This is a genomic window from Fluviispira sanaruensis (assembly GCF_004295685.1).
GTDB classification, from domain to species: domain Bacteria; phylum Bdellovibrionota_B; class Oligoflexia; order Silvanigrellales; family Silvanigrellaceae; genus Silvanigrella; species Silvanigrella sanaruensis.
On record NZ_AP019368.1, the window covers coordinates 719,631 to 777,301 of the forward strand.

General features: G+C 33.4%; 58 protein-coding genes (2 of these 58 cut by a window edge). 32 read left to right on the plus strand and 26 right to left on the minus strand.

Going from position 1 to position 57,671, the window contains the following annotated elements:
* From EZS29_RS03125 to ung, 4 genes are all read right to left on the minus strand, one after another.
* On the minus strand, positions 1-147 hold the 5' portion of the coding sequence (locus EZS29_RS03125) for a bis-aminopropyl spermidine synthase family protein (RefSeq protein WP_130606437.1). Its footprint begins 810 nt before the window's first position; only the first 147 of its 957 coding nucleotides appear in the window; the start codon lies at positions 145-147; its stop codon lies beyond the left edge, outside the window.
* 17 nt (positions 148-164) lie between these two features.
* Positions 165-848, minus strand: coding sequence for a hypothetical protein (locus EZS29_RS03130; protein ID WP_130606439.1), 684 nt, complete (start codon positions 846-848; stop codon positions 165-167).
* An 83-nt stretch (positions 849-931) separates the two neighbouring features.
* Positions 932-2,647, minus strand: a complete 1,716-nt coding sequence (locus tag EZS29_RS03135) for an NAD-dependent malic enzyme (protein ID WP_130606441.1) — start codon at positions 2,645-2,647, stop codon at positions 932-934.
* A gap of 19 nt (positions 2,648-2,666) precedes the next feature.
* On the minus strand, positions 2,667-3,362 hold the full coding sequence (gene ung, locus EZS29_RS03140; protein WP_246035208.1) for a uracil-DNA glycosylase: 696 nt from the start codon (positions 3,360-3,362) through the stop codon (positions 2,667-2,669).
* A 606-nt stretch (positions 3,363-3,968) separates the two neighbouring features.
* Between ung and EZS29_RS16190 the strand changes: the two genes are divergently transcribed.
* Positions 3,969-4,091, plus strand: coding sequence for a hypothetical protein (locus tag EZS29_RS16190; protein WP_281276298.1), 123 nt, complete (start codon positions 3,969-3,971; stop codon positions 4,089-4,091).
* A 90-nt stretch (positions 4,092-4,181) separates the two neighbouring features.
* Positions 4,182-4,730, plus strand: coding sequence for a hypothetical protein (locus tag EZS29_RS03145; protein WP_130606443.1), 549 nt, complete (start codon positions 4,182-4,184; stop codon positions 4,728-4,730).
* Positions 4,731-4,782: 52 nt separating this feature from the next.
* Here the strand turns inward: EZS29_RS03145 and EZS29_RS03150 are convergent, their stop codons facing one another.
* Positions 4,783-6,465, minus strand: a complete 1,683-nt coding sequence (locus EZS29_RS03150; RefSeq protein WP_172603749.1) for a DEAD/DEAH box helicase — start codon at positions 6,463-6,465, stop codon at positions 4,783-4,785.
* Between the two features lie 298 nt (positions 6,466-6,763).
* On the opposite strand from EZS29_RS03150, the gene EZS29_RS03155 reads away from it, so the two are divergent.
* Together EZS29_RS03155 and lepB are read left to right on the plus strand one after the other, a co-directional pair.
* Positions 6,764-7,021, plus strand: coding sequence for a hypothetical protein (locus EZS29_RS03155; RefSeq protein WP_130606447.1), 258 nt, complete (start codon positions 6,764-6,766; stop codon positions 7,019-7,021).
* A gap of 19 nt (positions 7,022-7,040) precedes the next feature.
* Positions 7,041-7,733, plus strand: coding sequence for a signal peptidase I (gene lepB, locus EZS29_RS03160; protein WP_130606449.1), 693 nt, complete (start codon positions 7,041-7,043; stop codon positions 7,731-7,733).
* Positions 7,734-7,745: 12 nt separating this feature from the next.
* Here the strand turns inward: lepB and EZS29_RS03165 are convergent, their stop codons facing one another.
* Positions 7,746-8,909 carry a glycerate kinase gene (locus tag EZS29_RS03165; RefSeq protein ID WP_130606451.1) on the minus strand — a complete coding sequence of 388 codons (1,164 nt, stop codon included), beginning with the start codon at positions 8,907-8,909 and terminating at the stop codon, positions 7,746-7,748.
* Between the two features lie 219 nt (positions 8,910-9,128).
* On the opposite strand from EZS29_RS03165, the gene acpP reads away from it, so the two are divergent.
* From acpP to EZS29_RS03195, 6 genes are all read left to right on the plus strand, one after another.
* A complete protein-coding gene (gene acpP / locus EZS29_RS03170) occupies positions 9,129-9,380 on the plus strand; it encodes an acyl carrier protein (RefSeq protein WP_130606453.1) in 252 nt (83 codons plus the stop codon).
* Positions 9,381-9,480: 100 nt separating this feature from the next.
* Entirely contained in the window at positions 9,481-9,936 is a 456-nt protein-coding gene (gene rpiB, locus EZS29_RS03175) for a ribose 5-phosphate isomerase B (protein ID WP_130606455.1), read from the plus strand.
* Positions 9,933-11,219, plus strand: coding sequence for a serine hydroxymethyltransferase (locus EZS29_RS03180; RefSeq protein WP_130606457.1), 1,287 nt, complete (start codon positions 9,933-9,935; stop codon positions 11,217-11,219). Before rpiB ends, EZS29_RS03180 begins: the two co-directional genes overlap by 4 nt.
* 16 nt (positions 11,220-11,235) lie before the next feature.
* Positions 11,236-11,745, plus strand: a complete 510-nt coding sequence (gene nrdR / locus EZS29_RS03185; RefSeq protein ID WP_130606459.1) for a transcriptional regulator NrdR — start codon at positions 11,236-11,238, stop codon at positions 11,743-11,745.
* A 34-nt stretch (positions 11,746-11,779) separates the two neighbouring features.
* The gene (locus tag EZS29_RS03190; RefSeq protein ID WP_130606461.1) at positions 11,780-12,112 is read left to right on the plus strand and encodes a riboflavin synthase family protein; all 333 of its coding nucleotides are present in this window, start codon (positions 11,780-11,782) and stop codon (positions 12,110-12,112) included.
* 34 nt (positions 12,113-12,146) lie between these two features.
* Complete coding sequence (locus tag EZS29_RS03195; RefSeq protein WP_130606463.1) at positions 12,147-13,760, plus strand: hypothetical protein; 1,614 nt, start codon at positions 12,147-12,149, stop codon at positions 13,758-13,760.
* Positions 13,761-14,357: 597 nt separating this feature from the next.
* On the opposite strand, the gene EZS29_RS03200 is transcribed toward EZS29_RS03195, so the two are convergent.
* Together EZS29_RS03200 and EZS29_RS03205 are read right to left on the minus strand one after the other, a co-directional pair.
* The gene (locus EZS29_RS03200; RefSeq protein ID WP_172603750.1) at positions 14,358-15,293 is read right to left on the minus strand and encodes a transposase; all 936 of its coding nucleotides are present in this window, start codon (positions 15,291-15,293) and stop codon (positions 14,358-14,360) included.
* 14 nt (positions 15,294-15,307) lie between these two features.
* A complete protein-coding gene (locus EZS29_RS03205; protein WP_130606467.1) occupies positions 15,308-15,619 on the minus strand; it encodes a hypothetical protein in 312 nt (103 codons plus the stop codon).
* Positions 15,620-15,844: 225 nt separating this feature from the next.
* Between EZS29_RS03205 and EZS29_RS03210 the strand changes: the two genes are divergently transcribed.
* The 3 genes from EZS29_RS03210 (at position 15,845) to EZS29_RS16255 (ending at position 18,033) form a co-directional block, all read left to right on the plus strand.
* Positions 15,845-16,774, plus strand: coding sequence for a putative adhesin (locus EZS29_RS03210; protein ID WP_342777860.1), 930 nt, complete (start codon positions 15,845-15,847; stop codon positions 16,772-16,774).
* Positions 16,775-16,998: 224 nt separating this feature from the next.
* The gene (locus EZS29_RS03215) at positions 16,999-17,793 is read left to right on the plus strand and encodes a phosphorylase family protein (protein WP_130606471.1); all 795 of its coding nucleotides are present in this window, start codon (positions 16,999-17,001) and stop codon (positions 17,791-17,793) included.
* 135 nt (positions 17,794-17,928) lie between these two features.
* The gene (locus EZS29_RS16255; protein ID WP_130612746.1) at positions 17,929-18,033 is read left to right on the plus strand and encodes an RICIN domain-containing protein; all 105 of its coding nucleotides are present in this window, start codon (positions 17,929-17,931) and stop codon (positions 18,031-18,033) included.
* A 105-nt stretch (positions 18,034-18,138) separates the two neighbouring features.
* Here EZS29_RS16255 and pth read toward each other — a convergent pair whose 3' ends face one another.
* Both pth and EZS29_RS03230 read right to left on the minus strand, forming a co-directional pair.
* A complete protein-coding gene (pth, locus tag EZS29_RS03225) occupies positions 18,139-18,684 on the minus strand; it encodes an aminoacyl-tRNA hydrolase (protein ID WP_130606473.1) in 546 nt (181 codons plus the stop codon).
* A 6-nt stretch (positions 18,685-18,690) separates the two neighbouring features.
* A complete protein-coding gene (locus EZS29_RS03230; protein ID WP_172603751.1) occupies positions 18,691-19,239 on the minus strand; it encodes a 50S ribosomal protein L25 in 549 nt (182 codons plus the stop codon).
* A gap of 324 nt (positions 19,240-19,563) precedes the next feature.
* Between EZS29_RS03230 and pal the strand changes: the two genes are divergently transcribed.
* Positions 19,564-20,049, plus strand: a complete 486-nt coding sequence (gene pal, locus EZS29_RS03235) for a peptidoglycan-associated lipoprotein Pal (protein ID WP_130606477.1) — start codon at positions 19,564-19,566, stop codon at positions 20,047-20,049.
* 60 nt (positions 20,050-20,109) lie between these two features.
* On the opposite strand, the gene EZS29_RS03240 is transcribed toward pal, so the two are convergent.
* Positions 20,110-20,886, minus strand: a complete 777-nt coding sequence (locus EZS29_RS03240; protein ID WP_130606479.1) for an HAD family hydrolase — start codon at positions 20,884-20,886, stop codon at positions 20,110-20,112.
* A 100-nt stretch (positions 20,887-20,986) separates the two neighbouring features.
* Positions 20,987-23,689, minus strand: a complete 2,703-nt coding sequence (locus EZS29_RS03245; protein ID WP_130606481.1) for a tetratricopeptide repeat protein — start codon at positions 23,687-23,689, stop codon at positions 20,987-20,989.
* Positions 23,690-23,842: 153 nt separating this feature from the next.
* Here EZS29_RS03245 and pilM point away from each other — a divergent pair, with 153 nt between their 5' ends.
* The 3 genes from pilM to EZS29_RS03260 are packed head-to-tail and all read left to right on the plus strand — an operon-like array spanning position 23,843 to position 27,171.
* Positions 23,843-25,579: a pilus assembly protein PilM gene (gene pilM, locus EZS29_RS03250; RefSeq protein WP_130606483.1), complete on the plus strand. Its 1,737-nt coding sequence runs from the start codon at positions 23,843-23,845 to the stop codon at positions 25,577-25,579.
* A gap of 2 nt (positions 25,580-25,581) precedes the next feature.
* The gene (locus EZS29_RS03255) at positions 25,582-26,235 is read left to right on the plus strand and encodes a hypothetical protein (protein WP_130606485.1); all 654 of its coding nucleotides are present in this window, start codon (positions 25,582-25,584) and stop codon (positions 26,233-26,235) included.
* Complete coding sequence (locus EZS29_RS03260) at positions 26,236-27,171, plus strand: hypothetical protein (protein WP_130606487.1); 936 nt, start codon at positions 26,236-26,238, stop codon at positions 27,169-27,171. It begins immediately after the preceding gene.
* A gap of 15 nt (positions 27,172-27,186) precedes the next feature.
* Here the strand turns inward: EZS29_RS03260 and EZS29_RS03265 are convergent, their stop codons facing one another.
* From EZS29_RS03265 to EZS29_RS03285, 5 genes are all read right to left on the minus strand, one after another.
* Positions 27,187-28,386 carry a hypothetical protein gene (locus EZS29_RS03265; RefSeq protein ID WP_130606489.1) on the minus strand — a complete coding sequence of 400 codons (1,200 nt, stop codon included), beginning with the start codon at positions 28,384-28,386 and terminating at the stop codon, positions 27,187-27,189.
* A gap of 136 nt (positions 28,387-28,522) precedes the next feature.
* On the minus strand, positions 28,523-29,530 hold the full coding sequence (locus EZS29_RS03270; RefSeq protein ID WP_130606491.1) for a 1-aminocyclopropane-1-carboxylate deaminase: 1,008 nt from the start codon (positions 29,528-29,530) through the stop codon (positions 28,523-28,525).
* An 11-nt stretch (positions 29,531-29,541) separates the two neighbouring features.
* Positions 29,542-32,004, minus strand: a complete 2,463-nt coding sequence (locus tag EZS29_RS03275) for a tetratricopeptide repeat protein (RefSeq protein WP_130606493.1) — start codon at positions 32,002-32,004, stop codon at positions 29,542-29,544.
* Positions 31,985-35,527: a transcription-repair coupling factor gene (gene mfd, locus EZS29_RS03280; protein ID WP_130606495.1), complete on the minus strand. Its 3,543-nt coding sequence runs from the start codon at positions 35,525-35,527 to the stop codon at positions 31,985-31,987. Before mfd ends, EZS29_RS03275 begins: the two co-directional genes overlap by 20 nt.
* Positions 35,528-35,567: 40 nt before the next feature.
* The gene (locus EZS29_RS03285) at positions 35,568-36,596 is read right to left on the minus strand and encodes an NAD(P)H-dependent glycerol-3-phosphate dehydrogenase (RefSeq protein WP_130606497.1); all 1,029 of its coding nucleotides are present in this window, start codon (positions 36,594-36,596) and stop codon (positions 35,568-35,570) included.
* Between the two features lie 232 nt (positions 36,597-36,828).
* Here EZS29_RS03285 and EZS29_RS03290 point away from each other — a divergent pair, with 232 nt between their 5' ends.
* Complete coding sequence (locus EZS29_RS03290; RefSeq protein WP_130606499.1) at positions 36,829-37,797, plus strand: AAA family ATPase; 969 nt, start codon at positions 36,829-36,831, stop codon at positions 37,795-37,797.
* Positions 37,797-38,315, plus strand: a complete 519-nt coding sequence (locus EZS29_RS03295) for an HAD family hydrolase (RefSeq protein ID WP_246035215.1) — start codon at positions 37,797-37,799, stop codon at positions 38,313-38,315. The genes EZS29_RS03290 and EZS29_RS03295 overlap by 1 nt, the downstream gene beginning before the upstream one ends.
* On the opposite strand, the gene EZS29_RS03300 is transcribed toward EZS29_RS03295, so the two are convergent.
* Positions 38,292-39,359: a hypothetical protein gene (locus EZS29_RS03300; RefSeq protein WP_130606504.1), complete on the minus strand. Its 1,068-nt coding sequence runs from the start codon at positions 39,357-39,359 to the stop codon at positions 38,292-38,294. The genes EZS29_RS03295 and EZS29_RS03300 overlap by 24 nt on opposite strands.
* Positions 39,360-39,497: 138 nt before the next feature.
* Between EZS29_RS03300 and EZS29_RS03305 the strand changes: the two genes are divergently transcribed.
* The 5 genes from EZS29_RS03305 to EZS29_RS03325 all read left to right on the plus strand — a co-directional run bounded on the left by EZS29_RS03305 (position 39,498) and on the right by EZS29_RS03325 (position 42,066).
* The gene (locus EZS29_RS03305; protein ID WP_130606506.1) at positions 39,498-40,109 is read left to right on the plus strand and encodes a helix-turn-helix domain-containing protein; all 612 of its coding nucleotides are present in this window, start codon (positions 39,498-39,500) and stop codon (positions 40,107-40,109) included.
* A 159-nt stretch (positions 40,110-40,268) separates the two neighbouring features.
* Positions 40,269-40,739: a helix-turn-helix domain-containing protein gene (locus tag EZS29_RS03310; protein ID WP_130606509.1), complete on the plus strand. Its 471-nt coding sequence runs from the start codon at positions 40,269-40,271 to the stop codon at positions 40,737-40,739.
* 8 nt (positions 40,740-40,747) lie between these two features.
* A complete protein-coding gene (locus tag EZS29_RS03315; RefSeq protein WP_281276328.1) occupies positions 40,748-41,320 on the plus strand; it encodes an IS630 family transposase in 573 nt (190 codons plus the stop codon).
* A gap of 171 nt (positions 41,321-41,491) precedes the next feature.
* A complete protein-coding gene (locus EZS29_RS03320; RefSeq protein ID WP_130606513.1) occupies positions 41,492-41,839 on the plus strand; it encodes a carboxymuconolactone decarboxylase family protein in 348 nt (115 codons plus the stop codon).
* 32 nt (positions 41,840-41,871) lie between these two features.
* Positions 41,872-42,066, plus strand: coding sequence for a YgaP family membrane protein (locus tag EZS29_RS03325; RefSeq protein ID WP_130606515.1), 195 nt, complete (start codon positions 41,872-41,874; stop codon positions 42,064-42,066).
* A 128-nt stretch (positions 42,067-42,194) separates the two neighbouring features.
* Here the strand turns inward: EZS29_RS03325 and EZS29_RS03330 are convergent, their stop codons facing one another.
* Entirely contained in the window at positions 42,195-43,088 is an 894-nt protein-coding gene (locus EZS29_RS03330) for an IS982 family transposase (protein WP_130606517.1), read from the minus strand.
* 381 nt (positions 43,089-43,469) lie between these two features.
* Between EZS29_RS03330 and EZS29_RS03335 the strand changes: the two genes are divergently transcribed.
* Genes EZS29_RS03335 through EZS29_RS16260 form a run of 3 tightly spaced genes read left to right on the plus strand, consistent with a single transcriptional unit; the run spans position 43,470 to position 48,176 of the window.
* Positions 43,470-44,807 carry a TolC family protein gene (locus EZS29_RS03335; protein ID WP_130606519.1) on the plus strand — a complete coding sequence of 446 codons (1,338 nt, stop codon included), beginning with the start codon at positions 43,470-43,472 and terminating at the stop codon, positions 44,805-44,807.
* Positions 44,804-47,998: an efflux RND transporter permease subunit gene (locus EZS29_RS03340; RefSeq protein ID WP_130606521.1), complete on the plus strand. Its 3,195-nt coding sequence runs from the start codon at positions 44,804-44,806 to the stop codon at positions 47,996-47,998. Before EZS29_RS03335 ends, EZS29_RS03340 begins: the two co-directional genes overlap by 4 nt.
* Positions 47,988-48,176: a YgaP family membrane protein gene (locus EZS29_RS16260; protein WP_130606523.1), complete on the plus strand. Its 189-nt coding sequence runs from the start codon at positions 47,988-47,990 to the stop codon at positions 48,174-48,176. Before EZS29_RS03340 ends, EZS29_RS16260 begins: the two co-directional genes overlap by 11 nt.
* Before the next feature lie 636 nt (positions 48,177-48,812).
* Here EZS29_RS16260 and EZS29_RS03350 read toward each other — a convergent pair.
* Positions 48,813-49,136, minus strand: a complete 324-nt coding sequence (locus EZS29_RS03350; protein WP_130606526.1) for a hypothetical protein — start codon at positions 49,134-49,136, stop codon at positions 48,813-48,815.
* 159 nt (positions 49,137-49,295) lie between these two features.
* Between EZS29_RS03350 and EZS29_RS03355 the strand changes: the two genes are divergently transcribed.
* The 4 genes from EZS29_RS03355 to EZS29_RS03370 all read left to right on the plus strand — a co-directional run bounded on the left by EZS29_RS03355 (position 49,296) and on the right by EZS29_RS03370 (position 51,870).
* The gene (locus tag EZS29_RS03355) at positions 49,296-49,709 is read left to right on the plus strand and encodes a hypothetical protein (protein ID WP_130606528.1); all 414 of its coding nucleotides are present in this window, start codon (positions 49,296-49,298) and stop codon (positions 49,707-49,709) included.
* Positions 49,710-50,226: 517 nt separating this feature from the next.
* Positions 50,227-50,844 carry a hypothetical protein gene (locus EZS29_RS03360; RefSeq protein WP_130606530.1) on the plus strand — a complete coding sequence of 206 codons (618 nt, stop codon included), beginning with the start codon at positions 50,227-50,229 and terminating at the stop codon, positions 50,842-50,844.
* 499 nt (positions 50,845-51,343) lie between these two features.
* On the plus strand, positions 51,344-51,553 hold the full coding sequence (locus EZS29_RS03365; protein ID WP_130606532.1) for a hypothetical protein: 210 nt from the start codon (positions 51,344-51,346) through the stop codon (positions 51,551-51,553).
* Positions 51,517-51,870 carry a hypothetical protein gene (locus EZS29_RS03370; protein WP_130606534.1) on the plus strand — a complete coding sequence of 118 codons (354 nt, stop codon included), beginning with the start codon at positions 51,517-51,519 and terminating at the stop codon, positions 51,868-51,870. The genes EZS29_RS03365 and EZS29_RS03370 overlap by 37 nt, the downstream gene beginning before the upstream one ends.
* 102 nt (positions 51,871-51,972) lie before the next feature.
* Here EZS29_RS03370 and EZS29_RS03375 read toward each other — a convergent pair whose 3' ends face one another.
* Both EZS29_RS03375 and EZS29_RS03380 read right to left on the minus strand, forming a co-directional pair.
* Positions 51,973-52,479 carry a DUF2165 family protein gene (locus tag EZS29_RS03375; RefSeq protein WP_130606536.1) on the minus strand — a complete coding sequence of 169 codons (507 nt, stop codon included), beginning with the start codon at positions 52,477-52,479 and terminating at the stop codon, positions 51,973-51,975.
* 369 nt (positions 52,480-52,848) lie between these two features.
* Entirely contained in the window at positions 52,849-53,091 is a 243-nt protein-coding gene (locus tag EZS29_RS03380) for a DDE-type integrase/transposase/recombinase (protein WP_172603752.1), read from the minus strand.
* A gap of 532 nt (positions 53,092-53,623) precedes the next feature.
* On the opposite strand from EZS29_RS03380, the gene EZS29_RS03385 reads away from it, so the two are divergent.
* Positions 53,624-54,805 (plus strand): cytochrome P450, encoded by a 1,182-nt coding sequence (locus EZS29_RS03385; protein ID WP_130606540.1) that lies wholly within the window; start codon positions 53,624-53,626, stop codon positions 54,803-54,805.
* A 56-nt stretch (positions 54,806-54,861) separates the two neighbouring features.
* Here the strand turns inward: EZS29_RS03385 and EZS29_RS03390 are convergent, their stop codons facing one another.
* From EZS29_RS03390 to EZS29_RS03400, 4 genes are all read right to left on the minus strand, one after another.
* Positions 54,862-55,887, minus strand: coding sequence for a hypothetical protein (locus tag EZS29_RS03390; protein ID WP_130606542.1), 1,026 nt, complete (start codon positions 55,885-55,887; stop codon positions 54,862-54,864).
* The gene (locus EZS29_RS03395; RefSeq protein ID WP_172603753.1) at positions 55,888-56,919 is read right to left on the minus strand and encodes a 2-hydroxyacid dehydrogenase; all 1,032 of its coding nucleotides are present in this window, start codon (positions 56,917-56,919) and stop codon (positions 55,888-55,890) included. It abuts the gene before it with no gap.
* The gene (locus tag EZS29_RS15845; protein WP_172603754.1) at positions 56,843-57,067 is read right to left on the minus strand and encodes a hypothetical protein; all 225 of its coding nucleotides are present in this window, start codon (positions 57,065-57,067) and stop codon (positions 56,843-56,845) included. The genes EZS29_RS03395 and EZS29_RS15845 overlap by 77 nt, the downstream gene beginning before the upstream one ends.
* A gap of 115 nt (positions 57,068-57,182) precedes the next feature.
* On the minus strand, positions 57,183-57,671 hold the 3' end of the coding sequence (locus EZS29_RS03400) for a SpoIIE family protein phosphatase (RefSeq protein ID WP_130606546.1). 1,182 nt of this gene lie beyond the right edge of the window; 489 of the gene's 1,671 nt are visible here — the last part of the coding sequence; its start codon lies off the right edge, out of view — the gene reads right to left on this strand; its stop codon occupies positions 57,183-57,185.

The following is a 57,671-nucleotide window of genomic DNA, read 5'->3' on the forward strand; positions in this document are numbered from 1 at the left end:
CTGCTTTTTGTTTTCTTCAATGATTTTTCTTAGAAATTCTTTCTTTTCAGTCCTATTTAAACTTAAGACGTGCCGCACAGTGCGACTGGCAAAAAAAATGCTGACAATTTTGCATATTAATTTGTGGATTTTATCAATTATTTTCATGCAAATAGTCCATTATATTAGAATAGAAAAAATTTAATACCAAAAATAAAGGCAAATAAAAGAAAGATATATCCGACCCATTTTTCAATTTGCGCAATACGAACTTGTAAAACCCTTTCTGGGATTTTAAGAAAGAAAAATCTGTAGGTCTTAAAAATGAAGAGATCACCAATGCAAACTCCTATTGCAATAAGAATCACTGCAAGCGAAATGGGATGGTTAAAGGTTAAATTTTGCCCCATCCACCAAAGATACCAAAAAGGCAGCAAACTCGGTATCGTCAATGTTCCAACGACTCCTTCGATAAAATGACGAATTAATTTGCTAGATTTGTTTTTTTCAATTTCGGGATTTTCTATTGGATTGTTTTTTAGCGAAGGCGGATATTTTTTTGTAAATAAGTGTGAGAAGGCAATGTACAAGAGAACGAGCAAAAACAAAATTTGAATTATGTAAAGATTGTTTTTACCAAATGATATTAATGAGGTTATATCATTTGTTTTTTGTGTAATAATAAAAGCAACATTGCAAATTATTATATCTACTAATAAGATTCCAAGTTGAAAATAAAATAAGCTTTTTCTTTCATCTTTAACATAGAAAAGGAAAAGTCTTATATTTAATGGACCTGGTGGTAGAGTGGAAAGAGCTCCTCCAATTATTGCATAAAAAAAATAAATGATAAGCTCTGAAATAATCATGAATTCCTTATAAATATTAAACAATAAAATTAATTCTAACTTAATTGAAAATATTTAAAAAGGAAGTCAAAATTAAGAATAGGTTAATTTTTTCCTATAACATATCGAACGTAACTGGTTTTCCACATATTTGCATGAATATTATCATGTATCTCTTGGTCAGTCATTTTAGGAGCAACACCTGTATCCTGCGCAGTTTTAGCAGTGGCATAAGCAATTTTATATGAAACTTCACGAATATGAGTCAGTGATGGCAAAAGAGAAAGGTTTGGGTCTTTATTTATTTGTGCGCATTCACTGATAACTTTTGCACAAGCTACAAGCATTTCATCATTGACTCGTGTTGCTTTTGAAGCCACCACACCAAGTCCGAGGCCAGGAAACACAAAAGCATTGTTACATTGGCCAATAGGGAAAACTCTTCCATTATAACGGACATCGGCAAAAGGGCTACCTGTTGCCACAAGCACTTTTCCTTGTGTCCATTCAATCAAGTTTGCTGGTAATGCTTCACAGCGGGATGTTGGATTGGATAAAGGAAAAATAATAGGTCTTTCACAATGTGAAGCCATCATTTTTACGATTTCTTCTGTGAAAGCCCCCGTTTGAGTTGATGTGCCAATGAGAATTGTTGGTTTAACATTATTTACTACATCATACAGAAGTATAGGCTTTCCTTTAATCCGTTCCCAATCGTTATAGACATCAACAGGCTGCGCATATTTTCTTTGAAAATATTCAAGATGATCCATGCTCGTATGCAGCATACCGTTCATATCTATTAAAAACATATTGGCAAGAGCTTGTTTTTCCGTAAGTCCATCTGCAATCATTGCTGCCAGAATTTGATCTGCTATACAGCAGCCAGCAGTTCCTGCACCATGAATCACAACTTTTTGTTCACTCATTTTTGTGCCATTTACTTTCAAACCTGCAAGGATTGCGCCAACAGTAACTGCAGCGGTTCCTTGCATATCATCGTTAAATGTACACATTTCATTTTTATAGCGGTCTAAATTTTTACGTGCTGTCTGTCTGCCAAAATCTTCCCAATGTAAGTAAACATTGGGGTATCTTTTCCTAAGCGCGGAAACAAATGCATCGATAAAATCATCGTATTGTTCGCCACGAATGCGTTCATGTCTCCAGCCTAAATAGAGGGGATTTTGTAATAATTCTTTATTATTTGTGCCCACATCCAATACAATAGGCAAGACTTTAGTTGGATGAAAACCAGCACAAAGAGTGTACATGGCAAGTTTAGCAATTGAAATAACAATTCCACCCACTCCCTGATCGCCAATCCCAAGAATAGCTTCGGAGTCCGTGACACAAACTGCGCTTACGTCGTAAGCATTTGGAATATTATTTAAAATATCGTCAATTTGCGACATTTGTGGATAAGAAATAAATAAACCACGTGGTCTTCTAAAGTTTTGATTAAACTGCTGAACAACATCACCAACGGTTGGTGTGTAAAAAACAGGCACCATTTCTATAAGGTGCTCTTGCATAAGTCTGAAGAATAAAGTTTCATTTCGGTCATATAGTTGAGTCAAGAAAATATTTCTCTCTATATCTGACTCTTTTTTTAGATATTGTCCATAAACCCGAACAACTTGTTCATCTAAAGTTTCAATGACATTCGGTATAAGTCCATCGAGTTTAAATTCACTTCTTTCATCATATGTAAATGCTGTATCTTTATTTAGAAATGAATTTAGCAATAATTGTTTCCCTTTTAATGTGACTTCATAATACTTTTGTCCATCAAAAGAATTTCGTTTTTCTTTAAACATTCAGATACTCCACGAAAAATTAAAGGTTCCAATCAATTTCTGAAATATTATGATTCCTTAATATTTCGTTTGCTTTTGAAAAATGTTTACACCCCAAAAATCCGCGGTGGGCAGAAAGTGGCGAGGGGTGCGGTGCTTTTAGAATATTGTGAATAGGATTTGTGATCATGTTGGCTTTAGACTGGGCTGCTGCACCCCAAAGCATGAAAATAATGGGTGTTGTTTTGTGATTGAGTTTTTCAATCACACTGTCAGTAAACTTTTCCCAACCCTTTCCGCGATGAGAAAAAGCTGTGTGTGCACGAACTGTTAAAACAGTATTTAACAACAAGACACCTTGCTTTGCCCAGTTTTCTAAAGTGGTATTGGTGGGTCTTCCCTTACCAATATCCTTTTCAATTTCCTTAAAAATATTTTGCAGAGAGGGGGGAGCAGGAATGCCCTGTTCAACCGCAAAAGCAAGGCCATTGGCTTGGCCTATACCATGATACGGATCCTGTCCAATAATGACGACTCTTACATCGGCAAAGTCGACAAGCTTTAGGGCTCTGAATACTTTTTCTTTTGCAGGGAAAAAAGTGTGACCTTGTTTGAGCTCTTTTTTCAAAAAAGCACGGATGTCTTCAAAGTAAGGTTTTTCAAACTCAGCCGCTAAAAGTGCTCTCCAATTCTCTGATAAAAAACTAAGATCTCTCGCCTTTATTTCTGATTCCACGTGATTTTCCCCAAAGTCTCATATAAGTTTCTTTCGCAAAATTTGTAATTATTGAGAAAGAGTAAAATATCTATAATATGAAAAATTATCATTCTCAAACAAACTCAAGCGGAACATATAGGAGTTCTGCACAAGTATTTTGTTTTTATCGCTTTGATTTTGACCTGTCTAGCTAGTTGCTGGGGAGATGGGTCTGAAAAAGGCTTATGAAAATTTTAATAGAGGCCGAGTTGCTAAAAGCTGTTTTGCAAGGTCATCTTAGGAGTGATGTTTATCTCAAAGTATTATTAAAATAAAACGCATATAAATATGGGAAAAATTTGTATATTACCATTTAAGTTTAAGTATAATTATTATTCTTTAAAAAATTATGTAATATTTAAAATCATGAACAAGTATTTTTAATTTTCGAAGTATTTCTTTGGAAAGTTGTATTTCTTAATATACCAATAATAATATTGACATTTTAAGAAAAAAATACTAATTGTAATCTAGGGTAAAATAATCAAATAAATATTTACAGATTTTTTACTCTAAGATTGCTTATTTAAAAAAATCTGTCCGGACATTTTATTTTTTACAAATTTAATATTAAAGGAGTTTGCAATGAATAAGAGTGTTGTCCTTTCTTTTTTATCAGCAGCCAGGATTTCATTATCTATAAATGCAGAAGCAAATGCAGCAAATTTAAATGAGTCAAAACTGATTCATTACGGCATATGTAGATAAGATAGATTTAGAGTGTAACTATGTGAGAGAAAATGCCTTAATGGAAAGAGTGAAATTTATCGAGTGGAATAATTTATAGAAAGTAAACGGATGAAAAAAATAATTATTGTTATTATAAGTTGTACAATCTTTTTTTCACTGGTTTGTGCTATAACTATATACACATCTATAAGAAACTTAGGTGCAATAAAAATAGAAAACTCGACACAGACGAGTTTAAAAATTGTCGGAAAAGTGGAATTGAAAAAAAGTGCAATCACTGAAAAGGCCGATGTCATCGGGAAAGTGAAAGTTTTTAATTCAACTCTCAATAATATAAAGACAATTGGATTCCTAAATTTGCATGACAATAGCAAAGTAAATGGCGATATAAAAGTAACTGGTAATTTATTTATGTCGCTAAGTCGTATAGAAAAGCAATTGAATATCACTTCAGAAAATATTGAGATCAATGATAATTCTTATGTCAGGAGTATATTTGTGAATAAAGATGAAGACAATAAAGAAGAAGTTATCTCCATTGATAATTCCATAGTCGATGGAAATATAGAATTTGAAAGTCAGCATGGTAAAGTTAAACTAAAAAATGGAGCTAAAGTAACTGGCACTGTGATAGGCGGTACAGTTGATACTATTTAAAAAAAGCACTCAATAGAAACTATTGAGTGCTTTTTTCGAATAAACGGAGAGCTTAAGCGATTGGGAAATTTCTTTTACCGCTGCTGTCAGTTGGCTTTTTAGAAGCTCCGCCTCTTCCACCGAAACCGCCACGTTCAGAGCGATTGCTGGAAGTTGAGTAACCGCCTCTTTTTTCGCCACGGTCTCCACCGCGATCACCGCCACGTCCGCCGCCGAATCCACCGCGATCACCGCCGCGTCCGCCGCCGAATCCACCACGGTCACCACCGCGTCCGCCGCCAAAGCCGCCACGTCCGCCGCCGAATCCACCACGGGAGGAACGACCACCACGGTCAGAGCCAAATTTGGAGGAATCAACGTTTGTGCCAAACTCAGTTTTGAAGGCTGGAGAAATGTCTTCAACGTGTAAGCTCTTGCCAAGTTGGCGAGAAGCTTCAGATTTGAGGACATTTGCAAGAACTTCTTTGAGCTTATCGTTTTCAAGATTAGCCACAAGGTTTTCAACGGAGTGATCAATATATTCTTGAGATTCAATGCTATTTGCATTGATACGGAATAACATATTGTTTAAAAATTGCGATGCAATTTTCTTTGCATTTGGCAATTCAATACGAGTTGGATTGATTTTTACTTTGCTACAAACAAATTGGAATTCACGACGTTCTACATGTGTGATGATTGTCCATGCTTTTCCAGTTGCGCCCGCGCGTCCTGTACGGCCTGCACGGTGAGTGTAAGTTTCAACATTTGTTGGCACAGTAAAGTTAATGACGTGAGAAAGACCGCTGATGTCGATCCCGCGCGCTGCAACGTCTGTTGCGACGAGGATACGAAGTTGACGATTCTTAAAGCGTTCCATGGTTTGGCTGCGATCATTTTGAGTCATTTCGCCATTCAATACGCCTGCTGCAAATCCTCTTTCAAGCAGAGAATTATGAATATTGCGTGTTTCATCGCGTGTTTTACAGAAAATAATAGCATGCTCTGGATCATGATAAAGTAACAATCCTAAGAGGGCGTCTAGGTTACGTCCCATTTTGACTTCAACAAAGCCATGCTCAATGAGGCCTGTGCTTGTATCTGTACTTGCAACTTTAACTTCAAAAGGATTTGCAACCATTTGGCGTGCAATATTAGTAACTTTTGGAGGAAATGTTGCAGAAAATAATAAGGTTTGTGCTTTTTTTCCAATAGCTTCTTTGATTTTAATGATGTCTTCAGCAAAGCCAAAATCGAGCATTTCATCCATTTCGTCGAGGACGAGGATTTCAACGTTGTTTAAGCTAATTGCCCCTTGTTGCAAGAGGTCATTTAAACGACCTGGAGTGGCTACAACAGCATCCACACCGCGTTGGAGGGATGAAGTTTGAAAACGGTAGCTTTTTCCGCCGGTTATCGCTAAGATGCGAAAACCTTGTGGTTTAAAATTTGCTTCAAAAACGTCGGAAACTTGTTGTGCAAGTTCACGAGTCGGAGTTAAGACAAGAAGTCTTGGTTTAGATGCCTGTGGTTTTCCAAGGCGAGCAAAAGCAGGTAAACCAAAGGCAAGAGTTTTGCCTGAGCCTGTGCGGCTTTGTGCAATAACATCTCTACCATCTAATACAGGCTTATAAGTTGCTTGTTGGATAGGGGTTGGTTTTGTAATACCTTGCGAAATAAGGCCTTCGCGAAGTGCTTCTGGCAATAAGTTAAAAATAGAAGACTCTTCTGTTGCAACAATACTGTTATTTGTCATTTGCATCCCAAAAAATAAAGAAATAGAAGGGGTTAGCTACTAATAGCTAAATACACTCAGGCGAGAATTGAGAAAGAATTATAAGAGCTTATTTAAAAGCTAGTCAAATTAATAGGTTGCGACATGCGCAATCCTAAAGTGTGCGCCCGTGCAACAAAAAGAGTTAGGTCTTTCTGAACCCCTGCCAGCTCATCGTTAAACTGTATAATAGGTGGGGTGTCAAGAGGGTTTTTTTTATAATTTAAAAATGCTATGGTAAGTTGGTTTTACAGGATTTGTTTTTGAAAGGAATATAACTATGCAAAATCAAGAAGATATCAGAGCAGAATTGGAAAGATTGCGTGCAGAAAATGCTATCTTAAAAAGTGAGAAAAAAACGAGTCATAATAAAGAAATTTCATTTAAAATAGGGGAAAAAGGAGGATTGTCTGTTTACGGTCTTGGGCGCTTTCCTGTTACCTTATATAAGGAACAATGGATTCGCTTATTAGATAAAGAAAAAGATATTCGAGATTATCTTAAAAACAATGCGGACAAACTAAAATCAAAAGAATAAAAAGAACGGCAATTTATTAATGAAGTTTTTCAAAGAGATAAAAGAAATTTTAATAATTCTTGCCTTAATTGTTTTTTTTCGATCGAGTATTTTAAATTGGTACCTTATTCCATCGAGTTCTATGCTTCCCACTTTAAAAATAGGTGATCACGTAGTAGTTAATAAACTTTCCTATGGTTTCATGTTTCCATTTATGGAGAAAAGATTAATCAATTGGAGTTCTCCCAAGCGTGGAGATTTAGTGGTTTTTCAAGGGCCACTGCGCGAAGGTGGACAAACTATTCTGAAAAGAGTTGTTGGTATTGCTGGAGATACTGTTTCCTTTACCAATGGAATATTGACTGTTAATAATATACCAGCCCAAAATATTCAAGATATGGATAGAAGTATACTGAATGATATTGGAAGTATTGAAGAATCTGTGGATTATAATATTTTTATTGAATCTGGTTTCAGTCTATATCCTCATAAAATTTTAAGAAAAAAAATGGGTGGTCTTTCTCTTGAGGAAAAAAAGTCTTGGGTTGTACCTGAGGGAAAAATCTTTTGCATAGGTGACAATCGTGACAATTCATATGACAGTCGATTTTGGGGGGCTGTGGATGAAAAAAGTGTGTATGGTAGAGCATTATTTATTACTTATTCTACAGGGGATCAGGGAAGTTGGCCAAACTTAAGAAATGATCGTTGGTTTTTGAAATTAACGAATTAGTGATTTTTAGAATCAATGACTTTTGTTGCTTTTTTTACTTATTCTTTCTGCAAGATCCTGCCCAATATTAAAAAGTTTTATTTTTGAATTACGCATAATTTCACTTGTTGTTTGACCACTTTGATGCTCTTCTAATAGAGTTATTATATCTGACAAACCAAGTTTATTTTTAAATTCAGTACGATTTCCTGTTACTTTACCAAACACGCCAATTAATTTTTGTTCACTTTTCATAGCAAGTTGCGAAACTGTACTTACTGCTTTGCCGTATAAAGTTAAATCATCTAAACTGCCTTCTCCGCAAACAATAAGATCAGTACCTGAAAAACTTGGAGCAAGCGCAATAACTTTTGCGATTTTTTTTGAACCCATTTCTATTTTTAAATTAGGAAAAACTGCTGACAATCCTAAACAAATTCCTCCGCCCGCACCCATGAACGCTTCATCAAGTCGAGGGATATATGGAAATGCTTGTTTTAATTTATTCCAAAAGAACTGGATTCTTTTTTCAATAATAGGAATGGATGAGTCTTTTGCGCCCTTTTGTTTTAAAAAAGAAAGGAGTGAGACTCCAGGTCCAGTTGCTGGCGCATTTACGTCACATAATACAATTATTTTACATTTTTTTACATATTCAGGTAGTTCTTCTTTTTCAAAAGTCTCAATTTTTTCCATATTATCTAAACAGGGTTTTAAGCGATTGCCATGCGCATCATAGGCAGATAAACCAAAAGCACTTGCAATACCCCAGCCAGCATCAACAGTTAAAGTTCCTCCAATGCACAGCCATATTTCTTGCGGACGCAAGGGAAAAGCTTTTTGCATAAGCCTTCCAAAGCCCCAAGTATTGGCTTGGAAAAGTCCCTCTTCGGTGGCTAGAGCTCTCGAATTACCTAAGACTTCTGCAGATTCAAGAACAGCAAGTCTTCTTGCATTTTGCCAAAAAACGTTTGCCTCCGCTGGTTTGCCGAGTAAATCACATACTTCCACTCGGAGCGACTCCATTCCTAAACTTGCAGCGAGAAGGACCGCACTCCCTTCCCCTCCATCTGCCATGGGGCGGTGAATAATTTCAATTTTTGGATTGCGGTTGCGTATCCCATCTGCGACGAGCTCACAGACTTGTCGTGCGGTAAATGTTCCTTTGAATTTGTCAAACGCAAGTACAACACGCATGTGTGAATCTCCTACTGACCATTGGAGCTGAAATATGGTATACCAGTGACTCAATGCAGTATATGATGAAAATGCCACATGTTCAAAAGTTACTCTAAATTGTGCATTGCTTTTATCATTCCTCTTTGTTAAAGAAGCCTAAGCAGAGGTATTTGTTAGTAACACTACAAACTGCTTAGTATTTTTCAAGCTATTAATTATTCTTTTGGGGTATCTAAAATGGACAATCAACACGATGCAAAACAACTTGAATCTAAACTTATAAAAATTGTTGCTGAGAAGTTGAGCATAGAGGAAAAAAACGTAACTGCAGCTTCCCGATTTCAAGAAGACCTTGGTGCAGATTCACTTGACATCGTTGAACTCCTCATGGAAATTGAAGAAGAGTTTGGTGTAAATATTTCTGACGACGAATCTGAGCGTCTTAAAACAGTTGGTGATGCAGTTAAATTCATCACTGCAAAGCTCTAAAAGCTAAGCTTCCAATTAGGCACCTTTTCTGGTGCCTTTTTTTTTGATTTTTTTAAGCTTATTTTCCTTAATAAACCTTAGTTTCAATCGAGGACTTTTTATGAAAATCGCTATTGCTGCGGATCATGCTGGCAAAGAACTTAAAAGCTATGTAATCGATTTTTTAACACTCACAAACCACCAAGTGCTTGACTATGGAGTGGCATCCGATTCTTCTGCTTCAGTTGACTATCCTGATTATGCTGACATAGTTGCATCTGAGGTTTCCGCAAGTCGATGTGACAGAGGAATTCTTATCTGTGGCACAGGAATTGGTATGTGTATTACTGCTAATAAATTTCCTTTGGTCAGAGCTGCAGTTGTAAATGATGAGTTTACAGCACGAATGAGTCGAGCGCACAACGATTCAAACATCATGTGTTTAGGATCACGAATCGTGAACTATCAACGAGCAATCGACTTCGTAAAAATTTGGCTTGCAACTGAGTGTGAAGAAGGTCGTCACAGAAGTAGAATTAATAAAGTTACAGCCATTGAAAAGAGGTTAGCACAATGAATAAATTTCTATCTTTTGAGAGAGCAAATATCTCACATTCAGATCCCGAACTTGCCGATTTATTTTCTAAAGAAAGTGCTCGATTGAATGAAGGTTTAGAATTAATTGCTTCAGAAAACGTTGCCAGTCCCGCTGTCTTATCAGCTTTAAGCAGTGTTTTATCTAATAAATATGCTGAAGGATATCCGGGAAGACGTTATTATGGTGGCTGTGAGTTCAATGATAAAGTTGAACAAATAGCAATTGATCGGGTAAAAAAAATATATGGAGCAGAACACGCAAATGTTCAGCCACACAGTGGAGCACAAGCTAATCAAGCTGTGTTTCTAGCATTTTTAAAGCCAGGCGAAACTTTTTTAGGGATGAATTTATCGCATGGTGGACACTTAACTCACGGTTCACCGGTAAATATATCCGGAATGTATTATAAGGCTGAATCTTATGGAGTGAATGCTCAAGGTTTTATTGACTACGAAGAAGTTGCGCAAAAAGCCAGAGAATGTAAACCAAAAATAATAATTGCAGGCGCAAGTGCCTATTCTCGAACAATTGATTTTGCAAAATTCAGAGAAATTGCTGATGAAGTGGGAGCCTATCTTATGGTAGATATGGCTCATATTGCTGGTTTGGTTGCGGGTGGACAGCATTTAAGTCCCGTTCCATTTGCCGATTTTGTCACAACGACGACACACAAAACTTTGCGTGGACCCCGTGGTGGCGTGATTTTGTGTAAAGAAAAATATGCAAAAGCAATCGATAAAGCCGTGTTTCCAGGTCTTCAAGGCGGTCCTCTCATGCATGTTATTGGAGCAAAAGCTGTATCTTTTGGGGAGGCATTGCAACCTTCTTTTAGAAATTATGCGGAGCAAATTGTAATTAATGCGCGCGTTTTGGCAGAGACTCTTTTAGCAAATTCTGTTTCTTTAGTATCGGGTGGGACAGATAACCATCTTATTTTAATTGATTTAAAAGATTCTCCATTAAGTGGTAAAGATGCAGAAGAGAGACTTGCTCAAATTGAATTAACAGTAAATAAAAATAGTGTGCCAAATGATCCGCGTAAACCCATGGTAACAAGTGGAATTCGTATCGGTACACCAGCGGTCACAACCCGCGGACTTGTTGCAGCAGATATGAAAGTACTTGGAGAAGCGATTGCAATGGCTCTTAAAAATGATGATTCTTTATTGCAAAAAGCAAAAGAAAAAGTCGTTTCATTGTGTAAAAAATATCCGTTATACGATGGTGCTCTCCACAATTCAGGATACGTAGCTCCTAATTGAGGATTTTTAATAAAGTATGAAGTGTCGCCAATGCCAAAATCCTGAAAGTAAGGTACTTGAAAGCAGAGAAAGTCGTGATGGACGAACAGTGAGGCGGAGAAGAGAATGTATTAAGTGTGGTTATCGTTTCACCACATTTGAACGTTCAGAAGAGCAGCCATTATACATAATTAAGCGAGATGGTACACGTGAACTTTTTAATCGAGAAAAACTATTAAAAAGTATGAGTATTGCTTGCCAAAAGCGTTCCGTAAGTTCTAAGAGCTTAGATGCGATTTCGGATTGGGTAGAATGCGCATGTCACTCATCGGATGACGAAGTGACATCGCAGAAAATAGGAGAGCTTGTGTTAGAAGCTCTTTTAAAACTCGATCCTGTTGCTTATGTTCGCTTTGCTTCTGTGTATAGAGCATTTTCAAGTCCTGAAGATTTTGTTTTGGAGCTGAAACAGTTAACTGAAAAGGCACAAAATAAAACAGATTTTTCGTTGGATCTTCATAAGGATAGTGAGTCAATACATTCATAGGAGCTCTTTTTAGCATTCAGCTTGAGGTTCTCTTATGTTAGTTGGTAAGCTCCAAGAAATTGGAAACATTTTATCAGTCAATCGTTATGAAAATTTATTAAAAGTACAAAGTTTTTTTTCTGACTCTAATATCGAGATAGGCTCAATTGCGCTTGCAGGAATTAGCTTTACTATTACGCATTTTTCTAAAAATAATCCAAGCGAAACATTAGCTGAAATAATGAATATACCGCATACTTATAAGCATGTGATCCTGAAGTATTATAGTGCAGGAATGTGGATTGAAGTAGAGTTCGATCAATCGATCAAGGCTATTGCTTCTTTGCTTAAATCTATGTTACCTAATTATATTCAGGCTCGTAAATAAACGGCTTTATCAATTCAGGAATAAAATACAAACTATGTCATTTGATCTGCAAAAACAAAATGTTGCGGTTCATGCCTCTCGCCTCAATCCAGAATTCAGAAAAGCAATTCAATCAGAGTCGAGTGTCGCGCAATTGAAACGAACGAAATCTTCTCAAAATATGCGAACGTCTCAATTTGCAGATGAGCAAAATTTGTGCCTAAAGGAAGAAACGAGTCTCATCTCGGACTCACGCATTTATGCTCTTAAAAAGCGCTTACTCGCCCCTATGTGGTGGGTTGAAGGAATATTGTTAAGTTTGGGTTCAAAAGAGGCTTGGTTTGACTCCATGGTTTCAAAAAGAGCTGGAAAAATAATTGCAGCTCCAACAAATGTGAATGCTAAAAACATTATTCAAATGTTTGCTATCTGGCATGAAGCTTTATCCCGTATCTTTACCATGCAAAATGAAGAGAGTAATTTACGTTTCCAGATCAATAAATATCTTGTTGGCACACAAAAAGATGTTTTTGAAGCGTGTAAACAATTGGAAATGATTTGGTCTACACCGTTAAAGTTATTTGAAGTTAAAATCTCAAAAAAATCAAAGTCATTGGCTCTCTCCAAAGCAGGAAGTCTTGGTTTTATCAGGCATGCGCAGATAGAAAATGATGTCGATGGTATTTGGTTGACTTTGAGTTTATCCCAAAATTTTCGTGATTTTTATGCTCCACAAGAAATTTCTGTAGATAATTCCTATTCTCGACCTTCATTTGTCAGTATAAATCCAGTCGTTATTCAATCTATGGGCCGCAAAGCCAGTGTAAAAAAAATATTAAATTATTTATTTCTTGAATACTCAAAACAAAATCAAATTGATCATCAATTAAATTGGAACTCAATACATATTGAAAGTAAAAATATTTCTGCATTCCATAAAGAAATACTATTAAGTGTTCCTGCCCTATACGATCACGGAGTTTTAGGCTGGAGTATTGCAGCCCCCAATATAAAACTTTCTGAACTTAAGCAAAAAATGTCCGAAAATGCTGAGCAGACAAATTGCAATTTAGGGGCTATTGTTTATTGCTGGCAACTTTCAGATCAAGCAAAAGAAGCGCAGGATTTAGAATATGCTTTGGGTGAAAAGTTAATGGCGTTAGCTCCACAAACAATTGCTATAAAATCCAATCATATGATCCCGAAAAAAAGAGTCATTCTTGGGAAAATAAGTGAAAATTCAACTTTATTTCCGGAACCTCCTGCGGATCAATTGAAAAAAGCACGCATTGAGAAAGCTCTTAAAACGGCTAAGGTAGCAAGAGTATTAAAGACAACTAAAATTGAAAAAGAAATACCTGAAAAAGAGAAAATTTTAGTTAAATACCCAGTGAAAAAATTAGCTCCTCAGACTTTATTTGATAATAATTCAGTAAATGTCATCGAAAAAAAAGAGCCGAAAGTGCTCATTAAAAAGAAAGTCACTTTGCCTAAAGTCACTCTTTCGGACAATGATTTTATAATATTGGTTTCAGAATTTTATGAGTCATTAAAACCATTACAGAAAAAAGCTTTTGAGCGAGAAAGAGCGGGAATGACACCGGAGCAATTTAGAGCGTATATGACGCCTATTTTGCAAAGGAAAAAGCCAGCTAAGCTGAAAAAGTAAATTTTATGTTTCACTAAGAAACATAAAATTTAAGTATAAAACTGAATACAGCTCTGAAATATCTCCTTCTCCAATTTAAATTAAAATATTTTTTGAATTTTTTCTAAATAAAATATTTAGATAACTGTATGCAAAAAATGATTCATTTATTATGACTTAAAGGGGCGGGTGTGTGGCCTTCTTATTTAAGAATGATCAGCAGCCTGTCTAAGAATGTGAAGCACAAATTGGACTGTTCAATTGCAAAAAGGGTTCAAATAAGATTATAGTAACTTCCTTGGATCCTCAGAGAAGAGCTTTTTTCATAAGACATTCAGGTCATCTGGCGCTTCTGAGAGAGTAGAACAAGTTCATCGATTTATAAAAGAGAGTGAGGCCTATGATTGGTTTCTACTTATTGAAATCTGCAAGAGCATTTAAAGCTGAGAGAGAGACTCATCACATGCTTTGATTTCTTAGTAACAGAACAGAAAGTTTGGCATTATAATTGCATAATAGTAATGTGTTATTATTAAAAAATATATAAATTATAGATAATAACCCAAGTTTCCAGAAAATAATTTATAAAAACAAAAAAAATTTTTCTCCTCCAACGACTTAACAAGCAATTCGTTCTTCCGCAAAGGAATCCACGGGTTTTTTATTGATTCGGTCTATTCTCATTCTTGCTTTTAGTTTATTGGCGATTAAATAACTTGTATTATGCATAATTATATAAAGACTTTTTTCAAAATTTTCAGCTTTAATTCTTTCAATCTTAGACCCAATCGTTATAGATTGTACATTCTTTTGGTGTAATTCATTCGGTGATAAATGTAAGGAGATAATTAATGCAAATGGCAGACAGATGGAAAGATCTGCTGCTACCTTACCCGTACACGAAAGCTTACCAAAAGATAATTTTTGCTTTAAATTTCTAAATAGCTCTTCGATCAACCAGCGTTTTCTTCCAAGTTCATATAGAAATGCGCCACTCATTTTCAGATCATTAGTTACATAAATTGAAAAATGACAGGAATCAGTTAACTTATTGTAAACTGCAATTGTTTTTAATATTGATTTTCTTCCCTTAATGTATACAAAGCTTTCTTGTATGCACTTTGTTATCCTTGATCTTTTTTGATGCTCTGTTTTTAAAAGTTTGACACTGTATCTCGTTTTATTTTTAAAATGAGATTTCCAAGTTTTCCAAGGCACTTTAGATGATTTGCAATGCCTAACCTTTCGATTATTTTTTGTATGAATGCAAAAAGGAACTTTCATGTCATCTAAATTCTGCATTAAAAATATCGAGTCAAACCAAGAATCTAATGCGACAGGAAGAATTGGATATCCTTCGTCAAAAATATCTTTTAAAAGTTTGATTTTTAACTCATGTCCAGATTGAACAACTCTACCATCAATTTTTTCACAGATAAAATAGTGCAAAGGTAATGCATAATCTTTTCTTTTATTTACAAGTGATAGTACAAATATTTTTTGGTCCGTATATACATTATTATTGCTTTTACCCCAATTACCAATACCAAACACATTTTTCCCTGACTTTATATTTGAAGTATCATCGATTGCATAAAAAAATCTTCATCATTTATTTTATTTTTTAATTTATTCAAAACACCCGAACGCAATCTTCTCATAAATCGATTTGCAGTAAATTCATGTAAATTACTTTGAATGGACGAAACGGATTGACTCCATCCCAATTCTCTTGCGGCAGATGATAAACTCTTCATTCCAAACAAATGCAAGCATAAAAGAGCACAAATGCAATTATAATTGCTTGGAGTTTCAAAAAATACATCCTTATAGCGGTCTGCTACTTTACGAATTTCATTTGGTAGTGTAATACTTATCATAGGTGACTCTTGGTTAGATTTTTTTTGCAACTAAACCTTTATCTTGAGTCACTCAATTTGTCGATGTTTTAAGCCTGCGGAACGCAACTCTCTTTAAATTTCTATACGTATTTATGAATTTTTTTGTATTCTGCTGTTAACTTGTCTGGAAACTTGGGATAATTATATTGTTATTTAATTTTTATAGGAAATATAAAAATGATAAATCAAAATTAGTTACAATTCATATTATCGCATGGTGCTTCTGGAATGTTTATCCAAACAAAAATTCCTAATAATATCTTCTTAATCCTATATACTCAAAAAGGGAGTTTATTAAAAGGTGACGTTATTCCAGATATTTTGCACTATCATCAAGAGCAATCATATAAAACATTAAGTGAAAGAATGAAACATTTTGATTTCATGAAAATAAATAGCAAGACATTTATTCCTGAAGTTTATACACCGGGCATGAAAGTAAATAATATGTACCTAGGTAATTTAAGTAAAGATGAAATAATATTATATAATAAATCATTAACTGAAAAATATGATATTATTCCACCATTGTTAAATTGCGGACAGTGGAATTCACTGAGCTCATTATTAAAAGATGTTCACTCTTCTATACCATTAGATAATCAGAATAATTTAAATATAGAAATTCATTTAATGGCTTGCCGAGGTTATCTTTCCTCTGCAATTAGCAGGAAGTTAGGTTTTAATAAGAAAATTAATTTTCCAAAAGTAAACATTGAATATTCTATTTACAATAATATTATGACAGACAGTTATACTAAATTAATTGAAACTAAAGCGATCGAATTATATAAAATTTCAAATAAATTAAGTAATAAAATATCGGCAAGTAGAAACATCGGAATATTGGTGCAAGGATTTTTATTGAGTTTATCGATTCTACAAAAATTTTTTAAAAGCAAAAGACATTTTTATTTGAACATACCTGAAAATCAAATTGAATTCTTTGGAATAATAATAGATTATGTTAAATACGCGGACTTAATTGAAGACAGTTTCAATGAATTAAATCTAACAAATAATGAAACATTTCTTGAGTTACTTAAATTAGTTGTTCATATTCGTTCAATTTGTTTAGTATATTTGGCTGATTTTGGTTATGATAGAAATAAAGATTTGATGGTTAGATTGTAATTAATATTTATTATTCAGCATTTATAGTGTCTGCTAAGAATTGTGAAAATATTGAGAGGGTTAAAGAAATAGGTTGGCCGCTGTCTATTTTATGATCGATTATCTAGCCAGGGCGTGAGATGCTCCCGCAGTGGCAAATGGCTTTTGAAATAATTTTGATCCAGTGCTATGGAAATTAAGTGCGTTAATATTTTGATCGTATTGAACTTAAGTTGAGGTAAACAGTGAAAATTATAAAAAAAATTATAATATTAGTGAGTTTCTTTGTTCCATTTTCTATCTATGCAATAGAAAATGAGGAAACTTTAAAGATCAAACCAGAATCAGTGAAAATGAATAAAAATATTCTTATTATTGTAGCTATGCAAAGTGAAGCAGATCCGATTATTTCTAAATTAAAATTGAGAGATATGGGTAAAATGAGTCATTTGTTAAGAAGTAATTATTATTTTGGAATGATAAAGAATTATAATATATATTTAGCAGTTAATGGTAAAAAAGAGAACGTCGATTATGTAGGTGCTGAGGCAACTGTTATCAGTTCAGTTCTTGGGATAGAAAAATTCAATCCTGATATTTTAATTAATATTGGTACTTCTGGGGCTCTCTCATCTAAAAAATTAATGATTGGCGATATTTTAAACATTTCAGAGAGCTTCTATCTCGATCGCAATATTCCAATTCCTGAGTATAAAATATATTCTGAAGGTCACTTTAAAGCCAATTTATTCACTAAATCAAAGAGGGAGTATAAAGTGTGCTCTTCGCTCTCTTTTGTTACAAAGAAGAGTATAAATAGCAAAATGAAGAATTTAGGATGTGATTTGTTTGATATGGAAGCGGCTTCATTTTCTTTTGTTGCTACAGAGTCAAATCGTAAATTTTATATTATTAAAGGTGTAACTGATTACGTTGATAAAGAATTTAATTATACTCAATTTAAAACAAATTTTAATATGGTTACACATAAACTTGCGGATTATTTACACGACAAGTTATTGAATACAAATGATTTTTAAATTTATTTTGAAGTAAGTCTCATCATTGCGCCAACATTTTCTTTCTCTTTACGATTATCTGAAAATCTGCAGCTTTAAAATTGTATTAAAATGGGTATCTCTATCAATTCAAGATTTTCTTGTTTAAAAGCTTAAATAAATAACGGCACCGGTAAATGTCTCGATGTATCTAATCATAGTACCGCCGACGGTGCAAATATTCAAATATTGGAATGCACTGGTGCGCTTAACCAGATATGATATTAAATACTTTCATTCCTTGAGTTATTTAATAAAAAAATGAGTTTTATTTAATTTCATTATTTTTTAATGCTTGAAATGGTTTTCTAAACTCAGTATTAATTTTTACTTTTTCTTAGTGAGCTGACGAAGTATATCGACAATTCGGCTTTTTGCCAGAGGAAAACTGTCTTGCTCTAAGGAATTGATTTCTTGTTGAGTGAACTTGCCTAAGACCCAATTTGCGGTGGCGCTTTTGTGTTCTGGCTTGCCAATACCAATTTTAACCCGATAGAATTTGTCTTCGCTAGTTTTGGCAAGTATATCTCGTATTCCATTGTGTCCACCGTGTCCACCGCCTAAGCGGGTTTTGACTGCGCCGTGTGCCTGGTCGAGGTCATCAAAAACAACAATCAGTTCTTGTTCAGATAGCTTAAAAAAACTGAGCACTTGTTGAACGCTGTCGCCGGATAGATTCATATAACTTTGCGGTTTAACTAGAAAAACATCATAACCTTCCCATTTCGCTCGAGCTGTTTGTGCACCAAAACGATTTTGGGATAAAAAAACACCGGCTTCAGAAGCTATCTTATCGATGAGCATGAAGCCGATGTTATGGCGTGTGTTTTCATATTGATTGCCAGGATTACCTAGGCCGACAATAACAAACACAGGCTATTAAATCTTAACAAGAGATGCAAGGGCAACATTTTTGCCTTTACCTGTACGAACGACAACACCTTCAGCGAGCTTAAGGTCATGAAGTTGGACAGACTGATCTGCTTTTAAACCGCTTACATCTACTTCGATTGAACGAGGAAGGTTAGCAAGTTTAGTCTTGATTTCGAGATAACGCGTGCGGATGTTAAATGCGCCTTCTTTTTCTTGCTCGCGAGTTAGGCCAACAAAATTAAGAGGTACATGTGTACGAACAACATCATTTTCTTGAACTTCTTGGAAGTCAAAATGAAGGGGTTTGTCAGTGAGAGGGTGTACTTGAACTTCGCGCATAAGAACAGATTTTTCTTCTCCATTGAGAACAAGTTTCACAACGCTGGAGCGTGTGTGTTCTTTTGGAAGGTTAGAAGAAGAAATAGCAATTTGCACTGCAGTTCCTTTTCTATAAAGAACACCAGGTACAAGCCCACTTTGGCGGTGCTTGCGAACGGCGCTTTTGCTAGCAGATTCACGCACTTGTGCGTGAATTACAATGTTTTCTAAAGTCATAAGGAAAACTCCAATAAATTTCATCACCATAGAGGTATGGTGATGGGTTTGCATATATCAAAAAGGACTTTCAAGCAAGAGAAGCTTTTCAAAAGTGCAAAAAAAGTAGAATTACAGCTTTAACAGTCTTTTGTTGAGAAAACAAGCCTTGATTCAGCTGGTATTGCTTTAATTTTCTGTATAAAGTGATACCAAACAACAAGTCCTTTTTACATTGGGAAGATGGCAATTATTGTTTTGAAAATTTGATTTTTGTGTGGTTATGAGTTTATAACTTCACATCAACCTGTTTTAGGTTAGTAACGTTCACTGTAGGGGTCTTTTATGAATTTCTCTAAGGTAGTTTTAGTTTCTTCTGTCCTCGTGGCTGCGTTTTCTCTTGCAAGTTGCTCAAGTACCAAGAAGTCTGAGAGCCCAAGCAAGCCTTCTGAATCTAACTCGCAAGCGGCGACTCCTGTTGAGACGCACAATCCAGATTCTGCAAATTTAAAAACAATCTATTTTGATTTTAATAAATATGATATTCGTGCAGATCAAAAAGAAACAGCTAATAAAATGGCTGAAACATTAAAGGCGAATTCAAACTTGAGTGTTCGTATTGAAGGCCACACAGATGATCGTGGATCAGCTGAATACAACATGGCATTGGGTCAAAAACGTGCAAAATCGTTAGAAAATTACTTAAAAGCGAATGGTGTTACAAATTCCATCGAAACCATAAGCTATGGTAAAGAGCGTCCTGCAGCTCATGGTGATAATGAAGCCGCTTGGTCTAAAAACCGTCGTGATGAAGTAGTCAATGTAAAGTGATTGCTAAGCACCTTTCAATAAAAAAGCCTTTATGAATTAAAGGCTTTTTTATTTTTAAGGTTAAAAGCGTGGATTATTTTTCACGTTTTCTTCGAGAGATTCTACTATATCCTTTAGATTGAGCTTATTACCAACAAGTAGGGTCTGGATACCAAGGGTGTGAGCGGGGAGATCATAATAAGGATCATTCCCAATCATCACCGTGTTATCTGGTGAGGCTCCAATTTTTTTTAATGTTTCATCAAAAAAGTTGGCATTGGGTTTTGTTGTTTTCATAACATCCCATGAAGTTACAAGATCAAAATCATGTAAAAATAAATCACTTGCTTTTAAGCGCAGTTCTATTTCTTTTCGACCAAAAACAGCATTTGTTGCTAAAGTAATATGTCTATTACTCGCATGGAGTAAGTCAACCAGTCTTCGCGCATAGGGGTCAGAGTGGAGAAAAAGACAAATAAAAGGATAGTCAGAGTCAAAGAATTTTGACATAAATCGTTCAATTTTTTTTCTATTTGTATTTAGTTCTGAAGCCAAAGTTTCAAAAAATGCTTCTTCATTTGTAGAAAAAGAATGTGGTGAGAGGAGAATTTTTTTTGTTTTTTGAGCAGCTTTTATTAACTGTGTAAGAGAACCGAAGCTTCTCATTCTAAATAAAACTCCCATAGCAAATAAATTATGGAAAAGTGCACCTGGTTGGTCAATTAAAGTTCCATCCATATCAAGAAGTACATGGGTTTTTCCTATCCACCAATCACCAGATATGGTTATTTTACTGCGTATTCTTTTTATTTCTGAACTTTTTATTGGTGATTTTGAGTTTCCTTGTTTATTTTTCATTCCTATGGGATTCCTGCAAATAAATACATTCGAGAAAAAAAACTTAATTGAAGCTTCAACAAATAAAATATATTCATTTTAAAATGAATTTGTCAATTTTTTAGCAAGCTAAACCGACAGGACTTGTAGAGTTTTTAGAACCTACAGTGTAAAATATCTCTTCAATCATTTTTTGTTCAAAAGTATTTGTTGGATAAATTTGAAAAAGATGTGAAATTGTTTCTTTTGTGGTGTTATCAAGTTGGCCAGCTCGCTCTAGGCCTTTCACTAAAAAGTATAGACTTTGAACCGAAGCATTTGAGCTGATATTATTTTGCATTTTTTCAATTCCAGCATTGAATTGCCCTTGTGCAACGAGAATATATCCATGTAAGACTTTCGTATCCATAGGGACTTTATGAATATTATCATATGAATCAATTGCTGCTTCTAAAAGACTTTGCGCTCTTTTTAAATCAGAGCCTTTCATCGTAATACTTAATGCTTCAAGTTCAAATAATTTAGGCTTTGTCACTTTATTAAAGAGAGCACGATTATTTTTGGATATATTTAGCCACTCATCAACAAGAGGCCAATCTCCAGAAAAGCTATATATTTGCGCAATACAAGTAGAAAGAGTACCAAAATGGAACTCCTTAGGTCCATTTTTTTGGCGCAATAAGAGTAAAATTTGTTGCACAGCAGTTCTTGCATTGTAGCCCGCACCCGCTTTAGCAAGAAAATATAATAATTGTTCATTTATATTTTCACTCATAAGCATTGCACATTTTCCGAGAACCCAAGCATATTCTGAAAATCCACTGCGCAGGCAATCATTACCATGCGAAATTAACTTTTCAATTATTTCATTTTTATGTAACGATGTCGTTTCAAGATTTAAAAGTGCTTCTTCAAATTCTTTAATTATATTTTCTTTTTCTTTAAGAAACTCGTTTCCATCTATATTCAAGTTTGCTCTTAAATATAGAACTAAATAAGAATGATTCCATGGATCATTTTCCAAAGATTTAAGAATCTCATGATGTGTTTTTTCAAATCCGCCTTCAGAATAAAAAGCAGCCGCAATACTCCAGTGCATTTCGTTGGATTGCTGTTCCGTTATTGTAGCCAAACTCAAAGCTTCTTGAGCAACTTCGCGAGCTGTGTTATAATCATGCGATTTTAATAGAAAGAAAATATATCTTAAAGTGCCATCAGTGTTGAAATAATCTAAAGAAAACATATTCTGAAAATGTTTTTTTGCATTATAATAATTGCCAATCTTTGAGTTTATTTCACCTAAATAGTAATTGACTTCAGGGTCAAAATTATAAAGCGAGTAGAGTTCTTCCAAGGTTGGAAATACGACCGGACTATTTGAGTCAATCGTAATCAACTCTCTAATTTTATTTTTCTTCTGCATATATTCAGAAATATCAACTTTTTCAGTTTTTAAACCACATAAAAGCATACAAAATCTAACTTCAGCGCACCCATGGGTGTTTTTATAAGCGACTTTGAGACATTCAAGCAAACCATCTGATGGATTTGTGCTGACACAATGAGAAGCTGTTTGGATAATAAGATCTTGTGGAGTATCGAGTGAAATTAAAATTGCAAAGTAACAAATGCGTGCAACAGATTTTAAACCATATTCTTCGCAAAGTTGCGCAATAAATGAAATTTGGTTCATATCTCGAGGAGATTTCTTGCAAGCAATAACTAAATTTTCAACTTCACTACGGCATGCTTCTGCGGCAGCTTGATTTTTTGCTAATTTGTATGCTTGCATTGCTCCAAGTAAACAAAGAATTTCCACTTCTATTGGCACTTCACCGTACTGTTTTTGCAACCAATCTGCTAGAGTTTTTAAGGCTCCAATTGCATTTTTATGATCTCCTGAGTTAATAAATTCATTGTATAAAGAAGTGTGTGTTTCGAAATGCCCATGCACTAAATATTTATCAAGTGATTCAAATATTTCAGAATAATCAGGGGAATTTTCTGGGATAACACCAAGTTGCTGGAGCTCAGTTAGTGTTGCTAATATTGATGTGGATTTTGAGTTGAGTTTGAAAGCTTGATCCCACTTTTCAATAGCCTCGCTCAACTTTCCGTTGCATTCAAGTGCACAACCAGCAAGGTACCAAGCGGCATAATTCTCTGGGTATTTTGATTGCAAATTGAGAGTTTTTTCAAGCAAAAATTCTTTGCTTTCAGGGTTGGCTGTCGCAGGTTTTTCTTTTTTAACCTCAGCATCAAGATAAAGAGAGTCAAATTTCGGACTTTCTTCCGCAATATAATCATCTGGAATATCTAGAGTCCGATTGATCCTCAGTTTTTTATTTGACAACATATTCACTAAAGGCATTCTTTGCGGAGAAATGTGCTCAATATTTCGCGTTGCTTCAAATGCATGCTTGATAGGTGTGTGCATTTTGTCTTTTTTACTATCAATTTGATTTAAAAGTCGGATCTTTGCTAAAATATGGGCAAACTCAATTGCTTTAGATAAAGGGAAATCTTTACAGAGTTTTTTAAACTCATGTATAAGTTCTGGAAGAGTGTCTCTTTTAGAAGAAACCTCAACACGTCTGAAAAGAATTTCATAGTCCTCGGGGTATTTACGAGTCAGTTGTTTTAATATGGCTTCGGCTCTTTCAAAATCTTGGACAAAAATATACTTATTAGCGTCGTTCAAAAAGTTTTCAGTCGTTTTTTTGAGTTTATAAGAGCGTGGTTTTAAAGAGAAATTGATACTAAAGACAATGTTTTGTCTCTGTTTTAAACCTTTGATATTTATACTCTTGGTTCTTAACGGCATAATTTCTCCAGCAAGAGTTTGACTCTTTCAGGACAAATCGGAGTTTCTGGGTGCAAGCTGTAGCTTATTTTAATTGTTTGCTGTTTGGCGCAAGAGTTGCAGATCTTATGTTATAAGGCGCTCATAACGCAGCCTTTCTTGGAGTGATCAAAAATGCAGAAGATTCTCGGGCTTGATATTGGATCCTATTCAATTAAGGCAGTTATTATATGGAATGATTATAAAAACTACATTGTCCACCAGTTTTTTGAGCAACTGGTTGAAATAAAAGAAGGATTGGACGAAAGGACAGCTCAGTCACAAGCAATTGCTGAGCTTTTAGCAAAAAATAAACCCGTATACGATGTCATGTATGCGGCATTAGATTCTCGCTTCGCTTCCATCCGCAGAGTCGATTTTGATAATATTAAAAAAAGAGACATCCCTAGTTTTTTAGAAAATGAATTGGAAAGTTCGAGTCCATTTGCCATAGAAGATTCCATATTAGATTATCAACTGATTGATTATACAAAATCTCATTCATCTTTATTAGCCGTTTTGTGTAAAAAGGAGAGTATTCGAGATCTGATTGAGAATTTTGAACGAGAGCATCTACGGACAAAAGTTGTAGATGTTGATAATTTAACTTATCTAAATATGATTTCATTTTTGCAAGTGCAATATGACCCAATTAGTCAAGATAAAAATCAATCTGAGACATATAAAGAGGAAGAGTTTTTAAATTCAAAAAACTCTTGCAGTTTGATTATAAATATCGGACATAGTAAAACAACCTTGACTTATTTGAACAATAAAAAAATTCTATTTACTCGCATAATAAATATGGCTGGATTATATTTTACAGAGGTGATTAAGAAAGAATTCAACTTAAAATATGAAGAAGCTGACGCATTAAAATGCTATGTGAGCAGCATAGATAGTTCTACTATAGAAGAGAATAGTAAATCTAAAATTGTTTCGTTAATATTAGCAAATGCTGTGAGTGAACTTGCTGGTGAAATTTCTCGAACGATACAAACGTTTCAAGAAAAGAATAAAGAAAAAATTCGATGCATATATTTAACAGGTGGTTCCAGTGTTATCAAAGGTATTTCTCATCAATATGAAGAATATCTTAAAATACCTGTGAGAGAAATCATACTAAAGAAAGAGAATTTTAGTTATAATACAGATAGTACCAACTTAGGATCTTTTGTATCTGTAGAGCCAAGTCTCAATAATATTTCTCAATCTTTAGCAATCGCCATGCGTGGCTTGCCAATCAATGGGGCTATATCTAAAATAAATTTGCGCAAAGGTGAGTTTGCGCAAATTAGCAATTATGATAAATTGATAAAGCAAATTGTTTTATATTCATCTGCAGCATTAGTTGTTATATTCTGTTTATTATTGAGCTATTTTATAAGATCAATTACGTATGGAAATCAAATAAGCAATTTAAAAACTCAATTTAGAAAAGACGTCATTTCAATGTTTTCAGGTGAGCCCTACCCTCTCCGTCTCATTTCAAGTAGGAAAGATTGGAATTTTGATAAATATGGCTCAGAGGCTCTTTTATTATTAAATCAAAGTTTAAAAAATAAAAAACGACTTGTGGATACTTTAGCGGAAACTGAGCCTCCATTTGTTTTAAAAATTCTCAATCAAATTTCAGAAGCCGTCCCCAAACCACTTTATTTTGAAGTCACTCAATTTAAAATTAATGATTCTGCTGTTTATATTGAAGCAGAAACGTCAAGCTCAGCAAATGTAAAGAAAATAATTGAATTAGTTTCTGCACTTAAAATTTTTGAACAAGTAACAAAAAACAAAGAAGAAAGTAAAATCGGCAGTGCGAATAAATTAATTCATTTTTCTTTCACAGCAATTTTTAAAAATGATGAGGCGTAAAAATGTCCCAATATTCAGAAGAAATATCAAGAATTTTATCGAATGCAAAAGTTTTTGTTTTTGGGGAAAATAATTCTCGCTTAGAATACGCAATCGAGTATTTTTATAAACTTAATCATGAACGTAGAATTATAATAATAATTTCAGCTATAGTATCAGCTATTCTGTTTCTTTTGTTTATGCTGATTTTCTATTTTTTAGGGATGTATTTTTTGCAAAATAATTTAAATAAAGCATATTCCAATACTTTAGCATTAAATAATTTAAAGCCATCCTATATGGCAGTTCAAGATAAGTTTTTAGTGCTTATCAATAATTTAAAAAATGACAATGCAAATATTTCTTTGGCAAATATCTTAGAAACGACAGCTATTGAAAAAGGAGTTCAAACTTCTGGATTTCCTGATAAACCAATTACTTCACAATTACCAAGCCAAAGTCCTTTCGCAGAACAATTTAAAAAAGTGTCCATCGATTTTAAAATATCAAATGTTAGCTTGAAAAAATTGATGGAATATATAAATGCGATTGAGGATCTGCCAAATAAATTTGTTGTCTCAAAATTAGATGTGCAATCTTTGACAGATGCAAAATTATATTTTGATGTATCAATTACTGTTGATGGTGTGATCCCATCTGTAAAGCAAGAGTTATAAATGAAAAAAAACAAGTTAATTAAAATTATTGCTTTAGGTGTTCTATTCTTTTTGGTTTTGATTTATAAAACCTTTCCCTATGATCTCATCAAAGATAATATAAATAAAGGAATAAATAAAGCTATTCAAAAAGAACACATTCCATTAATAGTTAATATTGGCAGTTTAAAACCTTATTGGATAACCGGGATTGAACTTAACAATATAGAAATTAAAAATGCATTAGACAATGCTTCTCCGCTCCTTTTAGATGAAGTGATTATTAAATTTTCACTATTACCTCTTCTTATTGGGCATGTTTCAACTGACATTATTATCTATCAGGTGGGTGGGACCGCTTATACTAGCGCTAGTGTTTCACTGATTGACGCTTTTTCAGGGATTTTGACCTTAAAAAGTATTGATATTTTTTTAACACGTTTCCCTTTAGGTGAAATTTTTTCTCAGTTTTTAGGGGTCATTCGTTCAAGTAATAAAGCTGAATATGCTGTGCTCACTCCTGTGATATCTAAAACAACTTTAGGTGGGAATTTAAATGGAAAAATAAAATATCGTGAGAAGTATGGGAAAATAAATCTAACTTTGGAAAAAGCATTTTTAAATATAAGCAATGAAACGTTGAATATTCCAAAACAGGATTTTAGCAAAGCTGCGTTTAATTTAAAGTGGGATGGTAAGCGATATGCAATCGATAATAATACTGAATTGCAGGCACAAAATGTATCTATAAAAGCGGGAGGGTTTTGGGAGACATCAAAAAATCCTTCGGATCCTACTCATATTAATTTAGAATTTAAAATCAATATGTCGGGAGTGATTGAAAAAGATTTTGGTTTTTTAATTCCTCAGTTCTTAAATTGCTCACCCACTTCACTGATCAATGGCAAGATGAATATTTCACTTGTAGGCGATGCTCATAACTTCGCATGTCATTAATTAAAATTATTTAGATTATAAAACTTTAAATTCAGTTTTATTTGTAATAATTTCTTTTAATAAAGAATAGTTTTTGTTTTTTTCTTCTATAGTTTTTCTAAATAATTTTAGAATGGAAATATCATTATTATTTGAAAGAGAGGCATTGAGCAGACCTATTTTAGAATCAGAAACTATGACAGAGTTTATGATTCTATTTTTTGGAAATATAAAAATATTTTGAAATGTTAATGCAATATTTTTTGAGAAATTAATAGTATTTCCAGTCTCACAATTACGTATTTTAAAAGGTAATAAACCTGTTATTCTTATAGTATCTTCTTGTATATAATCAAAATGAATTGATAAACAACCGCTATCATCATTGGAGAATGAGTTTTTATAATTTTCTTCAGAAACAGCTTTAATAAAAATAAAAGCCCATCCTGCTACAAGAGCTCCTTGGTGAGCATATGATTCAATAAAATTTATAGCATTTTGATTTGTAATTTTTTCATTTTTTAGATCTAATAAGAATTTTTCATAAATTAAATCGGACTTTTGACGATATCTTTCATAATTAAATTGTTTCTTATTTATAAACACAGACATTCTTGTTAAATCATTTGCCACCTGTTCTTTATCAGCTTTGGAGAGAGTTCTTAATAAAAAACTAATAGAATGAGGAGTTAGTGTAAACATATCATTTTTATGGCTAAATATATAGCCAGAATGAATTTCTAATGGATTTCTTTTGTATTGTATTAAGAATTTATCAAGGTTTTCAAAGTATTGTTTACTAATTGATTTATAGTTTGTGTTAGAACCAAAAATACCAAAATTTTTAGAGGATATAAATTCTTTTAACTTCAACGATTTTTTAAAGTCACTGATATAGTTTGAGATTATAGTTATATTGTTTTGAAAATGAACTTCTTCTTTTATCGATTCAAAATATCTTTTAAACTTCATAAATAAGAAAATGCTTTCGAAATTTATTTTGTCTAAGGAATTCATAGATTCTATGTAATAGATGGTTGAAATAGCATATATAGCGCTTCGGGAAATACCCGTTTTAAAAATGGAGCTCTGCATATCTAAAAGATGATAAACATTCTTATTAAAAATTGTTTCTTTAACAATGGGGCCTTTTTTATCGAAAGTATAACTTGATGGTGATGAGAGACTTGATAATAATTCTACTTTAATATTAGTTTCTTCTGTTTTAATATGCATAAAATTTCTCATTTAATATAGCTGATAAGAAAAAAATAACTATACGACTCGGAGATTAATGCGGATACATATAATAATCAAGTTATATTTTAATCAGGTATTTTTGTGTTTTAAAGTATTATTTTGATGGATTTTTTTAAATAAGTTTTCTTAGTTTTTCAGAAAATCCAAATAAACTGAGACTTCCGCCCGAATGGATTAATAAAATGTTGCCAGATAAATTATTGTTTTTTATTATATTTTTAGAGGTATTAAATAATTTTGCGCTATAAATTGGATCGGTAATGATTCCATCCAATTGTGCAGTCATTTTAATAATATTAAAAATATTGTTATTAATGGAGCCAAAAGATTTAGCTGTGCTTGGATAATAAAAATCATAGGGAATTAAAAATTCAATTTTATTCTTTATTTCTATCTCAAAATTATTCTTAAATAAACTAAGTGACTTATTAAATTCCTTTTCGTTTCCAGCGACAAGTATTATGTGGATTTTTTTATTTACATTTAAAAATGACAAGCAAATAATCAGTGCAATTGCACTCAAACCTGTACCTGCATCGATAAAGATATCATTAAAATCGATCAGATTTTCTTTCTCATTGCGTAAAATATCAAGAGCCAGGGAGCAAGCTCCGGGAAAAGCTTCATACATATTCGCCCCTTCTTCAATATATCCGACGTGTATTCCTTTTTTTAATTGATTTTCCTTATAAGTATTTATAACACAATCTTTATTATTAAGTACTTCCTTATCAAGCCAATGAATAGAATTTTTTTCTAGAAACAACGAGGTTAATAAATAGTTTCCTATCAATTGATTTTTATTTTTTGCATCAAAAAAGAGAATTGGCTTTATCCCGCTTTCAATGAGCAATTGAACTGCAGATAAAACATTATTTGAGAAAGCTCCTCCCCAAACAATAACTTCTTGAAAATTTTGATTCTTTAAGAAGGGAATCAGGCTTAAGTATTTGCGAATTTTAGTCCCACTCACCCCAAAGCCGAGTTCGTCTTCTCGCTTTACAAAAATACCGCTTTCTTTATTTTGAATTGATCTGAGTTTGTGAATTCGCGAGGTTTTAGGGTAATTCATCATAGGGAATGAATTTAAATAATTAACTATTATTTCATAATTTTTCATGATATTTTCTATTAAAAAATGCCTGTTACAAGAAGAGCAAAGCCGGGCCGACTGACGTTGCTAGGTCCAGGAAAAACAATATCATATTCATAGGAGAGACTTAAAGTTCCAATCAGCCAATCGAGGAAAAAATAATTTACGGCTGCAGTGGGAATAAATTTGTAGTAACTTTGCAAAGGATTGAGAAAGACATAAAGAAAGTCAAAGGTATTGCTCAATTTGAGACTTGTTTTTGAATCATATGCATATGTGGCACTAGGAGTGGCTATCGCTTCGATTGTGTGTCCAACAGACGATGTTGTATTAAACATAACTTGTTCTTGCCCCTGTAATGCAAGATCTAGTTTAAATACGCCGTAATTGCCAAAACTCATATTGTAATATTGATTATAAATTAGTCCACTTTTTTGATATAAAGTGCTTCGAGTAGAAATATCTATTTGGATTCCCATATTGAGTTCAAGTTCTTTGTAATTTATACCAAAAAGAAAGTATTGCATATCAAAGCTATTGTCTACAAAAATTGTTCCAGCTGTTTGATAGAGACGATAACTTTCTTTTTCTTTTTTTCCATCTATTTCTAAATAATTCCGACTTGTTTCGTAAACACTTCCTTCAACAATAAGTGTATCTAAATCAGAATAAGTAGACGTTAAATTCTTTACGTAAAATGCTTTTCCTCCGCCACCGAGAAACCAGCCAGCGTCTTCATTGATTTTACTTGTGTCATAGGTATAAATCCCACCCGCTACAGTTCTCCAACTCGATTGAGAAGCGTATTGCGAAGGGAGAGATTGATTCTGCGCAACAGAAAGAACATTGCCATCATATTGAATGCCAATAGGCACAATGAGACTCCAAGGCTTATCAACATTTATTTTTTTTAAGAATTCCGCAGCTGATTGTCTGAGTGCGGGATCTAATTCATTGTCCCAAACAGCATTCTTAAATGCTTGTTTCGCTTCTTGTAACATATTTTTAAAGTAATATGCGACACCAACATAATATTCATATTCATGGTTCAATTTTTCATCTAAATTAAAGTTTTTCTTTGCTATAAGCAATTCATTTAAAGCTTCTGTATATTTTTTTTCATCTAAATATATTAGCCCCATTTGCCAGTGAGCATAAGATAGTTTGGGATCCAATTTTTGTGCCATTAAAAAGTATTTTTTTGCATCATAAGTTTGAAATAATCCTTTTTTTGCATAACCAAAGTAATAGGGTAACAGAGCATTTTGAGAAAAGTCTCCTTGGTATGGCGCAAGTAAATTTAAAAGTTCAAAATACTCTTCGTGTTGGGCTAAGATTACTGCTTTTTCTAAAACTTCATTTAAATTTGAATCATTAACAACGAGCTTTCTTGCTTCGAGTTCATCTGGTGTAGTGGTAAATGCGAGAAAATTATCTATGACTGCAGTTTTTGGAGAACTCACTGGTAAGAGTTTTCCATTGCCATAAATAATTAATTCCATACCAGCACCTAAATAAATATTTTTATACTTATCTTTTACTTGTTCATTTAAATTTTTAACATTAGGAATTATTTTTATGACCCCACCAATACTGATTACTCGAGTATAGTATTCACCTTTTTTATCGGTCTCCCGCGTAATAAGCGCATCTCCACCGCGTGGAATATTGAGTTGAACTTCATTGGTCAAAATAATCATTTTTGTACTAAATTCTTTTGTCTTTTCATCAGTATCATATAGGTTGCCGGAAGCTTTTGTTCTGATATTCCCAAAGTTTAATTCTGCAACTCGAGCATTGTCATCTTCGTTTTCTTCATTGAGAGACAAACGTGTCGATGGGAGTAAAAACCAAACACCTGATTCTGAATCCGTAATGCGCAGAGCATCGACATTGTCTGTTTCAAAATAACCAAGATTCCATGAAAATTTTCTTGGTACTTTACCAATATAAAGCATGTAATCGTTTTGTATGAGTGTGCCTTTGCCAAATAAAGAAACAACACTTTGAGTGGAAAAATTTGGAGGATTTTGTGTGTCTTTTGGAATTGAATTTTGTTTTAGATAAGCGACTTCTTTGTTCCACTTTTCGGAATCAAACCCTTGTTTAGTATGCATTTTGAATTCATAGGAGTAAGTTGTGCCCCCATAGCTATTTGCAGTGATAATAAAAAGAACAGGGGTCAATTCTTTAAATTCTTTTTCCTTTAAAAGAATTTCACAAGAAATACCTGTGCATATTTTTTTGTTATTCAATATCCAACTTATTGATGAATTTTTTGAAGATGCATCGTCAGCTAAAGTTACTTTCAATGGAATGGGTGAATCATACGCAGCATAAATCTTAATCGGTGGCCCCGATTGAAGGCGGGGCAGGAAATTTTCAGTGAGAGAAGATGGAAGTTGGGCATTCGATTTTAAAGTAAAACAAATAAATATAAAATAAATAAGCAGAATATAGTTACGCTTTGAAAAACTAAACCTATGATGACAATCCTTCATATGCTTCTCCAGCAAGGAGACTCAAAATTCTTTTAAGTTCAGATATTGTACCTTGTTTATCCTGAATAAAGTTTTTCTTGCGAATTGCAAAAATAAGTTTCCCATCTGGTGTGATACGCATGCCTTTTGCTTTTCGATTGCACACGTCTAAAATACGTTTCACAAGTTCTTCACTTGCATCATCCGAAGAGTCAGGTTGCAATACACCTTTATCAAGGCGTATTTCTGTAAAATCTTCTCCAACTGTGAGAGAAAGACATCCAATTAGCAGCAACCATCTCCGAATACGTGCAAGTTCAGCCAGATTTTTTACTTCTTCAGGCAGAGGTCCAAATCGATCTTCGCATTCTGTGATTAGGTTTTGCAATGCGTTTTCCAAGCGAGCACCAAAAAAACGACGGTATGTTCTTAAGCGTTCTTTAGAATTAACAATATAATTTTCAGGAATTTGGGCAGTAAGAGGGAGCGATATTTCAACATCCGTTACTTTTGTTACTTTAATTCCGCCTAATGTTTTTATTGCGTCATCTAGCATTTGTAGATATGTTTCGAGGCCGATATCACTGACTTTACCGCTTTGTTCATCTCCTAATATATTTCCAGAGCCACGCATTTCCATATCATGGCTGGCAATTACAAAACCGCTGCCCAGCTCTTGGTGTTCCTTTAAAATATTGAGTCTTTTAACCCCTTCATCATCTTCATGTGCATTTTGTGAAGTTAATAAATAAGCATAGCCCCGAGTGGAACGTCTTCCTACGCGTCCCCGTAATTGATAAAGTTGAGCAAGGCCAAAGTGATCCGCATTTTGCACAATGATGGTATTTACATTGGGCATATCAATACCAGATTCTATTATTGTGGTGCAAAGTAATATATTATATTTTCCGTCTAAAAAGTTGATTATCGTATTTTCCAACTCTTTTTGGCTCATTTTTCCATGCCCAATACATATCTTTGCTTGAGGCATTAATTTTTGTAAATATATTTGCACAGTCTCTAATTCTTCGACTCGATTGTGTACATAAAATATTTGGCCACCACGATTTAATTCAAATAATATGCTGTCAACAATTGTTGACTCTTCAAAAGGACAGACAAATGTTTTTGTTGCAAGTCGTGATTTTGGTGGTGTAGTTAATAAACTTAAATCTCGTAATCCTACCATAGACATTTGCAAAGTTCTTGGAATTGGAGTTGCTGTCATAGTGAGGACATCAATTCCATATGACATGCTTTTAATTTTTTCTTTTTGCAGAACGCCAAAACGTTGCTCTTCATCTACAATAAGTAAACCGAGATCACGGAAATCGATATCTTTTGATAAAATTCGATGTGTCCCAATTAAAATATCGATCTCACCTTTTTTTATTTTTGTAAGTACTTTTTGAGTTGAAGTAATAGATCGATCGAGGACTTCAATATTTACACCAAAATCATGAAAACGTTCCATCAGAGATCGAAAGTGCTGATGCGCTAGAACAGTTGTCGGAACAAGCCATGCCACTTGTTTGCCATCGAGTATGCAGCGAAAAGCCGCGCGCATAGCCACTTCTGTCTTTCCAAAGCCCACATCTCCACATAAAAGGCGATCCATTGCTTTTGCTTTGCCCATGTCGAACATAATTTCTTTTATTGCACGGGTTTGGTCGATCGTTTCATCATAGGGAAAGGCATCTTCAAATGCAATATAATCTTCATCAATCGTTGCAAACGCATGGCCTGGAGTCATACTTCTCCGCGCTTGATGCTCCATGAGTTCTTTTGCAAGTTTTTCAACGTCGACTTTAGCTTTTTGTTTTCTTTTTTCCCAAGAAGTTCCTTTGAGTGTGTCAAGAGAAGTATTATCAGAAGAACCAATATATTTTTGTACTAAATTTAGTTTATGGACAGGTACATAAATTTTATCATTTCCTGCATATTCAAGTGCTAAAAAGTCACCCGTAATATCCAATATTTTAATTGTCATTAATCCACGAAAACGAGCAATACCATGCTGCACATGAACAATTAAATCGCCTTCAATAAAATCTGAAAATTGAGCGGATAAAAAAGCTTCAGAATTTGATTTTTGTTCTGATGCACTTTCTTCTTCATGAAAATTTTCGAATTTTTCTGCTCTAACAACTCCACGTAACCAGTTTTCTGAAAGAGCGAGTGTTTCACTATTCGGTAAATAAAATCCACCTGAAGTATTGAGAATACAACAGTGAATATTTTCTGTGATTTCTTGTGAAATTATTTTTTTGGCATTGATTTCTTTGGTAGAGAATGGTTGTAATGAATTATCAATTGAAATTGCAGAAAAATCTGGAATATATTTCTCAGTAATACCTGCGAACTCAATAAATGTTTCTTTCGAGTTTGCGAGTAACAATATTTTTTTAATTTGATTATTATCATTGATAATTTCTTTTATTTTTTCTATGCGTGCCGAAAATTTTTGTTTTTCCAAGGGTTTTAAAACGTGCGCAATTTCTTCTGGTACTCTAAATGAACTTAGATTTTGTTTTTCTGTTTGAATATTTTTCTTTGCATGCTCTATATTCGGAAAAATAGCTTCAATTTTTCCGACTGGATAGTTTTTTCCAACTGCGGAATTAAATGAATTTTCATAGAGTTTTTCAATTTCTAAAATAGCTTTGCATAAATTTTCTTTTGAATCCATCAGTTCAAGAGAAATTTCTCTGTTATTTTCTTTTGCAAATGAAATAATAGCGTTATGAAATGCAGATAATATATTATTGGGAGTGAACATGTAAAAGACGTCATCAATGCCAGGAAATTGAATATTTGCCCGCAAGTCTTCTAATAAATTGGCTCGTCCCACTCCCATGACTTTTTGCGCTAATATTGCATGATTAAATTTTTCGATAGCATTTTCAAGTTGACTTGGAAAAGGCCAAACAAATTCTCTTGATGGGAGTAAAACAAGTTTTTCTAAAGTTTGGAATGAACGTTGATCAGAGGCTCGGAATGAGCGAATTTTATCAACTGTGTCTCCAAATATTTCAATGCGTGAAGGGGTTTTTTCTCCAGGTGTCCAGAAATCGACAATGGATCCTCGAACACAAAACTCACCCACTTCTTCAACCCTTTGAACTTCCAAATAAGCTAAACGTTCTAGCTGTTCGATCAATAAATCAGGATCAAGATCGTCTCCGATTTTAATTTCAAATTTATTTTCTTGTATCCATTTAAAATTTGGAAAATTTCTAAGGTAACCAGCTATACTACAAATAAGAATTCTTGGAAATTGAATTCCAATTGAAAAAGACGCAGCTATTCTTTTAGCAATAATTTTACGTGAAGATTCAAAACGAAAAACGCCTGCTTGAAAATATCCAGGTATATGTATTATGTCTTTTTCAGTAAAAATATCCGTACTGAATTGGCGAAGTATTTCTTCAATTTTTTGTGCTTCAGATTCAGTATTTACTATAATAATTTTTGATGATTTGGGAGAGATCATAAGTTGGGCTATGATTTCTACTAAAATAGGTTCGAGGGAAAAAAGATTCATAAACTGGGATGTCCTCGTTTTCCAAATTTCTTAATAATAATTACTTCCATTTGAATTCGCTGCCCTGTTCTCTTTCTATAAGTAAGGTAACAGCTTTTTTAATTGGCATGTCTTCATAAATAACTTTATAAGCAGTGCTTAAGATCGATGCTTCAATTCCAAGCTTTTGGCACAGTTCATGTGCGCTTTGAGCTGTTGTGATTCCCTCTATAACTTGTCCCATGGAATTGAAAATACTTTCCTTTGACTCTCCGCGTGCCATCCGAAAGCCAAATTGGCGATTGCGTGAAAGATCGCCTGTGCAGGTTAAAATGAGATCACCGACTCCACTCAAGCCTAAAAACGTCATGGGATCAGCACCCATTTGCACGCCCACTTTGGCAATTTCGGAAAGACCGCGGGTGATTACTGCTGCGCGTGCATTGTAGCCGAGTTCAAGGCCATCGACTGCACCCGCAACCATAGCGATCACATTTTTTAAAGCCCCAGCAATTTCAACGCCAATAATGTCATTTGAATCATAAATTCTAAAATAGGAGCTGTGTAAAATTTGCGCCGCGACATTGAGTAGTTCTTTATTTTTTGAAGAAACAACAACACATGTGGGTAAGCCTAAGAGCATTTCTTTGGCAAAACTTGGGCCACTTAAACTGCCTACATATGCTTTATTTTTCCAAAAATTTTCTAAAATTTGAGAAGGAAGGCGCAGTGTTTTTTGTTCAATCCCTTTTGCGGCAGATATAAGATTGAGTTTGGGAAAGTTTTTAATATCTTTTTTATTGCGAATTTTCAACCATTTCTTCAGCATCCATTCCGAGACGTTTGCTAAACTTTGGCATGGTATTGCTAATATAATAAGATTAAATTCGCTGAAATCTGTCTCAAACTCTTCAAATGATATAAGCTCACAAGAATGTAACGATTCATGATTTTTTAAATTTTCAAAATTTTTGTCAAAGCGAGCGATTACAGTCACCGCATTATTTTCATTTTGCACACACGCTGCTATTGCAGTGCCAAAAGCTCCTGCCCCAACGACGAGTGTTTTAGTTTTTATCTGTGCGCTCATTGAAGGTTGTCTCCTCTATAAGATCCTCGTGTATGAACTACCTTGATTTTTTAAAGATGTGAAGGACAAAAATATCTCTCATAAATCTATAAAATTTTAATATTAAGGGTAACTCAGGCTTTTATAAAAAGTGGTACATTATATGTATAAAATATATGTGCTCTTTCCCTTTTCATTGTAAAGAGATAAACTTTTTATAATGTAAATCCCTCATAGGAAAGGGGCGGAAGATATGTCAAATTTTCATGATATTGCTCAAGCTTCAGCAAAATTATGTGAATTGCTCAACAGCAAAATTTTTGGTCAAAAAGAAATAGTAGAGCAGATCGTATTAACGATTCTTTGCAATGGTCATGCTCTTTTAACAGGGGCTCCTGGTGTTGCAAAAACCACTTTAGTGCGTAACTTGGCGAAAGCATTGGGTTCTGGCTACAAAAGAATTCAATTTACCCCCGATCTGACTCCTTTCGATATCTTAGGCGGTTATACGATACAATTCGATGAAAAGGATCCAAATCTAAAAAAAATAGGTTTTTCACCTGGACCTATATTTGCTCCCTTTATTCTTGCCGACGAAATCAATCGTGCATCGCCAAGAACACAATCTGCCTTATTAGAGGCAATGCAAGAACGTCAGGTCAGTATTGAAGGCATTTCGAGACCACTGCCTAAACCTTTTTTTGTTTTTGCAACGCAAAATCCAATTGAAAATGAAGGGACTTTTCCTCTTCCTGAAGCCCAATTGGATAGATTTCTCTTAAACTTGGAAATACCTTATCCAGACCTAGAGGCTGAAGTAAAAATCGCTACCCTTTCACAGATGGAAAGTGACCTTGAACCTATCTCTTTTGCTTCAATTTTGTTAGAGGCTAGACGTGTTATCGAAAGTGTTCCAATCAAAGAGGATCTTTTACAGGGAATTGTTCGTATTGTGAGAAACACGAGACCACATGAATCAAAACTTTCTGTGGCGCGAGAATATCTTGAATTTGGAGCCAGTCCGCGAGCCACTCAAGCGTTGTTGATAGCCAGCAAAGCTCTTGCGGTTATCCGTGGACAATCTGAAGTTCAGTTTGACAATGTCACTGAGATAGCTCCGGCTGTTTTACGGCATAGATGCATTGTGAATTTTAGATCTTTGGCAGAAAAAAGAAGTGTTTCTAATATCGTAAATCAAATAGTTCAGGAAACAGTCTTGTGATGAATCTAGTAAATAATAAAAATAATATTTCGTACGCAGTTTTTGTCGATGCTTCTGGAACAATATTAGGCGGATCCCAAACGGGTGCTCTGGGTGTAGAACTTTATCCAGACTCCATTAAGCTTTTAAACGCTATGCGTGAACGGAATATTCATGGAATCAATATAAAAACAGGACTTATCACCAATTGGGGTAACAAAATAAATGCAATGCTAAAAGCGTTGAATGTTATGGATTGTTTTGATGTTGTCATCAGTTCAGATTCCGTCCCAAAAGGAAAACCAGACGCAGAAACTTTTCATTATGCGTGTTCACTTGTAGATATAGAACCTAAAAATGCCATTCATATTGGTGATTCTTTGTTTGACGATGCGCTGGGTGCCCAGAATGCGGGTTTGCATGGTATTTGGTTGCGCCGCTCTCCTTATTCTAGCAAAGACTCAAAGACTTTAAAGCATCCTATTTTTAATAATCTAAATGATGTTTTATTATATTTAGAGTCTATTATTAGAAAGTAATTTATTATTTTCAATAATTAAATCACGTTTAGAAGAAACTGTATTATCTATATTAGGTTTTATCTCATTGCCCCAATAAATTTTTATTTTTCCGCTCAAGGCATCTTTTGGCACTGTTACGTTAACTAAGTCGAGAGGATAACCATTTTTGCTTTGCAAAGTTTTTATTGCATACGATGTTTTGACAGGATGCGACGCGCCATTAAAATAAATAAATCTTCGAGATATATTATGTCCAACAAGAGTAATGACTTGCTTATTTTTAGCCTTTTTAGGGATTTTTTCTATCCAAGTATTTAATGCCTTGTGTCTCCAACCGGCAGTAAATTTATTTTTGTTGGAATCGAGTTTATTCCACAAGCCATTTGCACAATCATCTTTATTCATTAATTTATAAACAACAACTCCCGCATTTTTTCCTTCTGTTCCTTTGTGACATTGCCCACGTGGAGTCATTCTTTCGCAAGCCCAAGCAGTAGATTGAATGGCAATGCATTGTTTAGGATCGAGAACCGCAAGGGCATGACCAGGAAATGCAAGTATATCGCCTGTCCTTGGGGCAAAGCCGTTTTTATAACGTTTGAGCGGAACAAAATTTTTAAGTTCAGAATTAATTCTTCTTTTTGCAAAGGTTTGACTTAAAATTGCTGAATTTTTGTATTTTGAATTATAAGGTAAATTCATTTCGCCTGCATATAAATGCCAAAGAAATCTTGTGCAATCCACTCCATTTTTTCGCATATAATTATATTTATTATTTGCCCGCAAATAATTTCGATCCCAATTTGCATTGAGCTTTTGCGCGGGGTAGGGAATTCCTTGGGTGAAGATGTTCTTTTTAATATCTTGCGAATAACTCAGAAATTTTCTAACTTCAGGTGAGGGGTTTTCTGTATAAAGGGAAGACCATGCCACTGAAACATTTTTTGGATCGGCATAATCGCCAAAATATGTTCTTCGCAGAGAAGAGTTTTTCTGTGACATGCATCCTGAAAGTATGAGACTGATTAATCCTAAAGTTATATAGGTGATTTTTGTTTTCATGGCCGCATTCCTTGTTGTCATCCTCAACATAATCAATATATATCTTTCACGGGCAGTTTTGATTTTGCGTGCTGCAAAATCTGCCTGTTAAATTAGAAACACAAACCCTTAAGCTGTGGTTTTTGGAGTGTCTAGCTTATGTCGAAAAACATAGATTCAGATAAATCTGAGAGTTTTGGTCAATATATTGCAATTCATATGAAATCATATCGTCGTGAATATGGCCTGAGCCAAGAACAACTCTCAGAAAGATCAGGAGTTCCTCGTAGCACAATTGCCAGTTTAGAGCGAGGAGAGGGAAATCCAACTTTACAAGTACTCATTGGTATTGCACAAGGACTGGGCGTTGAGATGGCATCTCTCCTGCAAAAACCGGTTCCAACTGCTGTATTGCGCAAGAAAAAAGACTTTACAAAAGTAACAAAAAAATTAATTGAGTCAAACGAAACAGCAGCTAAAACAGTTGATATAATGTTGTTAACTCCAGAAAATTCTCGTTACCTTATATTGCAAGAATATATTTTAAATGAAGGAGAACGATTTCCGGGTTCACCACACACACCTGGCACGGAAGAGTATTTTTATTGTCAGGAGGGTTCTTTTGAAATCATGGTTGAAAGCGAATACTTTATAGTTGAAGAAGGAGATCTTCTTTGCTTTGATGGTCATCAAAAGCATGCCTATGCTTGTTGTCTTGGCTTTAAAAGATCGAAGGGCTTGAGTATTGTTGTGCAAGTTCCTAAGTTTTGATTCATCTGGTTTATATAAATTTATAATATTATCAAAATGGGCTTGAATGGCAGGATTGTGCGAGATATACTTCCGCAGCAGTAGAACTGAGAATTTATTAATATTTTGACAAAAACTTAAAGAAGTCATATAAAGCCCTTCCGCTTCATGGAGGATGTAATGACAATTTCTGTTTACTTTGCTGATGGTGTTATTGATTTACTTAAAAAAGTTCGATTTACAGATTCTAGACCATTTGTTCAGAAGAAAGCAGAAGCGCTCATTTTGCATGCACATAGCATACCAATCAAAGAAATTGCAAAGATATTAGATTCATGTGAAAATACAATTTGTTCTTATTTTCATGAATTTAAAACATCAGGAATTGAAGGATTACTTGAGAAAAAAATTATAGAAAGAAAAAGTGAACTTTATAATTTTCGGAAAATGATTGAGGAAGAGTTTCGCAAAAATCCTCCGCAATCTTCAAAGGAAGCTGGTAAACGCATTGAAGAGCTCACAGGTGTGAAGCGAAGTAACACACAAATTAAAGTATTTATGAAATCACTTGGAATGTCTTATAGAAAGACCGCAGTAATACCAGCAAAAGCAAATATTATTCAACAAGATATTTTTAAAAAAAAATTCTAGAGCCAATAATAGAAGAATCGCGAAGTGGGAAAGTAAAATTATTTTTTATGGATGCTGCTCATTTTATATATGGCGCATTCCAAGGATATTTATGGTCATTTGATCGGATTTTTATCAAGACAGGAAGTGGTCGAGAGCGCTTTAACATCTTAGGGGCTTTCGATCCTATTTCTAATAAATTAATAACAATAGAAAATGAGAGTAAAATTAATGCAGAAGTAGTTTGCAAAATATTGCATAAAATAAGATATCAATGTGGTTCTGAAAAGATAAGTATTGTATTGGATAATGCAAGAAATCAGCATTGTAAGCTTGTTAGAAGTCGTGCATCTCGCCTTGGAATTGAACTCATATTTCTTCCACCGTACTCGCCAAATTTGAATATAATTGAAAGATATTGGAAATATGTGAAAAAAAAATGCTTAAATTCAAAATATCACATGAGTTTTTCTTTATTTAAAGAGGCACTTAAAAATTGTCTGCGTAAAACAAATTTTGACAAGGAAACTAGAGATGAGCTTGTTTCATTAATGCAGCTAAATTTTCAGGAATTCAAAGAATCTCAACTTCTAGTCGCCTGAAGTATATTAGTCATGTGTTAAAAAATATTTCAACAAAAAGCAAGTGATTTTTTTTATTCAAAGAAATGTGTCAATTATTTTTATTCATTGAAGCTTTAATTTGTCTTAATTTCATTTACTATAAATCTATGAGAATAAAAATTATGCTATATTAGAAAGGAAATTATTCATATGAATCAGTCTTATAATGAACTAACAAAAGAAATTTCTTCTTCAATTAATAAAATGAAAGAGAATATACCTGATGTATTAAAAGGATTTTATCAAATGTCTGGAAGCGCCTTAAAGGCAAATACTATTGATGCTAAAACAAAAGAATATTTAGCTCTTGCAATAGGAATTGCAAACAGGTGCTCTGAATGTATTGCATTTCATACAAAAGCTTTAATAAGTTTAGGCATTACTAAACAGGAGTTTGATGAAATTTTAGGGGTTTGTATTTATATGGGTGGGGGGCCATCTCTTATGTATGCAGCAAAAGCACAAAATGCTTATGAAGAGTTCACAAATTTAAAATAGGATAATAATAGCTTACAATAAAGGAGATATTTATGCAAAAAAATATTCACTCAGTAGAGAGAGTAGTAAGAATTATAGTGGGATTATTTCTTGCCTCATTGGCCTTTTGGGGACCAAAAAATTATTGGTTTCTATTGGGTTTAATACCATTTCTGACTGGAATATTAGGTTGGTGCCCACCTTATGCTTTATTAGGTATAAACACTTGTAAATTTGGTAAAAAATAATCATATTTTTATCATAATTATTTAATTTTAAAATAAGACCTATAGCCTTCTTTTGACTTACAAGAAATATAAAATATGTACAACAAAAAATCTAAATATAATGCCAGTTAATAGTTGAGAATGTTAAATTAAAATATAAACATGTACTTAAATAGACATGCAGAAAATCGTCCGAATACATGAACTATTAGCCCCTTACTGGATCGAACTTTTGATGCTATTTGAATACCACTCGTTTCGATTAGCCAGCTGAAGAGGATTTCGATTGACTGTCGAAAAGAACTAACAATTTTTGAATAAACTTTTTCATCATGTGAAAGTTCTTTTTTTGACTTTGACAGTTTAATAGGAGTATGAATTTCTGATCCAATATGGCCTAATTTGCGTTTTGTTTTTTTATCTATATACGCCTTATCTGCAAGGATTTTAGTATCTTTTAAAGTTAGAAGATCCTCTTTAATAGCAGTTAAGTCATGAACACTTGCTTTTGTAACTTTTAAGAATTTTGGTGTAGCTAACTTTTTATTTCTAAATGTTGCAATAAGATGAATCTTCAATCCATAGTAATAAGTTTCTTTGGAGGAACAGTATCCAATGGAAGAGATGTCGTTGGCTGTCTTGCATTTATAAAACCTTGAATTTTTTGTAAGCATAATAGGTAATGAATCAACTAATGTAATGTTTTCCTCAGAGTTAAATGCAATTTTAAATTTGTCGTTCTTAAGTAAAAATTTTACTAGTTCAGGAAATACATTATTTAAGGAGTTTAGTCGAAATAAAAATCCTTCATAGGAAGGCAAATATGGAAACCAATCGAAAAGGAAATTTTTTATATACTTGAAAATAGATTTAACGTTTTTGAGTCCATTCAAAATTCCAAAAATATAAATAGTGATGACTTCTTCATCAGTAAACAAGGGATTTGAATTGGGACTTATTTTTAAAAAAGTGTGAGGAGAAAGTTGAGAAAAGAAATTGCAGATTGTAAGATAGATTTTGATGAGTTGGCTCTGCCAGTCCATTGGTAGCTCCTTTGTTTATTTTTTTATGCAAAAAATTATTTAACAAATCGGAGCTATTTATTCAATTCTCAAAGCTACTTTCTCAACTATTAATTCGCATATATAGTTTCAGAAATTTCTCCAAACATAAGGCTAATATCTAAACCTTAAAATGTAGAATCAAACAGATTATCAGAACTGCCAACTGCAACTGCTGTCGCAGTTAAAAGCATAGTACAAAAAAGTGAAAATCCTGCATGAATTCTTCTTCATTCTTTTATTCTGCAGATCAAAAATTGATATTTAATAAATTTTTTACACAAGATGAAATTTTTTCCTACTTCAAAATTTAAATTTAAGCAATAATTACAATATAATTATAAAAAGAAAGTTTTTCAATTTATGAAATTAACATATGCAAAATACTTATTTTCATTTGTTTCACTTTTATATAGTTTTAATTCTTTTAGTATAGAAGAATTATCGTTTCCAAAAATTTGGGAACAAATTGTAATATATTCTCCTGAAAATAAATATATAAACTATATGAAAATGTCTTCAGACAAAAGCATAGATAGACAAAATTTATATTGGCTTCCAGGTTTATATTTGAATTCACAACTGATTTCAACTAACGATCCTACCTTAACATTTATGAATTATTTAGGAGAAGGACAAGTCAAGCAAGATGATTTTATTCCTTCTCGTTTAAATTCCCCTTCAAATAATGTGTTTACTTCAACACAAGCAGGTTTAGATTATTTAATTTACGATGGGAATACTCGATCTTCATATTTAAATGCACAAAGACATGTATCTAAATCTTTAGAATACGAGAAAAAATCTGAGTTGATGAATCTATATGTAAGAGCACTTAGAGAATATACAAAAATTTTAGTCGCAGATGAATTCTATCGAGAACTTAAAGATATCCAAAATAATATTGACAGCATAATAAATAATTATCGTGTAGGAGAAAAATCGAATCCTGTTGGTTACAGTGGATATCTAAGCCTGAAAAGTGCATTAAATAAAGTCCTTATTTTTAAACAGGATTGTGTATTAAATTTAAAAAATTCAAAAATAGTTTTAAATTTAATGGCGGGTATTGATAAAAAAGATTGGAATAATCCAACTATAACAGCCGATAATTTTACATCAATGTATTTTTTTAATCCTGATAATTCTATAAATTCTTATAAATATTTAGCGGAACTTGAAAATTTATCCGTTATCAGAGAAAAAATCAATGTAGAAGAAGCAAAATATTTACCAAAAATAGGTGTATTTAGTCAAGCAAATATTTATAGCGGCGAACGAGATACAAATACTTCATATACTTTTGGTCTATATATCAAATTTAATTTATCTGCTTCTGATTTTGGATCTGCAGAAGAAATTGAATTACTTGCAAAATCGAAAGAAGAAGCGTCTAAAATTATATATTTATCACAAAAAATAATTAATGATAGTTCAAATGAAAATTCAATTACAATAAAAAACAAAATAGAATTAATACAAAAAAGTGAAGAAATTTTAAATGAACAAATTAAAGTAATTGGAAAATTATTTAAAAATGGAAACGCTTCTGTTGCTCAAATATCTGAACTATATATTAAAAAAATTGATTTATTAGCAAATAAATTCTCTTTAAAAAATTATCTATACGAGTCTGATTTAGCAAAAGTTTCATTATCAAAAAGAAGTTTAGAGCCTAAAGATATTTGGGGTATAAAATGACAGGAAAAGGTTTAGGTCTCGCAGGAATAATTAGTAAAAATTTTATCCACTCAAAATTAACAATTATTATTGTTTTTTTAAGTATATTTATTGGCTTTATTGCTGTTTGGATGACTCCCAAAGAAGAAGAACCACAGATATCAGTTCCTATGATAGATATTCAAACATATTCACCAAATTTTGAGGCTGCTTCTGAAGTGGAAAGAAAGGTAACTGAACCTATAGAGCGCGCTGTCTGGGGGTTAGATGGAGTTGAATACGTATATTCTTCAAGCAGCCCCCATCAAAGCCTTGTTACAGTTCGTTTTAAAGTTGGAGAGTCTATAGAAACAAGTCTTGTTAAAGTACATCATAAATTAATGGAAATAAATGATGAAATTGGTAGTTCAATATTACCTTCTAAAGTGAAGTCATATTCTATTGATGATGTTCCATTTTTAACTATTAGTTTTAGTTCTACTTTAATAGATGATACAAAGTTAAGAAGTTTAATAGCTCCTTTAGCAAGAGAGCTTTCAGCTACACCTGATTTGAATACAGTTGAATTATTAGGCGGAAAGAGAAGAGCAATAAGAGTTATTGTAGATCCTAAACTTTTAGAACAAAAAGGTGTAACTTTAAGGCAAGTTACTCAAGCAATTTATTTAAATGATTCTATAAAATACGCAGGAAAGGACTGGGGTAAAAATCAAGTTTTTGATGTTGAAGTGGGTGGACATTATAAGAATATTGAGGATATACAAAATGTTGCAATTGGGCAACGCGGTGGCATGATTGTAAGAATTAAAAATGTTGCTAAAGTTCTAGATACTGCTGAAGAACGATTTCGCCAATCGGTATTAATTGAACGAGAAAATATCAATTTATTTCAAAATGCTGTTTCATTATCTTTTACTAAAAGAAAAGGAACTAATGTAGTATTGCTTTCTCAACAACTCATTTCAAGAGTGAATGCTTTTACTAAAACTTTACCTGCTGAAATAAAAATGTCGATTGTTCGTGATTATGGCTCGACAGCTGCCGATAAGACTAAAGAATTAATTGAACATTTATTATTAGCGACACTTTCTGTAAGTGTACTTATTGCAATATTTATGGGATTAAGAGCATCTCTTGTAATTGCAGTAGCAATTCCTGTTACACTCGCTTTGACTTTGGCTGTCTACTATTTTTTGGGTTATACGCTTAATCGAGTTACATTATTTGCCCTCATTTTTTCAATTGGAATTTTAGTTGATGATGCTATTGTTGTTTTTGAGAATATAGAGAGACATACAAAAGAGAATAAAGAATCTTTTTTAAAGGCTGTTATAACTGCTGTTTCGGAAGTTGGAAACCCTACAATATTAGCTACTTTTACAGTCATAGCATCTATTTTACCTATGGCATTTGTGCGTGGAATGATGGGGCCATATATGAAGCCCATTCCTGTTGGTGCAAGTTTTGCTATGATTATTTCATTATTAGTTGCATTTATTGTAACTCCTTGGGCAGCTGTAAGACTTTTAAAGTCACAAAAACACATTTCTGAGACAGATGAAAGCAAAAAAAGACAACGAATATTAGATAAATCATATAAAAAAATTATGAATATTTTTCTTTCTAGTCGTGTATTTACTTCCTTGTTTCTGTTATTTAATGGTTTTTTACTTCTAGCTGCAGTTTCATTATTCTATTTTAAAAGTGTAAAAGTTAAAATGCTCCCTTTTGATAATAAAAACGAATTTCAAATATTAGTGGATTATAAAACAACAACTACTTTAAAAAATTCATTAGAATTATCTAAAAAATTAGCAATAAATTTGTTTCAAGAAAAAAATATTGATAAAATTCAAATTTATGCAGGAGAACCAGCTCCTTTTTCATTTTCTGGCATGGTAAAACATACATTTTTGCGGCATATGGATTATCAAAATGATTTGCATATTGTATTAATAGATAAAGAAAAAAGAAAAGAATCTAGTCATTATATCATTGAAAATATAAGAACAATTATTAATAAATTCTCACTAGAAAATAAAGCTACAATAAAAATATTGGAAATACCTCCAGGTCCGCCTGTCCTAGCAACTGTTGTTGCTGAAATTTATGCTCCAAATCCTCAGCTCAGAGAAAAAGCAGCAGCTGATGTTTTAAAAGTATTTAGAAATGAACCTTCTGTTGTTGATTTAGATTACTCTTGGAGGCCTCAACGGCCTAGAAAATTTTATAATTATAATCAATTAAAGGGAGGATTATTAGGAACTAATGCAAATGAAATAACAAATAATGGGATACTTACATTTTCTGAAAATTCGTTACTTACTTTAAATGATATTTCAAGTCCAGAAGATGTGAATATTGACTTATCAATTGATGATTTAATTCGCTCAAGTCAATATCCTTTTCAAAATCAAAATGTATCTTCATTTGACACTGGCTTTTCAGCCTTAGATAAAACTTTAGATCCATTAATAGTTAAAGAAACAATATCATTATTTAGAAAAAATTTAAAGCCAGTAAGTTATATTATGAGTGAACTATCTGGGCAAGAAGAGGCTCCTGTGTATGGAATTCAAAAACTTGCAAAAAATATTCATTATCCGCTTCAAATTGTTGATGTTCCTTGGGATATCAATTCTGCAATCGTAAAATGGGATGGTGAATGGTTTATAACATATGAAGTTTTTCGCGATTTAGGTTTGGCTTTTGCAATTGTTTTAATTTTAATTTACGTCCTTGTTGTTGGCTGGTTTAAAAGTTATTTAGTTCCTATTGCAATAATGGCACCTATCCCAATCAGTTTAATTGGAATTATACCGGGTCATTCAATATTCAATGCATATTTTACAGCTACATCAATGATTGGTTTTATTGCTGGTGCAGGAATTATTGTAAGAAATTCCATTATTTTAATTGACTTTATCGAAAATCAATTAAAAGAAGGTGTTCCTCTAAAAGAGGCTGTGGTTCTTGCAGGTGTTACAAGATTTCGCCCCATGCTTTTGACCGCGGCAGCAGTAATCGTAGGAAGTACTGTCATATTATTTGATCCTATTTTTCAAGGCTTAGCAATAAGCTTAATGTTTGGTGAAGTTGCTGCGACAGTTTTAAGTTTTTTTGCAATTCCCATTTTGTATTATTGGCTCATTGGAAAAAAAAGAGCTTCAGAGCTTTTCATCAATAAGGTAAAAAAATCCTATGAAAACTGAAAATAAAATTCGCGCAGTTGCGGGAAGTTTTGTTCTCTTAAGTTTATGTTTATTTTACTTTCATTCTATTTATTGGTTATTTTTAAATGTTTTTGTTGGATTTAACCTATTGCAATCCAGTTTTACTAATTTTTGTCCCCTAGAAAAAATTTTACAGAAATTTGAAAAAAAAAATTGAGAGTATACTTATTACTTAACACCCATCGCACTTAGGCGATGGGTTACTTAAGCAACTAAAATTGCCAACTCACATTGCTAAAGTAGTTATTCATCTACCTTAAACCGATCTTTATCATGATGATGATTTTGATTTTCTATTTTACTATCATTTTTCTTACAAACGAAGGTTTAAAAGAGAATCTATTTTTCTTTTATTTTCTATATTTTACTAATGTATTTGAAAATAATTTTTTTAGCAAAGTATTTTGTTTTTATTCTGTATTTGATGTAAATGCGTTTTGGAACTCCTATCATCATATCTAAATATACCCATGAAAGAAAAGTTTTGATCAGAAATCAGTCTATCATGCAACGAGCGCACACTGCAGTGCAGCGCATCTGTAGAAATCATTTTTGTGTGGGGGATTCTCATCTGTTTAGCGGCAGCTTGGTAAGAAGTAATTATAAATTGACTACAAAATGAACCCCTTAACCCCCATTCTGGATTATTTGAAAAAGCATCCCTAGAATAAAGATTAGCTCTTAATTTTGCATTTTTTCTGAAAGCCCTCGAGTGGAAAATAGAAAAAACGGCGGCTGGCTTATTATACCTAATATTTCCTTCAAGAGCCCACATCATAGCTATTTGAGCCGCTTAATCTCCCCAATCAGCATTACGAGGGTAATATATGAAATAGAGCCCTGAGCTTAAATTAGTTGTGCGAACTTTACCAGTACCACTTGCTTCTGCAATTTCTGGCTCAGCTAAATTTCCTTTATTCTGACACCAGATAGTTGCATGAACTAATGATGCGCTACCAAGACTGCTTGGTACAATAGATTGCCCAATAGCAATTAATTTATGTTTCCATGTCGTGTTTGTTGGTTCATCCATTAATAAAAGTATGCTCCCAGTTTTTAATTCTGCTTTTGGTAAATTCAATTGTGTTTTAAATGATTTGTTAAAATTTGTATTCATTATTTTAATCCAACTTTTTGTACGATCAACGTTCTCGGGTCGTTTCTACTTTTCTTCTATCTTACTATTAACCGGCTATAACATTGTTGCTTTTTCACCATCAGCTTCTGGGAAAGCCCTGGTATAGGTGGCAACGAATATTTAGTAAAAAACCGTCAAATGAAAAAAAATGATATTTATGAAAAATTTAATAATGAAATCTTAACAGCATTCAAAAATATAAAGACTCAAGAAATTATAGAAGGAGATTTAATAGCTGGCCTTTCGTTTGGTTTTTGGACATCAATTATTGGTAAACCGTTTGTAAATATATTAGAAAATAAAGATTTATATATAAAGGTATTTAAAGAATTAAAACTTGAATATAAAGAAATTGGTACAACTGAATATAATAAAAAGGTTAATAAAATTAGGGGTGATTTAAATAATATTAGATCAAACCGTAATCGTGTTTTTCATCATGAAAAGCTTAAAGATTATGATAAAACTGAAAAATTGATTTGGGAAATAATATCTCAGATGTCCAAAGTCTCTCATGATTATTTTTTGGAAAATTTTAAAAAATCTATCTAAAGGAATTAATCATGAATAATTGTAGCAACCCACTTTTGAATGTTATACGGAGTCCATTAAATTTCTACCACTAGATTTCAGCATAACAATTTGATATTATAAAATATTATCATTTAAACTTAGGAAGAAACTTTTTGGACTGCGTATTAGATTGCTAGCATCCTTAGATTGCAAAATTCTACTCGTGAAAAGCTCCTCTACTCGCAATCTAATAATCCTAAAGAGAAATACGTTTACCCGCAATCTAAGAGCAATTAGCTTGGGAATGAGTGAATTTAGTAAAAAACATTTTGATTTAGCTGGGTTGATTTAATTTAAAAAAATTTGTAATTTTAATTTTAATAAAATATTACCAAACAAAACCATAACCAATTAATATAGAAATTATGTTGACAAAAATCTTTTATAATATTTAAATACATTTGCTTTAAACCAATCAGTTCTTTTATTTATTTATTTATTTATTTATTTATTTATTTATTTATTTATTTATTTATGAAATTTAGGTATAAATTATATGAGTTTATATAGAAAATTATTTGTTTTAGGTAGTTTAATTGTTTCATTTAATGCTTCTCCTTCTTCAAATCAGGAATTATTGGAAATTATTGATCGTACCGGAAATCAAGCACTATTTTGTAGTCCTTATATTATGGTATATGTTAATGATGCCAATGAAAGTATAGGATTTTTAATTCCAAAAAAATCTACTTTCACGAATGATAAGCTGCTTGTAAAAACAGGTTCTGCAGAGGAAGCACAATTCGGTGCTTTTAAATTTGATTCAGGAAATCCAGAAGATTGTGGGAAAGTTGTGAAATTGAATGATTCATTTCGACTTTATTATTATAAAGGTGATGATAGAAATTATATGAAAGCAAATGCTTCTTATGAGTTTCCTCTATTTGAGGATAAAATTGGTTTATATGCAACAGGGAATGGAAAGTATTTATTCTCTTTTTCCAAAAAAAATTCTTATCAATCATATGTTTTAACGAATTGGAATTCATATTTAAAATGTGAAAATAATACTTGGTGCTCATTAACGAGTAACATTAATGAGTCTCTCGATGTTCACATTATTCCATACCAATACAAATCCTATGAAAAAGCTGATTTATACGGAGTCCATTAAATTTCTACCACTAGATTTCAGCATAACAATTTGATATTATAAAATATTATCATTTAAACTTAGGAAGAAACTTTTTGGACTGCGTATTAGATATTTAACTCTACTTTTTGTAATTTTAATTGACATTCGTAAAAGCAGACGAAGTTAAATTATACCAGGATTTAATTGGAGATTTCCCTGTTTTATCATTTGATTATTATTTGTAAGGTGCCGGGATCGCAATCATACGCTTTACCGACTCACATTAAATGCGAATGAAAATGAGTAATAAAATTGATTTCTTGAACAGGGTTTTTCGGACATATAAAATCCAATAAAATTAGTACATTAAAATAGGTACTCTTGATTATACTTGCCAAACTAGTGCCCATCCAGAAATGAAAGTATAGACGAATCAACAAAAAAAACGCACAGAATGATGACGGATCGTTAAATTTAAAGTAAATAAATAATGAAAAAAAACTTGTTTACTTAAAAAGAACGAGGCGAAAAGCAAACTATGCGCAAGAAGATTGAACTATATCCAGACCTATTTTGTCAATACTCAATCCATGAATATTCTGATGAGTTAAAAAAAATAAGTGAAATTTTAGAGCAACATGAAGAAATGCTAGATTGGGTTCACGCGGATCTTCTCCAAGGGAAAATGGTAAGCTATAAAGGGCGACAGGAATGTCATCAGAGATGGTATTTCGTGCAGCAATTTTGAAACAGCAAAGACAGTGGACATATAAAGAGCTTGAATTTCATTTAGCAGATTCACAGTCTGGAAGAGCTTTTGTAAAGTTACCATTTGGTATATATTACTCAGACTCAGCACTACAAGAGAATATTAAAAAAATATCCTTTAATACATGGGAAAAGATAAATATAATATTGGTAAAATACGCAGAAAAAAAAGGATATGAGAAAGGACGAACAGTACGAGTTGATAGCACTGTGGTGGAAACAAATATACATAGACCAACAGATTCTTCTTTAATTTATGCTACATTAGCAGACGAGTATTTGGTTTCGAAGGTGTGACGCTTTTACACTTAGCTTGCCACTACAAATAACAATACAAAGAAGATACCTTACTCCCAATTGAAACTTTTTTTGCAACAGAACCTAAAAAAATAAGTTAACTTAAATTTCATCATCTTTTCTTGTAATATATAAAAACACTATGGCTATAGCTACGAACATTGGTCGTGCAACTCCTACACCATTCCATTGCTGAGACTGCCACATTAAAAACCATTCACCTCCAATGGTATTAAAAGCAAAAAACCACATTACTAAATTAAGCATCAATGATATAATCGCACATCTTTTTGACGTATGAAAATAATTTGAGCATTCTCTATAATTTTTAATCATATAGAATGTTCCGACCCATCCTAAAATTGCCGTTACTATTTCATACGCTATTAAAAATATATATGATATCCTATGTATTTGAGAAAAAGAAATAGATCTCCATAATAATTCATTATTTTTAAATGTTGTATCCATTAACATAACATGTTTAACAAATTCGTAATTTGAATTATAATCTGTAATATTATTCAAAGCTACAATTGAAATATAAAAAGAAAACATAGCAACGAAAATAATTTTACAAATTCTTTCAATTTTTTCAGTAGTGTACATTTATTACTTTCCAATAAAAAGTAGATAATACTATAAATTAAATTAAATTTCAATTGCGGTTCTGTTGCAAAAACAGTTCAACTGAGAGTAAGGTATTTTTCATTGAGTGATATTTAGGGTTCTGTTGCAAAGATATTAAAGTAACAAAGAGTCTAAGGGTGGAATTTCAAAAAGCCTATTTTAGGCGCAATTATCCAGAGAGGGAGCTAAATTGCTCTCAGATAGGCTAGGCAAATGATTTTTAAATTTGTATTTCCCTTTGCGAAGTATATGATGAAAGTCTACTCCACATAAGGTACCTCTCGCCGATTTCAATGAATAGAAACCAAGCATAGGCTTCACAATCTTTTTTATAAATCGATGGTCTTGTTACACAAGGTTATTTAGATATTTATTTTGTCTAATCAGGATCTTATCTTTAGATTTGAAACCTTCATTCATTGCCTTTAAAGCCGCTGTATTGGAACCGCTTTTATCAATATTTACCTTCTCTGGAACCCCAGAGGAACGGAATGCATTTTGGAAAAAGAGTTTAGCAGACGTTGTATCCCTAAGTTTTGAAAGATAAATATTAATTGTTTGTCCAATCCAAGGAAGATGCCCTACTCTCAATTGATCTTTTTTTGCAACAGAACCGATAATTTAGCTTCTAATCCATCAAAGTCAGGCGTTAAAACGGATTGGATGATTTTTTTGTTACTGGTTTAGAGCCTAAAATATAAGCTTTTTGAAAATCCACTCTGAGCTCATTCGCTACTTTAATATCTTTGCAACAGAACATTATTTATTTCCCTACTCTCTTGACAAAGTGCCAATTGACGTCTAATGTTTCTATATGATTTAAAGAAAAGAGAAACAAATAAGCGATAAAAGCAAACTATTTTTATGAAAGAAACACAGAAAAGTCTAATAAGAAGAATTGATCTCTATTAAATAAAACTATTTACTAGGATAAAAATAGATTTTTCCTTAGATATTAACTTATTATTTATTTAATATAAATAGCAAAAAAATAAGGTTAAAAACCATTTTCACCTTATTTTTAAGCAAAATAATTTTACTAACAAGAGAACATTGTCACTGATTTGGAATCCAAATCGGGTAGCAGCCGCTTTGCTCGACACATACCTTGTAGGAATTAAAAATGATCAACACAAAACCAATCTCGTTTTACAATCCTGCCTTCAATCAAAATCCTTATGCCATCTTTCAACGCCTCATGGAGAAGGGCGAAATCCACTACGTCAAGTTCCCCAGCGGAGTATGCGGCTGGCTTGTCACCGGTTACGATGCGGCGATCAAAACGCTCAAGCACCCAAACATTGGTAAAAACCACAAACTGGGTAATGCTCATTGGCACTCTCTCGCGTCAATCATGCCAGAGCCGCAGCACACCACTTTACAGTCGCACCTGTTACATCAGGATTCGCCCAGACACACTTTTATGCGCGCTTTAATAATGAAGGCGTTCTCCGCTTCGCGGATTGATCGATTTCGTGAGCGAGTTACGCTGATAGCACAGCGCTTGCTTGAGCCGCTCCAAAGAGCTGGGGAATGTGACTTGATCGCCGATTTTGCATCGCAACTGCCTTTGCTGGTATTGAGCGAAGTAATCGGACTTACTGACAAGCACCGCACACAATTCAAGCCTGTCTGGTGTAAGGTAGTTCAGCCTGTTGGCCCTAACGACGTCGGACGAGCAGCGTACATTGGATTATTAACTGAGTTGCAATCCTATATTGACACCGTCATTGTTGAGTCACGCGGTGGCGATTCCGATCGACTGATCGTTCAGCTCATCGCAGCCTATGACGGTAAAAAGATAAACCGTGACGAGCTCACTTCGATGCTATTTCAATTACTGGTTGCTGGTCAGGAACCGATGACCAATCAAATCGGTAATGCTATGTTAGCGTTGCTGCAGCATCCCGAGCAACTCAAACAACTACAAGAGGATTCAACACGTATTGACCGAGCAATTACCGAATTGCTTCGGTACGATGGCGCGTTTGCATTAAGCACATGGCGATTTTTTACCGAAACAACTCAATGGTTGGGCGCGAAGGTTCTTGCGGGCGATTCGGTGATCGTCGGACTCAACGCGGCCAATCACGATCCTGCGCAATTCGGTTGTCCTCACCAGCTTGATTTTGCGCGTGAACGAAACAAGCCACTTTCATTTGGCTATGACCATCACTACTGCCCTGCCTCTACATTAGCGCGGTTGGAGCTCGAAGTCAGCATCAATTTGTTCCGGTGTGGCTTCAGTCGAAACGTTTTCACTGTAGGTCCATTTAAACATTTTATCCTCCAGGGTAAAAATTAGTTTCGCTAAAATAAAAAAATACAAAATATTTGTCAAATAAATTTTTTCATTTTACTTTATTTCAAACTCACTTTTTTAAAAGTCATCCCTCTTCGCTCAATAATAATAGAACGAGTTGACTCCACAGTTTCGCATATATTTGGACGACCTGTTCCCCAGAAAATTTTTAACTTCCCAGTTTGTGCATCTTTAGGAACTGTCACATGTACAGTTTGCATTCCTGTTTTTTTATTATTGCTTTGTAAAGTTGTGCGAACAGGAACTGTGCTTCCATTAAAATAGATATATTTACCTGCTAAGTTTTTTCCGTTTAATGTTATTCTTTTTTTTCTATATGCGCTCTGCGGCATTTTTTCTATCCATGTGTTGAAAGCACGATGGCGCCAAGCTACTGTAAACTTATTGCGCTCTGCATCCATCCCTTTCCAAAGTCCATTGGTACAGAACCTTTTCGATGCTAATTTATAAATAGCAACACCAGCATAAAGTCCTTTTTCCGATTCCACGCAGCGGCCATTTTCAATATTTTTACAGACCCAATTGCTTGATTGAATGGAAATGCAATTTTCAGGATCTAAGACAGCAATGGCATGCCCTGGAAAAGCGAGAATATCTCCAGTCTGTGGGCGAAATCCATTTTGAGTTTTTGGAATGCGGACAAAGTTTTTAAGTTGTTTTGCATTGACGGAATTAATATCAGCAAACGTATGACTTATAATAGGCGCTTCGGGGTATAAAGAATTATAAGGAAGTTGCAGCATATTGATAAATATATAGCGGAGCAAACGCGTGCAATCGACACCATTTTTGCGCATAAATTTAAATTTATCAATTGAAGCTAAATAATTTCGTTCCCATTTTTGTGAAATATTTTCATAGGGAATGCCTTTATAAAGGAGGCGATCATGAATTATTTTCGCAGATTCAACAAATTCTTTGCTGACCGTAGAGTTATTTTTCTCTATTAATTTTTCCCACTCGACTTCGGTGCCTAAGGGGAAGGGAGCTTTGGCTGGGGCGGAAACTGCAAAATAAAAAGCGGAAAAACCAATAGCACATACTAAAAATCGCACACAATTCATTTAATTTACTTGAAAGAGCAAGACTCCTGTTTCATGCTTTTCGTACCTTTCAATATAATGGGATTTTATCGCTTCAAAAACTCTTTCCCCCATGGCGTGCCTCGTTTCAACCGTAGCGCTACCCAAGTGAGGAAGAACAAAAAGATTTTTTGCTTTTTGAAGTTCTAATGACATATTAGGTTCGTTACAAAAGACATCGAGTCCTGCCCCAGCAAGGTGATCCGAGCTGAGGGCGTCCGCGAGGGCTTGCTCATCAATAAGCTCACCACGGGCGGTATTTATAACGAATGACCCAGGTTTTATCATTGAAATGCGCTGAGAATTCAACCAATATTTTGAGCTGTCCGTGAGAGGACAGTTTAAGGACAGCACGTCGATGGTGGCAAGAAAGTCTTTTTCGTTTAATCTTTTAATATCATTTGGATTGTTTTTGCTTTCAGCCCAACTTTCGCTTTTTAAAGCCACACATTTCATACCAAGGGCTTGCGCCCGTTTGGCAAAAGCTTGACCAATTTTGCCATAGCCAACGATCCCGAGTGTTTTATTTTGCATGCTTTGACCAAGCATAAAAGTTGGACTCCAGCCAGGATATTTACCTTGATCTTTCATCATGGAATATCCATCCGCTATCCGACGCGTAACGCAAAGTAACAAAGTGAGGGCAATATCTGCAGTGGCTTCTGTTAGCACTCCTGGAGTATTTGTGACACGAATACCCAATTCTTTTGCAAAAGAGATATCGATATTATTAAAACCAACTCCGAAGTTTGCAATGTGATTTAATTCTGGCAGGCATTTTCTTAATTTTAAAATTTCATTCTTATCGATTTTATCAACAATACAGGTAACAAATGTTGAAATTTCTAAGTTTATATTTTGTTTTTCAAGGAATAAATTCAATCGCTCGGAAATGCTTTTACTCTCTGACTTTGGTAAAATATATCCCTTTATCTGATTATTGTAATTTAAAGGAATGCCCGGAAATTCCTGAGTTGCTATATAAAGCAATTTCTTGTTTTTGAGTGAATTCATTTTTTCTTTCTCTGAATATGAGCTCTTCGAGCTGTGCATAACGAATATCTTCTTCTGTCACAGGAGGATTCAATTCAATCTCAAGAAAGTCAATATCTGAGTTTTTAAAATCGGTGTCGCAAATTTGCAATTCAAGTTCTTCTATCATGATCGATTCTCCTGTGCGTAATTGCCCTATTTGAAGTATCGATAGATTTAGCTTGGGGGAGATAGGCAAGAATGTCTTAATAGTAAATTTTGCCTATAAGATAGGCAAAAAAGTTCTATGAAACTATTTTGAGATTTTTATTTGGATTAGGATAAATCAATTTAGATTTTTCAAAATATTTTAGCATCTCATGAGTATAAGTTTTATCTTCATCAACGCACAGTTTACAGCAAACAAAGGTAACATCGTCATCGAATTCTTCATTTTCTGTAAAAATACTCAAATCATTTACAACAGTATCAATCAAATCTGAAGTTTTTTTAAATTCTTGGCTTGCAAGAGTTTTCCTCAATCTTCTATCAGAATACTGTTGCTTATTCTTGTTTTTAGCCTCGACAATCCCATCAGAATAAATAAATAAACTATCACCAGCACTAAATTTATGGCTGCTTATTTCAAAAATATTATCTTTTTGACTATCATTGATATAACCTAAGCGTTTACCATTGATAACTAATGAATTCACTTTAATATTATTGTTTTCAATATCTTTATTAATTAGAAAAGGAAAATTATGTGCAGCATTGGCAAAAATAATAATTTC

Bases quoted from the DNA above. Each gene is read 5' to 3' on its own strand.
- EZS29_RS03130 (WP_130606439.1), bottom strand. From the start codon at position 848: ATGATTATTTCAGAGCTTATCATTTATTTTTTTTATGCAATAATTGGA.
- EZS29_RS03135 (WP_130606441.1), bottom strand. From the start codon at position 2,647: ATGTTTAAAGAAAAACGAAATTCTTTTGATGGACAAAAGTATTATGAA.
- EZS29_RS16190 (WP_281276298.1), top strand. From the start codon at position 3,969: ATGAATAAGAGTGTTGTCCTTTCTTTTTTATCAGCAGCCAGGATTTCA.
- EZS29_RS03145 (WP_130606443.1), top strand. From the start codon at position 4,182: ATGAAAAAAATAATTATTGTTATTATAAGTTGTACAATCTTTTTTTCA.
- EZS29_RS03150 (WP_172603749.1), bottom strand. From the start codon at position 6,465: ATGACAAATAACAGTATTGTTGCAACAGAAGAGTCTTCTATTTTTAAC.
- EZS29_RS03155 (WP_130606447.1), top strand. From the start codon at position 6,764: ATGCAAAATCAAGAAGATATCAGAGCAGAATTGGAAAGATTGCGTGCA.
- lepB (WP_130606449.1), top strand. From the start codon at position 7,041: ATGAAGTTTTTCAAAGAGATAAAAGAAATTTTAATAATTCTTGCCTTA.
- EZS29_RS03165 (WP_130606451.1), bottom strand. From the start codon at position 8,909: ATGCGTGTTGTACTTGCGTTTGACAAATTCAAAGGAACATTTACCGCA.
- acpP (WP_130606453.1), top strand. From the start codon at position 9,129: ATGGACAATCAACACGATGCAAAACAACTTGAATCTAAACTTATAAAA.
- rpiB (WP_130606455.1), top strand. From the start codon at position 9,481: ATGAAAATCGCTATTGCTGCGGATCATGCTGGCAAAGAACTTAAAAGC.
- EZS29_RS03180 (WP_130606457.1), top strand. From the start codon at position 9,933: ATGAATAAATTTCTATCTTTTGAGAGAGCAAATATCTCACATTCAGAT.
- nrdR (WP_130606459.1), top strand. From the start codon at position 11,236: ATGAAGTGTCGCCAATGCCAAAATCCTGAAAGTAAGGTACTTGAAAGC.
- EZS29_RS03190 (WP_130606461.1), top strand. From the start codon at position 11,780: ATGTTAGTTGGTAAGCTCCAAGAAATTGGAAACATTTTATCAGTCAAT.
- EZS29_RS03195 (WP_130606463.1), top strand. From the start codon at position 12,147: ATGTCATTTGATCTGCAAAAACAAAATGTTGCGGTTCATGCCTCTCGC.
- EZS29_RS03205 (WP_130606467.1), bottom strand. From the start codon at position 15,619: ATGATAAGTATTACACTACCAAATGAAATTCGTAAAGTAGCAGACCGC.
- EZS29_RS03230 (WP_172603751.1), bottom strand. From the start codon at position 19,239: ATGACTTTAGAAAACATTGTAATTCACGCACAAGTGCGTGAATCTGCT.
- pal (WP_130606477.1), top strand. From the start codon at position 19,564: ATGAATTTCTCTAAGGTAGTTTTAGTTTCTTCTGTCCTCGTGGCTGCG.
- EZS29_RS03240 (WP_130606479.1), bottom strand. From the start codon at position 20,886: ATGAAAAATAAACAAGGAAACTCAAAATCACCAATAAAAAGTTCAGAA.
- EZS29_RS03245 (WP_130606481.1), bottom strand. From the start codon at position 23,689: ATGCCGTTAAGAACCAAGAGTATAAATATCAAAGGTTTAAAACAGAGA.
- pilM (WP_130606483.1), top strand. From the start codon at position 23,843: ATGCAGAAGATTCTCGGGCTTGATATTGGATCCTATTCAATTAAGGCA.
- EZS29_RS03255 (WP_130606485.1), top strand. From the start codon at position 25,582: ATGTCCCAATATTCAGAAGAAATATCAAGAATTTTATCGAATGCAAAA.
- EZS29_RS03260 (WP_130606487.1), top strand. From the start codon at position 26,236: ATGAAAAAAAACAAGTTAATTAAAATTATTGCTTTAGGTGTTCTATTC.
- EZS29_RS03265 (WP_130606489.1), bottom strand. From the start codon at position 28,386: ATGCATATTAAAACAGAAGAAACTAATATTAAAGTAGAATTATTATCA.
- EZS29_RS03270 (WP_130606491.1), bottom strand. From the start codon at position 29,530: ATGAAAAATTATGAAATAATAGTTAATTATTTAAATTCATTCCCTATG.
- EZS29_RS03275 (WP_130606493.1), bottom strand. From the start codon at position 32,004: ATGAAGGATTGTCATCATAGGTTTAGTTTTTCAAAGCGTAACTATATT.
- mfd (WP_130606495.1), bottom strand. From the start codon at position 35,527: ATGAATCTTTTTTCCCTCGAACCTATTTTAGTAGAAATCATAGCCCAA.
- EZS29_RS03285 (WP_130606497.1), bottom strand. From the start codon at position 36,596: ATGAGCGCACAGATAAAAACTAAAACACTCGTCGTTGGGGCAGGAGCT.
- EZS29_RS03290 (WP_130606499.1), top strand. From the start codon at position 36,829: ATGTCAAATTTTCATGATATTGCTCAAGCTTCAGCAAAATTATGTGAA.
- EZS29_RS03295 (WP_246035215.1), top strand. From the start codon at position 37,797: ATGAATCTAGTAAATAATAAAAATAATATTTCGTACGCAGTTTTTGTC.
- EZS29_RS03300 (WP_130606504.1), bottom strand. From the start codon at position 39,359: ATGAAAACAAAAATCACCTATATAACTTTAGGATTAATCAGTCTCATA.
- EZS29_RS03305 (WP_130606506.1), top strand. From the start codon at position 39,498: ATGTCGAAAAACATAGATTCAGATAAATCTGAGAGTTTTGGTCAATAT.
- EZS29_RS03310 (WP_130606509.1), top strand. From the start codon at position 40,269: ATGACAATTTCTGTTTACTTTGCTGATGGTGTTATTGATTTACTTAAA.
- EZS29_RS03320 (WP_130606513.1), top strand. From the start codon at position 41,492: ATGAATCAGTCTTATAATGAACTAACAAAAGAAATTTCTTCTTCAATT.
- EZS29_RS03325 (WP_130606515.1), top strand. From the start codon at position 41,872: ATGCAAAAAAATATTCACTCAGTAGAGAGAGTAGTAAGAATTATAGTG.
- EZS29_RS03330 (WP_130606517.1), bottom strand. From the start codon at position 43,088: ATGGACTGGCAGAGCCAACTCATCAAAATCTATCTTACAATCTGCAAT.
- EZS29_RS03335 (WP_130606519.1), top strand. From the start codon at position 43,470: ATGAAATTAACATATGCAAAATACTTATTTTCATTTGTTTCACTTTTA.
- EZS29_RS03340 (WP_130606521.1), top strand. From the start codon at position 44,804: ATGACAGGAAAAGGTTTAGGTCTCGCAGGAATAATTAGTAAAAATTTT.
- EZS29_RS16260 (WP_130606523.1), top strand. From the start codon at position 47,988: ATGAAAACTGAAAATAAAATTCGCGCAGTTGCGGGAAGTTTTGTTCTC.
- EZS29_RS03350 (WP_130606526.1), bottom strand. From the start codon at position 49,136: ATGAATACAAATTTTAACAAATCATTTAAAACACAATTGAATTTACCA.
- EZS29_RS03355 (WP_130606528.1), top strand. From the start codon at position 49,296: ATGAAAAAAAATGATATTTATGAAAAATTTAATAATGAAATCTTAACA.
- EZS29_RS03360 (WP_130606530.1), top strand. From the start codon at position 50,227: ATGAGTTTATATAGAAAATTATTTGTTTTAGGTAGTTTAATTGTTTCA.
- EZS29_RS03365 (WP_130606532.1), top strand. From the start codon at position 51,344: ATGCGCAAGAAGATTGAACTATATCCAGACCTATTTTGTCAATACTCA.
- EZS29_RS03370 (WP_130606534.1), top strand. From the start codon at position 51,517: ATGTCATCAGAGATGGTATTTCGTGCAGCAATTTTGAAACAGCAAAGA.
- EZS29_RS03375 (WP_130606536.1), bottom strand. From the start codon at position 52,479: ATGTACACTACTGAAAAAATTGAAAGAATTTGTAAAATTATTTTCGTT.
- EZS29_RS03385 (WP_130606540.1), top strand. From the start codon at position 53,624: ATGATCAACACAAAACCAATCTCGTTTTACAATCCTGCCTTCAATCAA.
- EZS29_RS03390 (WP_130606542.1), bottom strand. From the start codon at position 55,887: ATGAATTGTGTGCGATTTTTAGTATGTGCTATTGGTTTTTCCGCTTTT.
- EZS29_RS03395 (WP_172603753.1), bottom strand. From the start codon at position 56,919: ATGAATTCACTCAAAAACAAGAAATTGCTTTATATAGCAACTCAGGAA.
- EZS29_RS15845 (WP_172603754.1), bottom strand. From the start codon at position 57,067: ATGATAGAAGAACTTGAATTGCAAATTTGCGACACCGATTTTAAAAAC.